Origin of the sequence: Micromonospora sp. NPDC049559, assembly GCF_040676675.1 — a bacterium.
Classification (GTDB): Bacteria; Actinomycetota; Actinomycetes; order Mycobacteriales; family Micromonosporaceae; genus JBFAPK01.
Genome location: NZ_JBFAPK010000028.1, coordinates 54,504 through 112,174, shown reverse-complemented (window position 1 = coordinate 112,174; position 57,671 = coordinate 54,504). Strand labels below are relative to the sequence as shown.

45 protein-coding genes, 1 tRNA gene and 1 pseudogene (2 of these 47 cut by a window edge) are annotated in these 57,671 nt (G+C 73.1%); 27 read left to right on the top strand and 20 right to left on the bottom strand.

Annotated elements, in window-relative coordinates; genetic code table 11:
• From AB0J86_RS26550 to selB, 4 genes are all read left to right on the top strand, one after another.
• On the top strand, window positions 1–413 hold the end of the coding sequence (locus AB0J86_RS26550; RefSeq protein WP_363860317.1) for an MFS transporter. 877 nt of this gene lie to the left of the window's left edge; only the last 413 of its 1,290 coding nucleotides appear in the window; its start codon lies beyond the left edge, outside the window; the stop codon is at window positions 411–413.
• A gap of 139 nt (window positions 414–552) precedes the next feature.
• Window positions 553–648: transfer RNA gene (locus AB0J86_RS26545), tRNA-Sec, on the top strand.
• A gap of 65 nt (window positions 649–713) precedes the next feature.
• A complete protein-coding gene (gene selA, locus AB0J86_RS26540) occupies window positions 714–2,132 on the top strand; it encodes an L-seryl-tRNA(Sec) selenium transferase (protein ID WP_363860331.1) in 1,419 nt (472 codons plus the stop codon).
• A complete protein-coding gene (gene selB, locus AB0J86_RS26535) occupies window positions 2,132–3,904 on the top strand; it encodes a selenocysteine-specific translation elongation factor (RefSeq protein ID WP_363860316.1) in 1,773 nt (590 codons plus the stop codon). Before selA ends, selB begins: the two co-directional genes overlap by 1 nt.
• Window positions 3,905–3,943: 39 nt before the next feature.
• On the opposite strand, the gene AB0J86_RS26530 is transcribed toward selB, so the two are convergent.
• The 4 genes from AB0J86_RS26530 to AB0J86_RS26515 all read right to left on the bottom strand — a co-directional run bounded on the left by AB0J86_RS26530 (window position 3,944) and on the right by AB0J86_RS26515 (window position 9,091).
• Window positions 3,944–5,149: an aminoglycoside phosphotransferase family protein gene (locus tag AB0J86_RS26530; RefSeq protein ID WP_363860315.1), complete on the bottom strand. Its 1,206-nt coding sequence runs from the start codon at window positions 5,147–5,149 to the stop codon at window positions 3,944–3,946.
• A gap of 74 nt (window positions 5,150–5,223) precedes the next feature.
• Window positions 5,224–5,832, bottom strand: coding sequence for a DUF305 domain-containing protein (locus AB0J86_RS26525; protein ID WP_363860314.1), 609 nt, complete (start codon window positions 5,830–5,832; stop codon window positions 5,224–5,226).
• A gap of 391 nt (window positions 5,833–6,223) precedes the next feature.
• A complete protein-coding gene (locus AB0J86_RS26520) occupies window positions 6,224–7,141 on the bottom strand; it encodes a DUF1996 domain-containing protein (RefSeq protein ID WP_363860313.1) in 918 nt (305 codons plus the stop codon).
• Between the two features lie 189 nt (window positions 7,142–7,330).
• A complete protein-coding gene (locus AB0J86_RS26515) occupies window positions 7,331–9,091 on the bottom strand; it encodes a discoidin domain-containing protein (protein ID WP_363860312.1) in 1,761 nt (586 codons plus the stop codon).
• Between the two features lie 374 nt (window positions 9,092–9,465).
• Here AB0J86_RS26515 and AB0J86_RS26510 point away from each other — a divergent pair, with 374 nt between their 5' ends.
• From AB0J86_RS26510 to AB0J86_RS26500, 3 genes are all read left to right on the top strand, one after another.
• Window positions 9,466–10,032 carry a dienelactone hydrolase family protein gene (locus AB0J86_RS26510; RefSeq protein ID WP_363860310.1) on the top strand — a complete coding sequence of 189 codons (567 nt, stop codon included), beginning with the start codon at window positions 9,466–9,468 and terminating at the stop codon, window positions 10,030–10,032.
• 155 nt (window positions 10,033–10,187) lie between these two features.
• On the top strand, window positions 10,188–10,967 hold the full coding sequence (locus tag AB0J86_RS26505; RefSeq protein ID WP_363860309.1) for an alpha/beta fold hydrolase: 780 nt from the start codon (window positions 10,188–10,190) through the stop codon (window positions 10,965–10,967).
• Between the two features lie 21 nt (window positions 10,968–10,988).
• Entirely contained in the window at window positions 10,989–12,302 is a 1,314-nt protein-coding gene (locus AB0J86_RS26500) for an acyltransferase (protein ID WP_363860308.1), read from the top strand.
• A gap of 57 nt (window positions 12,303–12,359) precedes the next feature.
• Here the strand turns inward: AB0J86_RS26500 and AB0J86_RS26495 are convergent, their stop codons facing one another.
• The 5 genes from AB0J86_RS26495 to AB0J86_RS26475 are packed head-to-tail and all read right to left on the bottom strand — an operon-like array spanning window position 12,360 to window position 19,316.
• Complete coding sequence (locus AB0J86_RS26495) at window positions 12,360–14,234, bottom strand: discoidin domain-containing protein (protein WP_363860307.1); 1,875 nt, start codon at window positions 14,232–14,234, stop codon at window positions 12,360–12,362.
• Window positions 14,235–14,267: 33 nt separating this feature from the next.
• Window positions 14,268–15,254, bottom strand: coding sequence for a substrate-binding domain-containing protein (locus AB0J86_RS26490; RefSeq protein WP_363860306.1), 987 nt, complete (start codon window positions 15,252–15,254; stop codon window positions 14,268–14,270).
• Window positions 15,255–15,286: 32 nt separating this feature from the next.
• Window positions 15,287–16,300 (bottom strand): ABC transporter permease, encoded by a 1,014-nt coding sequence (locus tag AB0J86_RS26485; RefSeq protein ID WP_363860305.1) that lies wholly within the window; start codon window positions 16,298–16,300, stop codon window positions 15,287–15,289.
• Entirely contained in the window at window positions 16,285–17,904 is a 1,620-nt protein-coding gene (locus AB0J86_RS26480) for a sugar ABC transporter ATP-binding protein (protein WP_363860304.1), read from the bottom strand. The genes AB0J86_RS26485 and AB0J86_RS26480 overlap by 16 nt, the downstream gene beginning before the upstream one ends.
• Window positions 17,901–19,316, bottom strand: a complete 1,416-nt coding sequence (locus AB0J86_RS26475; protein ID WP_363860303.1) for an aldehyde dehydrogenase family protein — start codon at window positions 19,314–19,316, stop codon at window positions 17,901–17,903. The genes AB0J86_RS26480 and AB0J86_RS26475 overlap by 4 nt, the downstream gene beginning before the upstream one ends.
• Before the next feature lie 447 nt (window positions 19,317–19,763).
• Between AB0J86_RS26475 and AB0J86_RS26470 the strand changes: the two genes are divergently transcribed.
• Together AB0J86_RS26470 and AB0J86_RS26465 are read left to right on the top strand one after the other, a co-directional pair.
• Window positions 19,764–22,583, top strand: coding sequence for a carbohydrate-binding protein (locus tag AB0J86_RS26470; RefSeq protein WP_363860302.1), 2,820 nt, complete (start codon window positions 19,764–19,766; stop codon window positions 22,581–22,583).
• A 179-nt stretch (window positions 22,584–22,762) separates the two neighbouring features.
• Window positions 22,763–23,530: a YoaK family protein gene (locus AB0J86_RS26465; RefSeq protein ID WP_363860301.1), complete on the top strand. Its 768-nt coding sequence runs from the start codon at window positions 22,763–22,765 to the stop codon at window positions 23,528–23,530.
• Between the two features lie 196 nt (window positions 23,531–23,726).
• Here AB0J86_RS26465 and AB0J86_RS26460 read toward each other — a convergent pair.
• A pseudogene (locus AB0J86_RS26460) lies at window positions 23,727–23,828 on the bottom strand (hypothetical protein); the annotation flags it as partial.
• Window positions 23,829–24,106: 278 nt separating this feature from the next.
• The gene (locus AB0J86_RS26455; RefSeq protein ID WP_363860330.1) at window positions 24,107–25,765 is read right to left on the bottom strand and encodes a ThuA domain-containing protein; all 1,659 of its coding nucleotides are present in this window, start codon (window positions 25,763–25,765) and stop codon (window positions 24,107–24,109) included.
• A gap of 440 nt (window positions 25,766–26,205) precedes the next feature.
• On the opposite strand from AB0J86_RS26455, the gene AB0J86_RS26450 reads away from it, so the two are divergent.
• A complete protein-coding gene (locus AB0J86_RS26450) occupies window positions 26,206–26,619 on the top strand; it encodes a DUF5709 domain-containing protein (protein ID WP_363860300.1) in 414 nt (137 codons plus the stop codon).
• A gap of 16 nt (window positions 26,620–26,635) precedes the next feature.
• Here the strand turns inward: AB0J86_RS26450 and AB0J86_RS26445 are convergent, their stop codons facing one another.
• The 3 genes from AB0J86_RS26445 to AB0J86_RS26435 all read right to left on the bottom strand — a co-directional run bounded on the left by AB0J86_RS26445 (window position 26,636) and on the right by AB0J86_RS26435 (window position 30,570).
• A complete protein-coding gene (locus AB0J86_RS26445; RefSeq protein WP_363860298.1) occupies window positions 26,636–27,736 on the bottom strand; it encodes a nitronate monooxygenase in 1,101 nt (366 codons plus the stop codon).
• 101 nt (window positions 27,737–27,837) lie between these two features.
• On the bottom strand, window positions 27,838–29,544 hold the full coding sequence (locus AB0J86_RS26440; RefSeq protein WP_363860297.1) for an acyltransferase family protein: 1,707 nt from the start codon (window positions 29,542–29,544) through the stop codon (window positions 27,838–27,840).
• Window positions 29,545–29,901: 357 nt separating this feature from the next.
• Window positions 29,902–30,570, bottom strand: coding sequence for a GntR family transcriptional regulator (locus AB0J86_RS26435; protein ID WP_363860296.1), 669 nt, complete (start codon window positions 30,568–30,570; stop codon window positions 29,902–29,904).
• Window positions 30,571–30,696: 126 nt separating this feature from the next.
• Here AB0J86_RS26435 and AB0J86_RS26430 point away from each other — a divergent pair, with 126 nt between their 5' ends.
• From AB0J86_RS26430 to AB0J86_RS26365, 14 genes are all read left to right on the top strand, one after another.
• The gene (locus tag AB0J86_RS26430; protein WP_363860295.1) at window positions 30,697–31,752 is read left to right on the top strand and encodes a sugar ABC transporter substrate-binding protein; all 1,056 of its coding nucleotides are present in this window, start codon (window positions 30,697–30,699) and stop codon (window positions 31,750–31,752) included.
• A 41-nt stretch (window positions 31,753–31,793) separates the two neighbouring features.
• Window positions 31,794–32,879: a mandelate racemase/muconate lactonizing enzyme family protein gene (locus AB0J86_RS26425; protein WP_363860294.1), complete on the top strand. Its 1,086-nt coding sequence runs from the start codon at window positions 31,794–31,796 to the stop codon at window positions 32,877–32,879.
• The gene (locus AB0J86_RS26420; RefSeq protein ID WP_363860293.1) at window positions 32,876–33,943 is read left to right on the top strand and encodes an ABC transporter permease; all 1,068 of its coding nucleotides are present in this window, start codon (window positions 32,876–32,878) and stop codon (window positions 33,941–33,943) included. The genes AB0J86_RS26425 and AB0J86_RS26420 overlap by 4 nt, the downstream gene beginning before the upstream one ends.
• A complete protein-coding gene (locus tag AB0J86_RS26415) occupies window positions 33,940–34,983 on the top strand; it encodes an ABC transporter permease (RefSeq protein WP_363860292.1) in 1,044 nt (347 codons plus the stop codon). Before AB0J86_RS26420 ends, AB0J86_RS26415 begins: the two co-directional genes overlap by 4 nt.
• Window positions 34,983–36,512, top strand: a complete 1,530-nt coding sequence (locus tag AB0J86_RS26410) for a sugar ABC transporter ATP-binding protein (protein WP_363860329.1) — start codon at window positions 34,983–34,985, stop codon at window positions 36,510–36,512. The genes AB0J86_RS26415 and AB0J86_RS26410 overlap by 1 nt, the downstream gene beginning before the upstream one ends.
• Window positions 36,509–37,582 (top strand): aldo/keto reductase, encoded by a 1,074-nt coding sequence (locus tag AB0J86_RS26405; RefSeq protein ID WP_363860291.1) that lies wholly within the window; start codon window positions 36,509–36,511, stop codon window positions 37,580–37,582. Before AB0J86_RS26410 ends, AB0J86_RS26405 begins: the two co-directional genes overlap by 4 nt.
• Window positions 37,579–38,412, top strand: a complete 834-nt coding sequence (locus tag AB0J86_RS26400; protein ID WP_363860290.1) for an amidohydrolase family protein — start codon at window positions 37,579–37,581, stop codon at window positions 38,410–38,412. The genes AB0J86_RS26405 and AB0J86_RS26400 overlap by 4 nt, the downstream gene beginning before the upstream one ends.
• Window positions 38,409–39,287 carry a fumarylacetoacetate hydrolase family protein gene (locus tag AB0J86_RS26395; protein ID WP_363860289.1) on the top strand — a complete coding sequence of 293 codons (879 nt, stop codon included), beginning with the start codon at window positions 38,409–38,411 and terminating at the stop codon, window positions 39,285–39,287. The genes AB0J86_RS26400 and AB0J86_RS26395 overlap by 4 nt, the downstream gene beginning before the upstream one ends.
• Complete coding sequence (locus AB0J86_RS26390) at window positions 39,284–40,579, top strand: enolase C-terminal domain-like protein (RefSeq protein ID WP_363860288.1); 1,296 nt, start codon at window positions 39,284–39,286, stop codon at window positions 40,577–40,579. Before AB0J86_RS26395 ends, AB0J86_RS26390 begins: the two co-directional genes overlap by 4 nt.
• Window positions 40,570–42,363 (top strand): aldehyde ferredoxin oxidoreductase N-terminal domain-containing protein, encoded by a 1,794-nt coding sequence (locus tag AB0J86_RS26385; RefSeq protein WP_363860287.1) that lies wholly within the window; start codon window positions 40,570–40,572, stop codon window positions 42,361–42,363. The genes AB0J86_RS26390 and AB0J86_RS26385 overlap by 10 nt, the downstream gene beginning before the upstream one ends.
• Window positions 42,364–42,478: 115 nt before the next feature.
• Entirely contained in the window at window positions 42,479–43,228 is a 750-nt protein-coding gene (locus AB0J86_RS26380) for an SDR family oxidoreductase (protein ID WP_363860286.1), read from the top strand.
• 256 nt (window positions 43,229–43,484) lie between these two features.
• Window positions 43,485–43,910 carry an NUDIX hydrolase gene (locus AB0J86_RS26375; RefSeq protein ID WP_363860285.1) on the top strand — a complete coding sequence of 142 codons (426 nt, stop codon included), beginning with the start codon at window positions 43,485–43,487 and terminating at the stop codon, window positions 43,908–43,910.
• Between the two features lie 569 nt (window positions 43,911–44,479).
• Window positions 44,480–46,489: a hypothetical protein gene (locus AB0J86_RS26370; RefSeq protein ID WP_363860328.1), complete on the top strand. Its 2,010-nt coding sequence runs from the start codon at window positions 44,480–44,482 to the stop codon at window positions 46,487–46,489.
• Between the two features lie 32 nt (window positions 46,490–46,521).
• A complete protein-coding gene (locus AB0J86_RS26365; protein WP_363860284.1) occupies window positions 46,522–46,917 on the top strand; it encodes a hypothetical protein in 396 nt (131 codons plus the stop codon).
• 160 nt (window positions 46,918–47,077) lie between these two features.
• On the opposite strand, the gene AB0J86_RS26360 is transcribed toward AB0J86_RS26365, so the two are convergent.
• Window positions 47,078–47,650, bottom strand: coding sequence for an HAD domain-containing protein (locus tag AB0J86_RS26360; RefSeq protein ID WP_363860327.1), 573 nt, complete (start codon window positions 47,648–47,650; stop codon window positions 47,078–47,080).
• A 180-nt stretch (window positions 47,651–47,830) separates the two neighbouring features.
• Window positions 47,831–48,733 (bottom strand): NADP-dependent oxidoreductase, encoded by a 903-nt coding sequence (locus AB0J86_RS26355; protein WP_363860283.1) that lies wholly within the window; start codon window positions 48,731–48,733, stop codon window positions 47,831–47,833.
• Window positions 48,734–48,839: 106 nt separating this feature from the next.
• Between AB0J86_RS26355 and AB0J86_RS26350 the strand changes: the two genes are divergently transcribed.
• Entirely contained in the window at window positions 48,840–49,238 is a 399-nt protein-coding gene (locus tag AB0J86_RS26350) for a helix-turn-helix domain-containing protein (RefSeq protein ID WP_363860282.1), read from the top strand.
• A gap of 199 nt (window positions 49,239–49,437) precedes the next feature.
• On the opposite strand, the gene AB0J86_RS26345 is transcribed toward AB0J86_RS26350, so the two are convergent.
• The 4 genes from AB0J86_RS26345 to AB0J86_RS26330 all read right to left on the bottom strand — a co-directional run bounded on the left by AB0J86_RS26345 (window position 49,438) and on the right by AB0J86_RS26330 (window position 54,488).
• Complete coding sequence (locus AB0J86_RS26345; protein ID WP_363860281.1) at window positions 49,438–49,899, bottom strand: hypothetical protein; 462 nt, start codon at window positions 49,897–49,899, stop codon at window positions 49,438–49,440.
• 143 nt (window positions 49,900–50,042) lie between these two features.
• Window positions 50,043–51,320 carry a cytochrome P450 gene (locus AB0J86_RS26340; RefSeq protein ID WP_363860280.1) on the bottom strand — a complete coding sequence of 426 codons (1,278 nt, stop codon included), beginning with the start codon at window positions 51,318–51,320 and terminating at the stop codon, window positions 50,043–50,045.
• A gap of 162 nt (window positions 51,321–51,482) precedes the next feature.
• Entirely contained in the window at window positions 51,483–53,066 is a 1,584-nt protein-coding gene (locus tag AB0J86_RS26335; protein ID WP_363860279.1) for a hypothetical protein, read from the bottom strand.
• A 279-nt stretch (window positions 53,067–53,345) separates the two neighbouring features.
• Window positions 53,346–54,488: an L-dopachrome tautomerase-related protein gene (locus AB0J86_RS26330; RefSeq protein ID WP_363860278.1), complete on the bottom strand. Its 1,143-nt coding sequence runs from the start codon at window positions 54,486–54,488 to the stop codon at window positions 53,346–53,348.
• A gap of 373 nt (window positions 54,489–54,861) precedes the next feature.
• On the opposite strand from AB0J86_RS26330, the gene AB0J86_RS26325 reads away from it, so the two are divergent.
• Window positions 54,862–56,961: a multicopper oxidase domain-containing protein gene (locus AB0J86_RS26325; protein WP_363860277.1), complete on the top strand. Its 2,100-nt coding sequence runs from the start codon at window positions 54,862–54,864 to the stop codon at window positions 56,959–56,961.
• A gap of 118 nt (window positions 56,962–57,079) precedes the next feature.
• On the top strand, window positions 57,080–57,671 hold the 5' end (the start) of the coding sequence (locus AB0J86_RS26320) for an Hsp70 family protein (protein ID WP_363860326.1). It continues 1,544 nt past the right edge of the window; 592 of the gene's 2,136 nt are visible here — the first part of the coding sequence; its start codon is at window positions 57,080–57,082; the stop codon falls past the right edge of the window.

Sequence of the window (57,671 nt, the reverse complement as noted above, 5' to 3'; positions counted from 1 at the left end):
CGGTGGCCACGGCCGGTGACCGCCTCGGGCGCAGGCCGGTCTACCTCGGCACGCAGGTCGCCATGGCCCTCACGCCGTTCCCGCTCTTCCTGCTCCTCGACACGGGCCGGCCCGTGCTGATCTGGCTCGGCATGGTCGCGACCTTCGGCGCGATCGCCGCCTCCATCGGCGTACAGGCGGCGTACCTGGCGGAACTCTTCTCCACCCGGTACCGGGTCACGGGGTACGCGCTCGCCCGGGAGATCCCCACCGGGCTGCTGGGCGCGCCGGCGCCGCTGATCGCGGCCGCGCTCACCGCGGCGGCCGGCGGTCGACCATGGCCGACCGCCGCGCTGATGACGGTCGTCGGGTGCGCCGGAGTCGCCGCCGCCGCGCGGCTGCCCGAGACCCGGGGCGCCGACATGTCGCGGTAGCTGATCGGGGCGGCCGGACCCGGCCGACGTGATCCCGAACGTCCGATCCGGACCCCGGCGGGCGGCCGGCCCGGCGGCCCACCATACTGTCAGTCCGCGCCGTCGCCGGGACCGGTCCGCACCGGGTCCGGCCGGCCGGGGAGGCGTTTGGGCAGCTGGTGCTCCCCGCGGTCTTCAAAACCGTAGTGGCCGAGCAGCTCGGCCAGGCGGGTTCGATTCCCGTCCGCCTCCGCCATCGACCGGCGCCGCTGGTCGCCTCCGCGGGTCTGGACTAGAGTCGCCGACGTGGCAGACGCCGCGGTGGGAGCCGCCAGGACCGAGCGCGGCGGTGGGGACCACGGCGGCGCCCACGCGCCCGCCGACGTACGCCGCCGGGTGCCGCGTACCGACGCGGTGCTCGCCGATCCCCGGCTCGTCGAGGCCGCCGCCCGGCTCGGCCGAGGCACCGTGAAGGCCGCCGTGGTCGCCGCCCAGGAGCGGGCCCGGCGCGGCGAGCTCGCGCCCGAGGAGGTGCCCGACGCCGCGCTGGCGGGGCTGCCCGAGCGCCCCGGCTCGCTGCGCGCGGTGCTCAACGCGACCGGCGTCGTGCTGCACACGAACCTGGGCCGCGCCCCGCTCTCGGCGGCCGCGCTCGACGCGCTGACCGTCGCCGCCGGCGTCACCGACCTGGAGTTCGACCTGGCCACCGGCCGCCGCGCCCGACGCGGTCGGGGCCTGCTCGCCGCGCTCGCGCGCGCCGTACCGGCGGCCGAGGCGGTGCACGTGGTCAACAACGGCGCGGCCGCGCTGGTGCTCGCCGCCACCGCCCTGGCCGCCGGCCGGGAGATCGTGGTCAGCCGGGGCGAACTGGTCGAGATCGGCGACAGCTTCCGGCTGCCGGACCTGATCGAGTCGACCGGCGCCCGGCTGCGCGAGGTCGGCACCACGAACCGGACGACCCTGGCGGACTACGCCGCCGCGCTCGGCCCCGCGACCGGCTTCGTCCTCAAGGTGCACCCGTCGAACTTCGTGGTACGCGGCTTCACCTCCGCCGCCTCCGTCGCCGAACTGGCCACCCTGGACGTACCGGTCGTGGTGGACATCGGCTCCGGCCTGCTCGCGCCCGAACCGGTCCTGCCGGACGAGCCCGACGCGGCGAGCGCCCTCGCCGACGGCGCCGCCCTGGTCACGGCCAGCGGCGACAAGCTGCTCGGTGGGCCGCAGGCCGGGCTGCTGCTCGGCCGCGCCGAGCTGGTGGAGCGGCTGCGCCGGCACCCGCTGGCCCGGGCGCTGCGGGTCGACAAGCTGACCGTGGCCGCCCTGGAGGCGACCCTGACCGGCCCGCCCACGCCGACCACGCTGGCCCTGCGGGCCGACGCGGACCGGCTGCGCGAGCGGGCCGAGCGGCTGGCGGGACGGCTGCGGGAGAGCGGGCTGGCGGCCACGGCCCGGCGGAGCGAGAGCGTGGTCGGGGGCGGTGGCGCCCCGGGCGTGGTGCTCCCCTCGGCGGCGGTCGCCCTGCCCACGGCGTACGTCGTGCCGCTGCGTACCGGCAGCCCGGCCGTGGTCGGCCGGGTGGAGCAGGGCGAACTGCTGCTGGATCTGCGCTGCGTACCGCCGGAGGCCGACGACGCGCTGTACGCCGCGGTCCGGCGCGTCGCGGCCGGGCTGGAAGGCGGCGCCGGGCTGGAAGGCCGCGCCGGGTCGGGCTCGTCGGCCGCGGCCGGAGCGGGCTCCTGATGCACGTCGTCGCCACCGCCGGGCACGTCGACCACGGCAAGTCCACGCTGGTCCGGGCGCTGACCGGGATGGAGCCGGACCGCTGGGCCGAGGAGCGCCGGCGCGGCATGACCATTGACCTCGGCTTCGCCTGGACCACCCTGGCCGGCGGCGAGCAACTGGCCTTCGTGGACGTACCCGGCCACGAGCGGTTCGTGCCGAACATGCTCGCCGGGGTCGGCCCGGTACCGGCCGCGCTGCTCGTGGTCGCCGCCGACGAGGGGTGGATGCCGCAGACCGAGGAGCACGTGGCGGTGCTCGACGCGCTCGGCATCCGGCACGCCGTACTCGCCGTCACCCGCGCCGACCTGGCCGACCCGGGACCGGTGCTGGACGCGGTACGCCGGCGGCTGGCCGGTACGAGCCTGGCCGGGCTGACCGGCGTCGCGGTGAGCGCCCCGACCGGGCGCGGGCTCGACGAGCTGCGCGCCGCACTGCGGGAGCTGGTCGCCCGGCTGCCGGTACCGGACGCCGACGCGCCGGTGCGGCTCTGGGTGGACCGCGCGTTCACCATCCGCGGCAGCGGGACGGTCGTCACCGGCACGCTCAGCGCCGGTACCCTCGCCACCGGCGCCGAGCTGACCCTCTGCTCGGCGGCGCACGGCAGCCGCCCGGTCCGCGTCCGCGGTCTGCAGTCGCTCGGGCGGCCGGTGGAGCGCGCCTCGGCGGTGGCCCGGGTCGCGGTGAACCTCCGGGGCGTCGACCGGGACGACGTCCGGCGCGGGGACGCGCTGCTGGCGCCGGGGCGCTGGTCGACCACGGAACTGGTCGACGTACACCTGCCCGGCGGCCTGCCCAACCCGACCGCCACGCTGGTGCTGCACCTGGGCTCGGCGGCGGTGCCGGTGCGGGTACGCCCGCTGGGGGAGCGGGGCGCGCGGCTGGCGCTGCGCTGGCCGCTGCCGCTGGCCGCCGGGGACGTGGCCCTGCTGCGCGATCCGGGCCGGCACGAGGTGGTCGGGCGGCTGAAGGTGCTGGACACCGATCCGCCGCCGCTGCTGCGTCGCGGGGCCGCAGCGGCGCGCGGGCGGGAGCTGGCCGAGTCCTCGGGCGGGCCGCCGGACGGCACGGCCGTGCTGCGCCGCCGGGGCGTGGTCCGGGCCGCGCAGCTGCGGGCGACCGGGGCGACCGAGCCGGCGGGCGCGGTGGTGGCCGGGGCGTGGCTGGTCGACCCGGCGTTGGCCGAACGGCTGCGGGCGCGCCTGGCCGCCGCGGTGCTCGAGCACCGCCGGCGGCTTCCGCTGGAGCCCGGTCCGACCGTGGAGGCGGTACGCGCCGAGCTGGAGCTGCCCGACCGCGCGGTGGTGGTCGGCCTGGTGGCCGCGCCGCTGGCGGTACGGGACGGGCGGGTGGTCGACGCGACGGCGCCCGCGCCGCTGCCGGCCCCGGTGGCGGCGGCGGTGGAGCGGCTGCTGCGGGAGTTCGAGGCGCAGCCGTTCGGGGCCCCGGACGCCGGGCGCCTCGCCGAGCTGGGGCTGGGACGGCGCGAACTGGCGGCGGCGGAGCGGGCCGGTGCGCTGCTGCGGGTCGCCGACGGCGTGGTGCTGCCGGCCGGCGCGGAGCTGCGAGCGGCCCGGATCCTCGCGGAGATCCCGCAGCCGTTCACGCTGAGCGAGGCCCGTCAGGCGCTCGGTACCACCCGACGGGTGGCCGTGCCGCTACTGGAACTGCTGGACCGGCGCCGGTTGACCCGGCGGCTGCCCGACGACCGCCGTACCGTCGACGCGGGCTGATCCCTACGGGAGGGGTGGGGCCGCCTGGGCTGCCGTGGCTCAGGGGACCGCGGGCGCGCCGCGTGCGACGACGCCGGCCTCCGCCAGCCAGAACGGCACGTCGCCGGCGTGGTACGGGTGCTCGCTCGGCTCGATCTCGGCGAGGAAGTGGGCGTAGGTGGCCGCGTTGCGCAGCGCGGCCACCGGCCGCAGCAGGTCGACGGCCCGCTCCGGATCGCTACCGGGGCGGGCCGCCCGCCACAGCCGCGCCCAGCGCCGTACCAGCGTCCGCGCGTCGTGCGGCGCCAGGTCCTCGGTCAGCCGGAGGAGGTCGAGGGCGGGATGCCCGACCGTCGCCTCCGCCCAGTCGATGACCACCGGACGGGCACCGGTCGCCGGGTCGCCGTCGATCCGGACGTTGCCCGGATGCAGGTCGCCGTGGACCACGGTCTCCGGCAGCCCGCATCCGGCGAGCGCGGCGACCCGCCGGTCGAGGTCCGGTAGCACCTCGTCGACCGGGGGCCGGTACGGAGCGAGGGCGGCGCGGATGGCCGCCGCGAGCCGGGCGCCGCGCCGGTCCGGTACCCCCTGTGCGACCAGCGCCGGGACGTCCGCGACCGCCCGCAGCTGGATCGCGTGCTGCGCGTCGACGATCGCGGCCCGGCCACGCGCGTCCGCGCCGTACCAGTCGATGCCCGGTACGTGACCGAGCAGCATCCGGCCGGCCCCGTCGGCCGCGAGCAGGGCCGGGCCGGCCCCGGGCAGCGCGCCGTCCAACCAGCGCAGCACGGCGGCCTCGTGCCGGGCGAAGCGTGGCAGCTCCTTGAGCCAGACCGGTCCGGCCGGCCCGTCGAGCCGCCAGAGCGCCGAGAGGTTCCACGTCCGGTGTTGCGCCGGCGCGGCCGGTGGCATCCCCAGCGCGGCCATCGCACCGGCCGCCCAGGCCAGCGCGCGGGCCGGGCCGCCCGGGACCGCGTACGGCGCGCGCAGCGGATGCGGCGCGAGATCGACGTCGACGGTACGCAGCACCGGCGGCTCGCCGCCGTCGAGCTGGGCCAGGTAGGTGACCAGCCCGTCGCGCATCGCCCGCCCCTGCTCGGTGTGGAGCAGCCGCAGCACGGTCACCGCGACCCCGTGGCGCGTGCGGGCGCCGGCGACCACGTCGGCCACCTCCGACCAGTACGGCGAGCCCACCTCGTACGGCTCCAGCGCCCCGAGCGGCCGACCGTCGGCGTCGACCAGCACCAACGTTACCGTGCGTGACACGAACCGAGACGCTAGTCACCCCGCCCCGCCGCCACCAGCGAATAACCGGCGGCGTGGTCGCGGGCCGCCCGCCGTCAGGCGAGCTGCCGCAGCGCGGCCAGCTGTCCGGTGGCGCTCCGCTCGATCGCCTCGGCGAGCGCCGTCGTCTCGGCGTCCGCGCCGGCCGTGCGCTCCGAGCCGGCGAGCCGGGCGCACTGCTCGGCGTACTCGCGGAAGGTGGCGGTGAACCGCCGGTCGAACTCGGCTCCCCGGGTGCCGGCGATCCCGGCCAGCTCCTCCGTGGTGGGCAGGCCGGGCATGTCGTGCCCCTCGTGCGGGTTCGCCCCGCCCGCCCGGGCCCGGTCCAGCAGGGTACGCAGCCGGGCCAGGTGCGCGTCGCCGTCGCGTACGGCCTCCCGGGCCAGCCGGGTCAGCCGAGGGTCGGCGGTACGGTCGGAGACCAGCTCCAGCAGGCGCAGGTTCTGCTCGGTCATCGGCCGCATCAGTTGCAGCCAGGCCACGTCGGTCGTGTTGAAGCCGCCCGCCGGCGCGTACTCCGCCGGGGTGGCCGCCGTCGCCGGGACGCTGGAGACCGGCCCGGCCCCGGCGGAGGCGGCCTCGCCACGGGGCGCCCCGGAACCGCCGCCACATCCGCTCACGGCCAACGCCACCAGCAGCACCACGATTATCCGAGCCTCCCGCATTGGGGCTCTCCTTCCCGTACCCGGAAATCGGCCTACGGCGGATCGCATCCGGTGGGTGGGCCCGCGACCCGCGGACCCACCCACCGGACGGCCTACCCAGCTCGGGCAAGCCACGCTCGCCCCGAGTCGCCGGCCACCGTGCCCACCGGCACCGGCACCGGAGCCGAGGGGCGCGGGGCGCGGGGCCACCGTGCCCACCGGCCCGGAGCCGAGGAGCGCGGGGCGAAGCCCTCGCGCCCCGCAGGCTCCCTCAGCGAGCAAGCGAAGCGGCGCGGCGTCGTCCTGCAGCCGAGGAGCGCGCCGCGAAGCGGTCGCGCCCCGCAGGCGAAGGACGATCGCCCCTCAGCGCCGCGTAGCGCAGCGAGCGCAGCAACTCAGCGAGCGCAGCAACTCAGTACCGGCCGTCGGCGTTGCACTTGATGATGGCGTTGATGCAGTCCCGGACGCGGCGGGCCAGTTCGGCCGTCGGCCAGGCGTTGAAGAAGTCGCCGTGCATGGTGTATCCGGGGCCGGAGGCGAGCCGGAAGCCGGCCGGGTTGCCGTTGACCGGGTAGCGGAGCACCTGGCGCAGCTTGGGCACCGGCACGGGGTGGGTGGCCGGGCAGGCACCGCCCACCGGGTACGACATGTGGCTCTTGTGGTCGGCCGAGTCGAGGTCACGGCCGTTCCAGCACTGCGGGAAGTCCAGGTACGACTCCAGCATCGAGCCGGCGGGGCAGTTGACGAAGTCCTTGCCGGGCGGCACCTCGCCGTGGTGCAGGCAGGACCAGCGGGCGATGCTGTCGTTCGGGCCGGTGGCCTTGGCGTTGCCCGCGACGATCTTCAGACCGGCCGGGAACGGCTGGATCTGGCGGGTGATGTCCTCGCGGACGCCCTCGCCCAGGTAGTAGAAGGTGGTGCCGGTGGGGGCGACCGGCTGGTTGTTCACGTACAGCGTAGGCACCCAGTACGACGACAGGTCGATCACCGGGTTGCAGTTGCTGGTGGCCCCGGCGAGGCTCGTGTAGTCCGAGTTGGCGTTCGTCGAGCGGTTGCCGAAGAAGTCGTGCATGTGCGAGGCGCCCGCGAGCCTCGGGAAGATGATCGGGTCGTCGGGCAACCGGTGGGTGAGGGGGCACTCGGCGAGGAACTCGGCGACCCGCACGATGTCGGCGGGCGCCGCCTTCGACGAGTCGCCGCTCGCCGCGGCCTCGGCGCGCACGACGGCGACGACGAGGTACGCGCCGAGCAGGGAGAAGAGGGCGCCGAGGAGTACGGCGAGGCGCAGTACGCCGACGCGGGTGGTGGGGGACGGTGCGGCCCGTTGCATGACTGGCTCCTTAGTGGGGGAGTCGGTACGCCGATCTGCGGTGGTGCGGACGAATCCGGCGGTGCGGCTGCCGGAGCCGGATCGCCGGGCCCGGACCGGGGGATCCGGGCGCCTGGGGGACGGTGGAGCGGATGGATGGGGGACGGTGGGTGGCCGGGGCCGGCGTTCCCCGACCACCCACCGGGCCTGTTACTGGTAGACGCGGACGTAGTCCACGAGCATCCGGGACGGGAACGGGGTGCTGCCGTCGACCGGGCCGGGGAAGTCGCCGCCTACCGCGAGGTTGAGGATGAGGTAGAACGGGTGGTCGTAGACCCACGGGCCGCGGGTCGTCTCCACCGTCTCCTTGCTGGCGTAGAAGACCGTCTGGCCGTCGAGCTTGAACGTGATGCCCTTGCTGTCCCACTCGGCGGACCAGACGTGGAAGTCGTTGGCCAGGTCGACGTTGCCGGGCGCGGTGTACTTCTGCCCGTACCCGCCGCCGCCGTTGTAGGCCGGCGCGTGCAGCGTCGAGTAGCCCTCAAGGGTGTTGCGGCCGAGGACCTCCATGATGTCGATCTCGCCGTTGTACGGCCAGGGGCGCCCGGTGAGGAAGTCGGCGCCCATCATCCAGAACGCCGGCCAGAAGCCGTTGCCCTTCGGCACCTTGACCCGGGCCTCGACGCGGCCGTACTGCACGTGGAACTTGTTGCCGGTGTTCATCCGGTGCGAGGTGTACTGCCGGCCGCCGGCGGCCTCCCGGCGTGCCTCGATGACCAGCGAGCCGGTGCCGTCCATCGAGGCGTTGTTGTTGTTCGTGTAGTACTGCAGCTCGTTGTTCTGTCCGGTGCCCGGGTCGATGGTCCACTTGGCCGGGTCGGGCTTGCTGCCGGCGGCGCCGTTGAACTCGTCGCTCCAGACGAGGCGGGTCGCGGGGAAGGTCGGGTCCGGCGGCATGGCGGGCGGGGTGGTCGGGCTGCCGCCGGTGCCGTAGACCTTGAACTCCCAGAGCGAGTACCCGTACGGGCCGACCCGCTTGGTGCCGTACATCCGCACGTACCGGCCGGTGCCGTTGACGTTCAGCGTCTCCTTGAAGCCCCGACCGGTCGTGGTCGAGTAGATCGAGGTCCAGTTGGTGGCGTCGTTGGAGACCTGGATCTGGTAGGAGGTGGCGTACGCCGGGTCCCACTGGAGGACCACCTGCCGGATGGTGGCGCTGGCGCCGAGGTCCACGTAGATCCAGCCCGGGTCGACCCAGCCGGTGGTGGAGCTGGTCGCCCAGCGGCTCGCCGGGTCGTTGTCGAACGCCTTGTCCGGGGTGCAGCCGCCGCAGTTGACGTCGTTCTGGTCGGTGGAGGCGACGGCGGGCTTGCGGTACGACAGGAGGACGGTGCCGCCGGGCGGCGGGGAACTGGTCGGCGGGGTGGTGGGCGGTACGGTGGGGCCGCTGCCGCCGAAGACCTGGAACTCCCAGACGGAGTAGCCCCACTGGGTGGCCCGCTGGGTGCCGTACAGCCGCACGTACCGGCCGCTGCCGGAGACGGTCAGGTCCTGGTTGCCGCCGGTGCTGGTGGTGGTGGAGTAGACGTTGGTCCAGGTCGTGCCGTTGGTGGAGACCTGGATCTGGAACGCCCGCGCGTAGGCGGCCTCCCAGTTGACGACGACGTGGGTGAGCGACACGGTGGCGCCGAGGTCGACCTGCAGCCACTGCGGGTCGGTGAAGCCGCTGGACCAGCGGGTTCCGGCGTTTCCGTCGACGGCGGCGGACGCCGGGAAGGCGATCTCCGACTCGGTCGAGGAGGCGGTGACGGGCTTGCCCTGCGAGACCGGGGTCTCTGCCGCTTCGGCCCGCATGCCGACCACCGCGAGGTACGTGCAGAGCAGCGCCACCAGGGCGCTCGCCAGTGCCGCGAGGCGCCACCGGCCGGGCCGGTACCGCCCGACGGCGGTCTGCGGCATAGCCGCGTTCATGGGTACTCCTTCCGGGCCCGCGCGACAGGGGGGACGCTCGGCGGGCTCGTTACGCAGGAATGTCGAGAGTGTGACTAGAGAGCGCTCTCAGGGCTACTGTGCGGCCTTACAGGGAGGGATGTCAATCCCTGGGGCCGCCCCGCGCCGAGCGGGTCGCAACATGGCGTGTGGTGAATTATCGGGTACGCGGCGGCCGGCGCTGCTGATCTGCGGGATTGTCCGACCGCGGCCGGGCGGCGTTGTCCTGCGCATTCGCGCGCGCCGCCACCCGCACCGGCGCGCCGGGCCGGCACACATCGGGCCCGATCATTGCCGTGTGAGCGCTCTCTGGGGTCGCTGGCGAGGGTGTCGGACCCCCGTGGCAGCCTCCCGGTATGGCTGATGTCCTCCTCTTCCACTCCGTCGTCGGGCTGCGGCCCGCCGTGTTGGCCACCGCCGACCGGCTCCGCGCCGCCGGGCACCGGGTCGTCACCCCCGACCTGTACGACGGCCGCACCGCCGACTCGATCGACGACGGGTTCGCCATCCACGACGACATCGGCCGGGTGAACCTGCGCAGGCGGGCCCGCGAGGCGGCCCGGGAGCTGCCCGGCACCGCGGTCCTCGCCGGCCTCTCGCTCGGCGCGTCGTTCGCCGCCGAACTCGCCGCCGAGCGGCCGGAGACCCCCGGGCTGCTCTTCTGGCACGGGGCCGCCGGCGACCCCGCGACGGTCCGGGCGGGCCTGCCGGTCCAGGTGCACCTCGCCGACCCGGACGAGTTCGAGCCGGCCGACGAGGTGGCCGCCTGGCGGAAGGCCATGGTCGACGCCGGCGCCGAGCTGGAGATCTTCACCTACCCGGGCGCCGGGCACCTCTACACCGACGACGGCATCCCCGGGTACGACGAAGCCGCCACCCGGTCGACCTGGGAGCGTAGCCTCGCCTTTCTGGCCCGATTCTGACCCGCCGCCCGCCGCCCGCCGCCCGCCGCCCGCCGCCGAGCCGGCCCGACGCCGGGCTGCCCCCGGCCTTTCCTCGGCCCCGAGGCGATCCGCCGCCCGCCGTGGCGCCGCGCGGGGACGGCGCCGGGTGGCCTCCGGATGGCAGACTGCCCGGCATGACGGGCGACCTGCGGATGCGCGGCGGCGGCAGCGGCGAGCGGTTGCTGCTGCTCTTGCACGGCCTCGGCGCGACCGGCGACGTCTGGGACGCCTGGCCGCCCGTGCTGGCCCGGCACTGGCCGGGGCGGTGGCTGGCGCCGGACCTGCCGGGCCACGGTGGCAGCGACCCGCTCGACGACTACTCGTTCGAGGCGCTGGCCGCCGCCGTCGCCCGCGCGGTCGAGCCGGCCCGGCCGACCGTGGTGCTCGGGCACTCGCTCGGCGGCGTGCTCGCGTTGGCCCTCGCCGGGGACGGCTTCGACCTGCGGATCGAGGCGGTCGTCGGGCTCGGCATCAAGGTCGCCTGGACGGCCGAGGAGCTGGACCGGGCCGGGGCGCTGGCCGGGCGGTCGGTCGCCTGGTTCGACTCGCCCGCCGAGGCCGCCGCGCGGCACCTGCGCGTCTCGGGGCTGGCCGGTCTCGTCGAACCCGACGCCCCGGCGGTGCGGCACGGCCTGCGCGAGGAGGGGGGCCGCTGGCGCCTGGCGCTGGACCCGCGGGCCTTCGGGGTGGGCGCGCCCGACATGCCGGCCCTGCTCGCGGCGGCGCGCGTACCGGTGCTGCTGGCCCGGGGCGAGCGTGATCCGATGGTGACCGGCGCGCAGCTGACCGGGCTGGCGCGGGGTGCCGGTGAGCACCACCCGGGCGTCGAGGCGGTCACGCTGCCCGGGCTCGGGCACAACGCGCACGTCGAGGACCCGGAGGCGGTGGCCCGCCTGCTGCGACCGTACCGGTAGCCGCCGGATAGGGTGCCTGGCGTGACCTCGCTCGCCGGCACGGAACTCGTCACCAGCAAGGCCGACGGTGGGGGATCCGCCCCGCCCGCGACGCCGCCCGGAGCGCTCGGCCGGCTGCCGTCGCTGACCGGACTGCGCTGGGTCGCCGCCCTGCTCGTCTTCGGCTTCCACGTCGGCACCATGCGGATCGTCGCCGAGCCCGACTACAAGGCGGTGGTGGACTGGGTCTTCACGCTGGGCCTCTCCGGCGTGCAGTTCTTCTTCGTCCTCAGCGGCTTCGTGCTGGTCTGGTCCGCCCGCCCCGGCGACACCCCGGTCGCCTTCTGGCGGCGCCGGTTCGCGAAGATCTACCCGAACCACGTAGTGACCTGGGCGGCCGTCCTGCTCGTCGGGGCGTACCTGGCCGATCCGCACGATCTCCGGGTGACCCTGAGCAACCTGTTCCTGATCCAGGCGTGGAACCCGACGCCGGGCTACTTCTACAGCGTCAACACGGTGAGCTGGTCGCTCTCCTGCGAGCTGTTCTTCTACCTCTGCCTGCCCCTGGTGCTGCCGGCCGTACGCCGGATGCGGCCGTGGCTGCTCTACGCCGTCGTCATCGCCATGCCGCTGCTGATCCTCGCGCTCTGGCCGGCGCAGACGCTGCTGCCCGAGGCGGACCGCTGGTGGTTCACCCAGATCTTCCCGCTCGCGCGCTCGCTGGAGTTCTGGATGGGCGTGGCCGCCGGTGAGCTGGTGGTACGCCGCAGGTGGCGGGGGCCGAACCTCTGGGTCGCCACCGGGATCTTCGTCGTCGCCTGGGTGGCGGCGATGGAGTGGATCCGGGCGGAGCTCTGGACCACGCTGCTGGCCGTGGTCTACGTACTCCTGATCGCCGCCGCGGCCGAGGCGGACGTCCGGGGCACCCGCTCGCCGTGGCGCTCCCGGCCGTTGATCTGGCTTGGCGAGGTCTCGTTCGCCTTCTACCTGGTGCACGTCTTCCTGATCAAGACCGTGCTGCGCCTCACCGGCCACCACCCCGCCGGCTTCACCGGCTGGCGGGGACCGGCGGTGGCGCTCGGCTTCCTGGCGGCGAACCTGGTCGCCGCCGGGCTGCTGTACCACTTCGTCGAGAAGCCGATGATGCGGCTGCTCGGCCCCCGGCGCCGGACCAGACCGGAAGGGCGGAACGACGAGCCGACCCCGACCGGTGACCCGGCCGAGCGGTCCCCGGGCCCGCGGCTCGTCCGGCAGACCCGCGGCGAGCGCCCGCGACCGCCCGCCGCCCCGGCCGGTGCGGACGACGAGCGGCCGGCCGACCGGGACGACGAACGGTACGTCGCGCACCGCGCCTGACGTCCGGCTCCCGCCGGGGCCGGTGGGGCAGCCCGCCAGGCCCCGGGGAGAACCCGGTCAGCTGGCATAGACCTCCAGCTCGAAGATGCGGGCGGCCCGGTCGCTGTCGCTGGTCGGGGTGAGTACGTTCACCCGGACGTACCGGGCGTTGACCGGTGTCACCGGGTGCGTGGTGACGTCGGCGGTGTTCCCTCGTACCGTCGCCACGGTGCTCCAGGCGCTGCCGTTCTCGCTCACCTGGATGTCGAAGTCGCGCGTGTTCCAGCTCGGTTTCTCGCCGCCGGCGCCGGAGTGGCGCAGCACGAACCGGCCCACCTGGTTGCTGGACTGCAGGTCGACCTGGAGCCACCTGCTGGCCCCCAGCGAGCACCACTTGTCCGACACGCCCTGGGTCCAGCTGCCGTTGACCGCCTTGGCGGGCGCCTCGCTCGCGGCGCACTGGCTGTCCGCGCTGGCCGGACGGTTCAGCGCGAGGTTGGTGCCGCTCTGGGTCTGCGGGGTGTAGAGCCGGATGTCGGTCAGGCTGGCGCTGCCCTCGTACACGTTGGTGTAGAGGTCGCCGATGACGAAGTAGTCCGGGTACGCCGAGCCGGCGGGCCACTGGTCCGGCCAGGTGGTGCTGCCGTGGTAGTCGTTCTGCACCAGGTTGCCGTTGAAGCGGCCGTCGTACTCGCCGGGCTGGGTGTTGTAGTGCCAGATCGGGGCGTTGCCGACGACGAACGGCCGGTGGAAGCGGATGGTCTTCCGGCCGACCCGGGCGAAGTTCCCGCTCGCCTCCAGCACGTAGCCGGTGGCGTCACGCTCGATGGCGAAGGTGTAGAACTCGTTCGGCATCAGCTCCGGTTGCAGCTCCGCCGCCGAGGAGAGCTGCTGCTCGGCGACGCCGCCCGAGCAGGTGGTCATGAACCACTGCGAGTTGCCGGCCAGCCCGCCCCGGCCGGGGGTCCAGTTCGGCATCCCGCTGATCCACATGTTGACCGTGTTGAAGCTGCTGTCCCGGTAGTTGTAGTACTGCCCGGTGTTGGAGTCGCAGACCCGCCCGCCGGTGCCGCTGCCGACCCGGTCCGGATGCTGGGAGAACGAGTCCATCAGCACCTTGCGCCGGTAGTGCCAGAAGTGGTTGTTGCGCGGGGCCGGGTCGGCGAAGTCCACGATGGAGAGGAAGTGGAAGCCGTTGTAGCCGTACGGGCCGGCGCGCACGTCCTGCCACTCGCAGTACGGTACCGAGGCGTCGCCCGACCAGCCCGGGCTGTCCGAACCCTCGCCCCACGGGTGCTGCGTCTTGCAGCCCTGCGTGCCGTAGCCGTTGACGCGGCCGCCGTACTCGATGCTGCCGTTGCGCTTGCCGCCGAAGTCGAGCGTCTTCAGCTTGTACTCGATCCGGTAGCGGTCGGGCAGCTTGTTGGTGGGGCGGAAGATGGCCCCGCCGGTGTGGTCCGGCACGTTCAGCCTGGCGACGTACTCGCCGCCGAGCGCCTGCCGCGTGATCGACGGCGGGGACTCGATGACGCCGTCGTTGTTCCAGTCCCGCGCCGACAGTGACGCGGTCAGCCAGCCGTCGGTGCCGACCCGGAACTCCTTCCGGTACGTGGAGAAGGAGTTGAAGGCGGTGGTCCAGTCCGGCCCGTAGTCGTTGCGGTACCACTGCCCGTTGTCGTCCATGATCGTGTCGAACGGGCGCTGGTAGGTCTCCCGCACCCAGGCGGCGTCGCCGAGCGGGTTGGCGAAGCTCTCGTTGTAGCGCAGCGTCCAGCCGGGGCGGGTCGGGTCGTCGGCCACCGTGACCGGCGTGCCGGCACGCGTCGGCGGGGCGGCGCCCGCGGCGCCCGTGCCGGCGGCGGTGAGCGAGGCGAGCGCGACGACGCCGGTGGTGGTCGCGGCGAGCGCCGCCCGGAGGCGGCCCCGAGAGCGGTGTCGGGGTACGGGTGGCACCCCGGGAAGGTGACGAGACATGGCAGGCCCCTCTCAGAAGTCGCCGTTGGGGTCGAAGTACTGGGCGGCGTTCTCCTTGGTGACCCGTGGGGAGTCCACCACCGTGTCCTTCTCGACCGTGGCGCCGTTCAGGATCTCCACCGTCCGGTCCAGCCCGCGGCTGCCGATGATGTCGGCGTCGTTCAGGCCGGTGACCAGGTAGTTCGTGCCGTCGAGGATGGCCTTGAGGGCCTCGTTCTGGCCGTCCACGCCAGCGATGACGATCTGCTCGGCCTTGCCGGCGTCGGCGATGGCGCGCTGCGCGCCCAGACACATCGCGTCGTTCTCGCAGAAGACCGCCGCGAGGTCCGGGTGGGTGGCGAGCAGGCTCTCCATCACGGTCAGCCCACCGTCGGAGCCCCAGTTGCCGAAGTCGGGCGCCTCGACCAGGGTGATGCCGGGCCGGCCGGTCAGCGCCGCCTTCACCCCGTTGGTACGGGCCAGACCGATGCTGTTGTCGGCGGGACCGCCCTTGATGATGGCGACCTTGCCGCCCTGCGGCAGCCGCCCGGCGAGGAACTCGCCGTTCTGCCGGCCGATGGCCTCGTTGTCCGGGCCGATCCAGCTCGTGTACTCGCCGCTGGCGAACTTGCGGTCGACCAGCACCACCGGCTTGCCGGCGGCCTTGAGCGAGTTCAGTACGGCCGGGGCCGACTCCAGCGGCCCGCCGGAGATGATCACGGCGTCGACGTTCTTGCTGAGCAGGTCCTCGACGTTGGCGGCGAGCTTGGCGGCGTCGCCGTTGGCGTCGGTACTGACGATCTCGACGTTGCCCTTCTTCGCGGCCTGAGCCGCGATCGCCTTGTCCATGCCGGTGAAGTACGGGCCGCTCAGGGTGAAGTTGGCGACGCCGATGGTGTAGGAGCCGTCGCCGGAGCCGCCCCCGCCGCCGGAGGAGCAGGCGGCGAGGACGGTGGCGAGCAACCCGGCGGCCAGCAGCGCGCCGAGGCGGGTGGCGGGACGGGTGCGTGGAACGTTCATCTCGCATCTCCCGGGGTGGTGGGGTGGGGAGGTCAGGACCACCGGGGCCGGTTGCCGCGCTGCACGAGGATGACGGCGACGATGATCAGACCCTTGAGGACCTGCTGCCAGTAGCTCTGCACGCCGTACAGGTTGAGCAGGTTGTTGATCAGGACGAGGACCAGGACGCCGCCGAGGGTCGCCCGCGCCGAGCCGCGCCCGCCGGCCAGGCTGGCCCCGCCGATCACGCAGGCGGCGATCGCGTCCAGTTCGAACGCCACGCCGACGCTCGGCTGGGCGATGCCGACCCGGCTGGCCAGGATCACGCCGGCCAGGCCCGCGCAGGTGCCGCTGATGGTGTACGCGAGCACCACGTGCCGGCGTACGTTGATGCCGGCGAGCCGTACCGTCTCGGCGTTGCCGCCGATCGCGACGATCGCGCGCCCGGCCGGCGTACGGGTGAGGAAGATCCCGCCGAGGACGAAGACGGCGAGCATGATCAGCGTGCTCAGCGGTACCGGCCCGAGCAGCGCGGAGCCGAGCCAGAAGAAGCCCGGCTCCTCGGGCGCGATCGGCACCTCGGAGTAGACGAACGCCAGCCCGCGGATGGTGGTCAGCGCGGCCAACGTGACCACGAACGGCGCCAGCCCGAAACGGGCGACCAGCACCCCGTTGAGCACGCCGAAGACGATCCCGGCCGCGACGCCGACCCCCATCGCCGCCGGGATCGGCAGGTCGGCGACGAGACCGGCGGTGACGATGCCGGAGAAGGCCACCACCGACCCGACCGACAGGTCGATGCCGCCGGTGAGGATGACCACCAGCATGCCGAAGGCGAGCAGCCCGGTGGTGACCATCTGCTTGAGCAGGTTGGTGAGGTTGGTCGGGGTGAAGAACGTGTCCGAGGTGAGCGCGGCCAGCAGCACCAGCGCCAGCACCAGCGCCGCGAAGGCGACCTCGGCGGTACGGTCCCGCCCGCCCACCACCAGCCGGGGCCGGCGGGTGCGGGACGGCTCGGCCGGCGGGGCCGCCGTCTCCGGGGTGTTCCTGGTCAGCTGGTCGGCCATGCCGTCTCCCGCTCCTTCCCGTCCGGGGTGACGCGGGCCGGCTCCGGCGCCGCGCCGCCGCGGGTACCGACCGCGTGCGCCAGGACCTCGTCCTCGGTGGTACGCCCCGACTCCAGCTCGCCGGCGAGCCGCCCCTGGCGCATCACCAGCACCCGGTCGGTCGCGCCGATCACCTCGGTGAGGTCCGAGGAGATGAGCAGCACCGCCAGGCCCTCCCGGGCCAGCTCGTCGACCATCCGGTAGATCTCCACCCGGGTCGCCATGTCCACGCCCCGGGTCGGCTCGTCGAGGATCAGTACGCGGGGCCGGGCGAGCAGCCACTTCGCCAGCACCGCCTTCTGCTGGTTGCCGCCGCTGAGCAGGCCGACCGGCATCGAGGCGCAGTGCGCGGGCCGGATCGCCAGCCGCTCGATCATGCCGTGGACGTCCCGCCGCTGCCGGGCCCGGTCGATCAGCCCGGCGCGGCTGGTCGGGTAGAGGGTCGCGAGCGCGATGTTGTCCCGTACCGTCATCCCGGTGACCAGGCCGGTGCGCTTGCGGTCCTCGGTGACCAGCGCGAGCCCGGCCGCGATGGCCCGCGCCGGACTGCGGAAGCCGCCGGCGCCACCGGCCGCCCGGCGTCCGGCCCCGGGGGAGCGGGCCGCGCCGGCGGGGGAGCCGTCCGTGCCGTCCGCGGCGTGGACCTCGCCGCCGCCGGGCGGGGCGGCGCCGAAGAGGCACCGGGCCAGCTCGCTGCGGCCCGAGCCGACCAGGCCGAACAGGCCGACGATCTCCCCGGCGTGCAGGGTGAACGAGACGTCGGAGAACTCGCCCGGCCGGCTCAGCCCGCGTACGGTCAGCCTCGGCTCGCCCCGGCCGGTGCGGCGGTCCGGGTAGATCTGGGTCAGCCGGCGCCCGGCCATCAGCCGGATCAGCTCGTCCTCGTCGGTGCGCGCCGGCTCGACCGACTGGACCATGCGCCCGTCCTTGAGCACCACGATCGTGGTGGCCAGGTCGAGCACCTCGACCAGCCGGTGCGACACGTAGATCACCAGTACGCCCCGGTCGCGCAGCCGCCGGACCAGCGCGAAGAGGGATTCCAGGTCGCTGCCGGCGAGCACCGCCGACGGCTCGTCGAGGATCAGCACCCGGGGCTCGCCGACCAGCGCCTTGGCGATCTCCACCATCTGCTGCCGGGCGACCGTGAGCCGGCCGGCGGGGGTGCGCGGGTCGATCGCGCCGAAGCCGATGCCGGCCAGCAGCTCGCGGGCCCGCGCGTGCGCCGCCCGCCGGTCGATCAGGCCGCGCCGGCGGGGAAAGTTGCCGAGCAGCAGGTTCTCGGTGACCGACAGCTCCGGTACGAGGCTGAGTTCCTGGTGGACGGTGCGGATGCCGTACGCGTGCGCGTCCTGCGGGGAGCGCAGCTCGACCCGGCGGCCGTCGATGCGCAGCTCGCCCGCGCTCATCGGCTGCGCGCCGGCCAGGATCCGGATCAGCGTGGACTTGCCCGCCCCGTTGGCGCCGACCACGCCGATCACCTCGCCGGCGCGGCCGACCAGGTCCACCCCGTGCAGCACCTCGACCCCGGCGTAGTCCTTGCGGACGCCGCGCAGCTCTAGGCTCACCCGAAGGCCTCCATCACCACGATGGTCTTCTGCCGGGTCAGGTCGAGCACCGTCTCGTGCAGGCCCTCGCGGTAGCCGCCGGTCTCCTTGGTCCCGCCGAAGGGCAGGTTCTCGGCGCGCAGCGCGGTCGAGCCGTTGATGATGACCCCGCCGACGTCGAGCCGGCGGGAGAGGTCCAGCGCCCGGGAGATGTCCCGGGTGAAGACGGCCGCCTGCAGCCCGTACGGGGACTCGTTGGCCATCCGTACCGCGTCGAGCGGGTCGGTGAAGCGGGCCACCGGCGCGACCGGACCGAAGATTTCCTCGGCGAAGGCGGGGCTGCGCACCGGCACGTCGACCAGGACGGTCGGGTCCACGAAGGCGCCCCGCCGGCCGCCCCCGGCGACCAGCCGCGCCCCGTCGGCGACCAGCTGGCCGACCGCGGCCTCGACCCGCCGCGCGGCCGGCTCGGCGATCAGCGGTCCCACGTCGGTGGCCTCCAGCAGCTGGTCGCCGACCGAGAGCTTCGCGGTCTGGGCCAGCAGCGACTCGACGAACGCGTCGTAGACGCCGTCCTGCACGTACACCCGCTTGACCGCGCAGCAGATCTGGCCGTTGCCCCGGGCCAACCGGCCGAGCACCACCGCCCGCGCGGCGGCGTCGACGTCGGCGTCGTCGCAGACGATGAGCGCGTCGTTGCCGCCCAGCTCCAGCAGCACCTTCTTGAGGGTCCGCGCCCCGCGTTCGGCGACCGCCCGGCCGGCGGCGGTGCTGCCGGTCAGGCTGATCGCGGCGATGCCGGGGGAGTCGGCCAGCGCCTGGGAGACCTCGACCCCGCCGGTGACGAGCTGGTGGGCGTGTCGCGGGGCACCGGCGCGCTCCACCAGCTCGGCGACGCGGACCAGGGCGAGGGGGCAGCGCGCGGGGGGCTGCACGACGACGGCGTTGCCGGCCGCGAGCGCGGCGGCGGCCTTGTGCGCGTACAGCTCGACCGGGTAGTTGAACGGCACCAGGGCCGCCACCACGCCGAGCGGCTCGCGTACCGTCACCGCGAGGTGCCGCTCCAGCCCCGGTACGGCGTCCAGCGGGATCTGCCGGCCGAAGATCCGGGTGGCCTCGCCGGCGTACCCCCGGAAGATCCGGATGGCGGCGGCGACCTCGCCGCGGGTCTGTGTCAGCGGCTTGCCGTTCTCGGCCGCCAGCAGCCGCGCCAGCTCCTCCTGTTCGGCCTCGACCAGCGAGGCGATCCGGGACAGCAGCGCGGCGCGCTCGTGCGCGGGCAGGGCCGACATGGCGAGCTGGCCCCGGGCGGCGTCCGCCACGGCGGCGGCCACCCGGGCCGGGTCGAACGCGGGCACCTCGCCGAGCCGCTCCCCGGTACCGGGATTGTGGACCGTGATGGCCGGCGCGGCCGGTGCGGTGTCGACGGTCATGGGCTGCCACTCCTCTTCGTCGCGCCGGCCGGCCGGGAGCGTCGTGGCGGGCCGCGCCGTCGGCGCGCGGGGCCGCCCTCGCCGTCGGTGCGCGGGCTCGCCGGGACCCGGCCGGGCGGGATCGCGGTCGGCCGGGTCTTAACGTTTTGCGCTCCTGCCGGGATGTTGCAGGCTGTCGATGGAGCCTGTCAACCCCGGTCGATGGATCACCCTTCGTGCCGGGCGTCGTACCGGAATGTTTCCTATTGATTACCGTCGTCCTCTGTGGTTAGTTTCTTAGCGCGGTGCGGGAGCCGGAACGGCGTAACCGGTCGCCGCCCCGCGCGCACGGCGCACTCCGGAGCCGGAACTTCGGAAACCGTGCGCCGCACACCCCAACCCACCACGCCATCAAGCGCGGCGGCGCGCGTCTTGCCTGGCTGACCCCCAGCTCAGGAGGGAAGCGCGATGTCGCGACACTCGCGTCGATGGCCGCTGCCCGCGGCCGTCCTGCTCCTACTCGGTGCGACCACGACGGTGCTCGGCACCGGGCCGTCCGCGGCCCAGGCGCACGCGGTGATCAATCCGTCCGACTACCAGCAGGTGACGCTCGCCTACGGCTCGGCCGAGACCGGCGAGGCGATGTCGCTGGCCGTACTGCCGGACCGGTCCGTGCTGCACACCGCGCGGGACGGCACGCTGCGGATCACCGACGCGGCCGGCAACACCAAGGTCTCCGGCACGCTCGACGTCTACACCCACGACGAGGAGGGGCTGCAGGGCGTCGCCGCCGACCCCAACTTCGCCAGCAACCGCTACGTCTACCTGTACTACTCGCCGAAGCTGAACACCCCGGCCGGCGACGCCCCGGTCACCGGTACGGCCGCCGACTGGAACACCTGGAAGGGCGAGCTGTACCTCTCCCGGTTCACCCTCAACACCGACGGCACCCTGAACAAGGCGTCGGAGAAGGTGGTGCTGCGGGTACCGAACGACCGGGGCCAGTGCTGCCACGTCGGCGGCGACATCGACTTCGACGCCGCCGGCAACCTCTACCTCACCACCGGTGACGACACCAACCCGTTCGAGTCCGCGGGCGCCTCGCCGCTGGACGAGCGGACCGACCGCAACCCGCAGTTCGACGCGCAGCGCTCCTCCGGCAACACCAACGACCTGCGCGGCAAACTGCTGCGGATCAAGCCCAACGCGGACGGGACGTACTCCATCCCGAGCGGCAACCTCTTCCCGCCCGGCACCGCGAACACCCGGCCCGAGATCTACGGCATGGGCTTCCGCAACCCGTTCCGGATGAGCGTGGACAAGGCCACCGGCATCGTCTACCTGGGCGACTACGGACCCGACGGCGGCGAGCAGCCCGGCCGCGGGCCCGCCGGGCAGGTCGAGTTCGACCGGATCACCGGCCCCGGCAACTACGGCTGGCCGTACTGCACCGGCACCAACACGCAGGCCGAGACCTACTACGAGTGGAACTTCGCCACCAACAGCACCGGTCCGCAGTACAACTGCGCCGCCCCGGTCAACAACTCGTTCCGCAACACCGGGCTGACCAACCTGCCGCCGGCCAAGCCCTCCTGGATCCGGTACGGCGGCACCGCCGGCTCGCCGCCGGAGTTCGGCTCCGGCTCCGAGTCGCCGATGGGCGGGCCGGTCTACCGGTACGACGCCGCGCTGAACTCGGCGGTCAAGTTCCCGGCCGACCTCAACGGACACTTCTTCGCGGGCGAGTACGGCCGTCGCTGGATCAAGGCGATCGACGTCAACGCCGACGGCAGCCCCGGCGCCATCGCGAACTTCCCCTGGACCGGCACCCAGGTCATGGACCTGGCGTTCGGGCCGGACGGGGCGCTCTACGTGCTGGACTACGGCACCGGCTCGAACAATTCCGGCGTCTACCGGATCGAGTACAAGCCCGGCGCGAAGGCTCCGACCGCGGTCGCCACCGCCAACCGGACCTCCGGAGCGGCGCCGCTGACCGTGCAGTTCTCGTCGGCCGGCAGCTCCGACCCCGAGGGCGGTGCGCTCACCTACTCGTGGAACTTCGGCGACGGCACCAGCTCCACCGCCGCGAACCCCTCGAAGACGTACAACAGCAACGGCAACTACACGGCGACGTTGACGGTACGCGACCCCACCGGGCTGACCGGTACGGCCAGCGTCCCGATCACGGTCGGCAACACGGCCCCGGCGGTCAGCTTCGTCACGCCGCGCTCCGGCGCGCTGTTCAACTTCGGTGACACCGTGCCGTTCCAGGTCACCGTCACCGACCCGGAGGACGGGACGATCGACTGTACGAAGGTGACGGTGACGTACGCGCTCGGCCACGACAGCCACGCGCACTCGATCACCTCGCGGACCGGCTGCTCCGGCTCGATTACGATCCCCGTCGACGGTGAGCACGACGCCACCGCCAACCTCTACGGGGTCTTCGACGCGCAGTACACCGACCGGGGTGGGCTCACCACCCACGCGATCCAGACCCTCCAGCCGCGGCACCGGCAGGCCGAGCACTTCGCCGCGCAGGCCGGCATCCAGATCGCCGAGCACGGTACGGCCGAGGGCGGGCGGACCGCCGGCTTCATCGACAACGGGGACTGGATCTCGTTCCAGCCGTACCACCTCGGCGGCGCGGCGAGCTTCACCGCCCGGGTCGCCTCGGCGGGCCCCGGCGGCACGATCGAGGTACGCGCCGGATCCTCCACCGGCACCCTGCTGGGTCAGGTGGCCGTGCCGAACACCGGTGCCTGGGACACGTACACCAACGTCACGGGCAACCTGAGCAACGTGCCGGCCGACCCGATCACCCTGTTCCTGGTCTTCAAGGGGGTCACCGGCAACGGCAACATCTTCGACCTGGACGCCTTCACCTTCAACGCCGGCTCCGGTTCCGGCGGTACGACGGTCGAGGCCGAGTCGTTCACCTCGAACTCGGGCGTGCAGGCGGCCGCACACGCGGGCGCCAGCGGCGGTAACACGCTCGGCTTCATCGAGAACGGCGACTGGGCCGGGTACGCCTCGACGAACCTCTCGGGCCGTACGCGGTTCAGCGCGCGGATCTCGTCGGCGGGCTCGGGCGGCACCATCCAGATCCGGGCCGGCTCGGCCACCGGGACCCTGCTCGGCTCGGTGGCGGTACCGGTCACCGGCGGCTGGGAGACCTTCCAGACGGTGAACACCACCCTCAGCGGCAGCGGCTCGGGCCCGGTCTTCCTGGTCTTCACCGGCGGCTCGGGCTTCCTGTTCGACGTCGACACCTTCACGCTCAGTTAGGCCGCGTTTCATAAGGCCGGCCAGTCCTTATGAAACGCGGCCTAGCACCGAGCGCTCGGCCGACCGGCGAGTGCTCGGTTGACCAGCGTCGACCCCGCCGGGCCGGACGCCGCCGATAATGATCGGTGGGTCCGGCCCGGTACCGATCGGCGGACCGGCGTGAACGGAGGCGGGTGCGGGTGGCGGGGAACGATCCGGGGCGTACCGGCGCTTCCGCGTCGACCCCGGACCGCGCGCTGCCGGCGGTCGTCGTCGTGCTGTCGCTCGCGGCGGGTGTCACCGACGCAATCAGCCTGCTGCACCTCGGCGGCGTCTTCTCCAGCGTGATCACCGGAAACCTGGTGGTCCTCGGCGTGTCGGCGGCCGGAGTGGAGGTGCCGACGCTGGTCCGGGTGGCGACCGCGGTCGGCCTCTACGGGCTGGGCGTCTTCGCCGGTGCCCGGCTGGCGGCGCTGCGGCGCTTCGCCCCCGCGTCCGGCGGCGCCCCGCCCCGGCACGGCGGTGAGCCCGCGTCCGGCGCTCCCCGCTGGCGCGCGTCGGCGGCGTGCCTGGCGGTCGAGGCGGTGCTGCTCGCCGTGCTCTGGGCGGGGTGGCTGGCGGCCGGCGGCGCGCCGGAGGGAACCGCGCAGGTACCGCTGATCGCCCTCGCCGGCCTGGCCATGGGCGTGCAGAGCGTGGCGGTGCAGGCGCTGGGCCGCTCGGGGCTCTCCACCACGTACCTGACCGGCGCGCTGACCCGGCTGGTCAGCGCGACCGTGGGGCCCGGCCGGCGGCACCGGTTCGACGGTACGCAGGCGCTCGCGCTGGCCGGGGTGGTGCTCGGCGCGGGGCTCGCCGCGCTGCTGGCGCGGCACCTGCACTGGGCCGGTCCGCTGCCGGCGGCGCTGCTCGCCGCGACCGCCGCCGGCATCGCCCTGACGTCCGCGACGCGCCGAAGACCGGGCTGACGTCAGCCCGACCCGACAAATACCGAGAAAGAGTGGCTACCACGCGCGGGATAGCCCCTCTTTCTCGGTATTTGTGTGGATCTCGCGCCCGGGTGGGCGGCCGGCCCCGGGCGTGCCAGGCGTCCGTGCCGGCGATGCCGATCTGCACCGGCGGTGAGTCGGGATTTATCCGGCTGGTCAGCTGGACGGTCGACAGCCACAGCGCCCAGAGCACCAGGAACAGCAGGAAGGTCATCCCGGCCTCGCCGAACCCGAGCCGGCCGCCGTCGCCGAAGTCGCCGACCAGCCGCCTGCTCACCTGGTTGAGCGCGAAGACGAAGACGAGGTCGAAGAAGAGTTCCAGGAAGGTGGCGCGCTGCCAGTTGGCCTCCGCGCGGATGAGCCGCCCGCTGGGCGGGTCGCCGACCGACCCGGAGCCCGATGCGGTCACCGCGTTCCCCTCGTCTCGCTGATCACTGCACTCAACGAGCCAGCGCGGGCGAAGGCGGCGCTCCGCGGGAGCGAGGGCCGGGCACCGGGCGCCGTACCGCCCCGTTCGCGGCGTCGCGGACGGGGGCGGTACGGGGCGGAGGGTGTTCAGCTGCCGAAGACCTCCAGGTTCCACAGCGAGTAGCCCCACTGGGTGGCGCGCTGGGTGCCGTAGACGCGCAGGTACCGGCCGGTGCCGGTGATCGCGACGTCGTCGGTGCCGCCGTCACCGGCGCTGGTGGAGTACCGGGTGGTCCAGGTGGCGTTGTCCGGCGAGGTCTGGATCTGGTACGCCCGGCCGTAGGCGGTCTCCCAGGTGAGGCGTACCCGGTTGAGGGTGTAAGTGGCCCCGAGGTCGACAGTGATCCACTGCGGGTCGGCGTAGAGGCTGCTCCAGCGGGTCGACGCGTTGCCGTCGACCGCGTTGCCCGGCACGTGCTGGCTGCCGGTCTCCACGCCGGAGGCGGTCGCCGGACGACCTCGGGCGAGGTCCCGGGTGGCCACGCCGCCGGCCTTGATCCTGATGTTGCGGTAGTTGATGTCCGCCCCGTCGCCGTCGTTCTGTACGCCGAGGTAGCCGTTCGCGATCGCCCGCGAGCTGGTGTAGTCGTTGATCTTCACGCCGTTGAGGTAGACCTCGACCCGCTGCCCGGTGACCGCGATCTCGTAGCTGTTCCACGAGCCCGGCGGGTTGAGCGCGGCGGCCCGCAGCGCCGCGTCGGGCGCCCGGAAGCTGTAGACGCTGCCGGTGGTACGGGTCGGGTCGGCGTCGGTCGCGTCGATCTGGATCTCGTGGCCCTGGTCGACCGGCCGCCACGGGTCGCCCTGCGGGTCCGGGAAGCCGATGAAGACGCCGCCGTTGTCGTCGCCGGGCATCATCCAGTCGACCTTGAGCGAGTAGTCGCTGAACGTGCGGACCGGGTACCAGAGCAGCCCCATCCCGCCGAACGAGGTCAGCGTGCCGCCGGCCAGCGTGAAGCCGCCCGGTCCGGCCTGCCGCCAGCTGTTCAGGCTGGCCTGCGTGCCGTCGAACAGCGGCGTGTAGCCCGACTCCGGCCGGCAGTCGGCGCCGCGCGCCCCGGCGGCCACCTGGATGCCGCCGAGCAGCATCCGGGTGAAGTTCGGATCGGCGTACGACTCCTCGGTGTGGCCGAGCCCGGTGTACCAGGACCGCCCGCCGCCGTAGTTCTGGCACCAGGTGATCGGGTGGTCGCCCATGCTGCCGCCCGAGTACGACGACTCGTCGAGACTGGCCAGCACCCGCACGTTGGTACGGGGATTGGTGCGGTAGTTGTACCACTCGTCGGTACGGGTCCAGGTCGGCCCGAGGTGCGCCGTGGAGGGGTTGGCCCGGTCCTCGATCCGCAACGTGGCCTGCTGGATGGCCGGGTGCGAGGCGAACCAGGCGCCCACCAGCCCGCCGTACCACGGCCAGCTGTACTCGGTGTCGGCGGCGGCGTGCACCCCGACGTAGCCGCCCCCGGCCGCGATGTACGACTGGAACGCGGCCTGCTGGGCGTCGTTGAGCACGTCGCCGGTGGTCGACAGCCACACCACGGCCTGGTACTGGGCCAGGTTGCCGGTGGTGAAGGCGGCGGCGTCCTCGGTCGCGTCCACGGCGAAGCCGTTGGCGGTGCCGAGCTGCCGAATGGCGGCGATGCCGGTCGGGATCGACGAGTGCCGGAAGCCGGCGGTCTTCGAGAAGACGAGGATCTTGGTGAGCGGTGCGGCCGTGGCGGCGGTCGGCAGCGCGACGGCCGCCGCCATCGCGGTGATCGCGAGGGCCAGGGCGGCCCGGAGGTACGCGCGCACGGAGAACTCCTTTCGCGGGGGACGGGACCGGGCGCGCCGGCACCGGCCGGTGGCGGATGGCTGCCCGGGTGGCGGTGGCGGTGGCGGTGGCGGTGGCGGTGGCGGTGGTGCGGATCGGGGCATGGGGCTCCCTCGGGGACCGGTCAGGAGCGCGCCGCCGCACCATCTGTTCGGCGGGCGTCGATGGAGCGACCCGCCGTTGGGCCGCACTCTGTCACGCCATCAGATCGACGTCAACCGTTGCGCTCCCGGCGCGTCCATCGGGGCTGCTCGATCGCCCGGCACCGCCCGGCCGGCGGTGGATCGGCCGTGCCGGCATACGGCCTAAGCTGCACTGATCGGCTTGATGCCGGGGGGCGCGGTCCGCCGGCCGGGTTCGGTCAGAGGAGACGGAGATGGACAAGCAGGATATGTGGGGCCCGCACGACGAGGGGCAGTTGGCGGCCGGCGACACGCTCGACGATCGCGGCCTCGACGACGCGCTCGACGAGGGCTACTCGCCGCCGGAGAGGTACCGGGGCGTCACGGCCTTCGGGGTCACCGCGGAGGAGGCCCTGCGGGGCGAGACGCTGGACGAGCGGATCCGCCAGGAGGTGCCGGACCAGGCCCTCCCGCGCGACGAGACGCTCAGCGAGTCCGGCGAGTTCTACGCGGCCGACCAGGTCGGTGACCGGCGGGCGGGCCGGCTGATCGCCCCGGACGAGGGCTTCGGCGAGGACACCGAGGCGGACTCGGTCGGCTACGACGTCGGCATCGACGGCGGCGCGGCCTCCGCCGAGGAGGCCGCCATGCACATCGTCGAGCCCTGACCGCCCGGCGGTCGCGTCAGCCGTCGATGCCGAGCAGCGTACGGACGTCCGCGACGAGGCTCGCCAGGTAGTCGGCGGCGGGACGCGCGACGGCCAGCGGCGCCGCCTGCCCGGACCAGAGGTGGATGAGGTCGGGCAGGCCGCGCTCGTTGGCGGTACGGCGGAGGGCCTGGGTGAGCAGGTTCTGCAGCGGGTACCCCGGCACCGGCTCCGGCAAGGCGTCCAGCTCCCGCTGGAGCCGGTTCGGGATGCCCCGGGCGTACCGGCCGGAGAAGGCGCGGGTGAGGACCGTGGCCCGGGCCGCCGGGCCGGCCAGTGCCCGCTTGTGGGCGGGGCTCGCGCCCGACTTCTCGGTGATCAGGAAGCCGGTGCCGATCTGCACCGCGTCGGCGCCCAGGGCCAGGGCGGCGACCACGCCCCGGGCGTCGGCGACGCCGCCGGCCGCGACGACCGGTACCGGCACCGCGTCGGCCACCTGCGGGACCAGCGAGAACGTGCCGACCATCGACTCCTCGGCCGGGCCCAGGAAGGACCCTCGGTGGCCGCCCGCGTCGCTGCCCGAGGCGACCACCGCGTCGACCCCGGCCTCGGCCAGGGCGACCGCCTCGTCGACCGTGGCCGCGTTGCCGAAGGTGACGATGCCCCGGCGGCGTGCCTCGGCCAACACGGCGGGTTCGGGCACCCCCATCGTGAAGCTGATGACCGGCGGTTCCGCCGCGAGCAGCACCTCGATCTGGGCGTGGTAGTCGGGGCGTACCAGGTCCGCCCGGGTCGGCTCGGGGAGCCCGACCTCGGCCAGGTACGGCCGCAGCGGTGCGAGGTGCCGCGCCAGCTCGGCGTCGGAGATCCGCAGGTCCACCTCGCCCGGCTGGGGGAGCCAGAGGTTGACCGCGAACGGCCGGGACGTGGCCGCCCGCAGCTGCGCGACCAGCGGCGCGAGCCGGTCCGGGGCGAGCGCGTGCGCGCCGTACGAGCCGAGGCCGCCGGCGTTGGAGACGGCCGCGGTCAGCTCGACCGTGGAGGGCCCGGCCCCGAACGGTCCCTGCACGACCGGGTACCGCACCCCGAGCAGCTCCTGGAGGCGACCCCGCGTCCAGCTCCGGATCACTGCCTGCATCCCGCGCTCCTCTCGGCGAACCTTCCCGACCGGGGACCGAGCGTAGGCGGGGCGCCGGGCATCGCGGTCCGCCGGGTCTCGATAGCCGTTGGCAATGCTGCCTACGGCGAGCAGTCGAAGCGGGCGTCGGCCCAGATCGCGGAGCTGCGTGCCGGGCCGGTGGTGACCAGGTCGACGGTGCGCGCCGCGGCGATGTCGACGTCGATCTGCTCCGCCTCGCTGGCCCGGGTACGCGCCCCCGAGTCGAAGACCGTCCGCTCGTCGGCGCGTACCGAGAAGGTCACCTCGTCCGCGTCGGCGCCGCCGCCACCGTCGCCGACCTTGATGACCGCGTGGAACTGGTCGCAGCCGGCGGGCGGGTCCACCCGCAGCCGGCTCGGCGCCGCGGTGACCACGGCGCGGGGATAGATCTCGCCGTCGACGGTGACCGTGCCGGGCAGGACGTCGGCGTCGCGCTGCGCCGGCACCGGCTCGGCCGCCCCGTCGAGGACCAGCAGCAGGTCCGAGAGGTAGTGCGTCACCTCGTGCTGCGGCTGCCGGTCCCGACTGAGGGTCGGCGTGAGCGAGACGTTGAAGGCGGTGGTGACCAGGCCGACCGCGAGGGCGGCGACCGTGGTGACCATGAGCCGGTGCCAGCGGTTGCCGGGCGGCCTCGCCGCGGCGGGCCGGGGCGTGGCCGCGGGGGCGGCGGACCGGCGGCCGAGCGGGGGCGGTACGAGCGCGGCGGTGCGGCGGGCGGCGATGTCCTCGACCCACCCGAAGATCGCGACGGCCACGATGGTGAGCAGCCAGACCCCGGCCAGCCGGATGACGATCCCGCCGATCCAGTTCGGGAAGGTCAGCGGGGGCAGCAGCAGGGCGGCGATCATGCCCATCGGCAGGTGCCAGAGGTAGACCGTCACGGCGCGCGCGTTGAGCAGCTCGACGGCCCGGTTCAGCGGGCGGACCCGCTCCAGCCACTCCAGCCGGGGCCGGACCCGCAGCACCGTGGCGACGAAGGCCATCGACCAGAGCGTGTTGCCGCCCGGGATCCGGTTCAGGTCGAAGGTGCCGGTGCGCAGGGCGGCGACCAGCACCCAGGTCGCGCCGGCGACCGCGAGTACCGCGACGCCGATCGCGTACCGGCGGGCCGGGATCCGCCGCAGCAGGCCGTCGTGGTGGGCGAAGCCGAGCAGCCAGCAGGCCAGGTACGAGCTGATGTTGAGCGCCTGCTCGTTGAAGTAGCCGCCGATGGTGACCACGTTGCAGACGAAGGCCACCGGCAGGGCCGCCGCGGCGGCGATGGTCGGCCAGGGCCAGCGCCGGTAGAGGGCGAGCAGGGCCGGGGAGAGCAGGACCAGCCAGAGGTAGGTGACGATGTACCAGAGCACCGAGTTGAACGCCCAGGCCCAGGACTGACTCCCCACCGGGGGCGTCCGGGCCGGGAGGACCCACCAGGCCAGCTCGCCCCAGCCGAGGGAGGCGCCGGGCGCCGGGCCCCAGCCGGTGAGCAGCATCAGCGGGACGGTCACCGCGCCGAAGGCCCAGAGCGGCGGGAGCAGCCGGCGCAGCCGGCGCCCCACGGCCCGGGAGCCGGACCGGTCCAGCGAGTTCGCCATCAACGAGCCGGCCAGCGCGAACATCAACCCCATCGCCGGGAAGAGCACGGTGAGCCAGACCCAGCCGAAGACGTGGTACGTGACGACCCGTACCAGGGCCACCGCCCGCCAGAGGTCGAGGTACCGGTCGCGGTCCCGGATCGGGGCCGGCGGCGGTCCCAGCTCGGTGCCGGGGCGTGCTGCGTCGGTCACGTCTGCTGCCCGGTTCATCGGCGCCTCCTGCTGGCCCGGCACGGTTGCACCCGCGACGGGAACTGCCCCACCCGTGGGAGCCGGGAACCGGATCCCAGCACGGGAGCTGGACCACTGCGGGAACCAGCCTGCCAGCGCGCCCCGGCACGACGGAACGCGGCCGGTACGGGTGCGGAGCAGGCCACTCGTGGCGTGGCGGCCCGCGGCGACCGGGCTGCGTCGGGCGTCGGGACGGGGGCGTGGAACGGCAGGGCGGAGGTTCCCGGACCGGGTCCAGCATGATCGACAGTACCCGGCCCGCTTTCCTCATACCCGGGATGGACACCCGCGCTAACGCCTCGGGCGACTTTCGCCCCGGGGTGCGCGGCGGGCGGGTCAGTCGAAGGCCGGCAGGTGCCGCTCCCGGGCCCGGACGAGGTGCTCCCGCATGGCGGCCTCGGCCTGGTCCGGGTCGCCGGCCGCGATCGCGCGGGCGACCCGCTGGTGCTCGTCGCTGGTGGTGCCGGTCTGGGCGTACGGGAAGTAGCGCCGGTGCAGGTGCAGGTGGACGTGCAGCCGGTAGAGGCCCTCGCGGAGCAGGGGGTTGCCGGACGCGTCGGCGACGAGGTCGTGGAAGCGCGCGTCGAGCGCGGTGAACGCCGCGTGCCAGCCCTCCGGCGTACCGGTCTCGGGCGGGACGGGGGTGGCGGCCTCGGCGGTGATGGCGGCCCGGTGTTCGGCGCTGGCCCGCTCGGCGGCGAACCGGCTGCCCGCGCATTCCAGCAGCAGGCGCATCTCGAACATCTGGAAGAACTCGTCGCGGGTCAGCAGGGGGCTGACCGTGTAGCCGGCGAGCGGCCGCTTGCGGACCAGCCCGTCGGCCTCCAGCCGGGCGAGGGCCTCGCGTACCGGGGTGGGGGAGACGGCGAGTTCCCGGGCGAGCGCGTCGATGTTGATCCGGTCGCCGGGCGCGAGGATGTGCTCCAGCACGAGGTTCTTCAGCGTCTCGTACACGTCGTCGCCGAGCGTGGAGCGCCGCAGTTGCACGGGTTCACGGCTGGTCATCGACCCTCCCTCGACCCTGTCGGGGACTCGTTTCCCGCAGGTTAAGTCTTGACTCGCTCGGAGTGAGACGGTACACACTCAGGAAACATCCTATAGGATCCATGATACGGGCGAGAGGTTGCGGTCATGACTGGTAAACCGTTCGTCCGGCTCGGCGCGGTGGCCACCGTCCTGGTGTTCGCCGTCGGCGCCAGCGCCGGTTGTACGAAGAAGAGCGACAACGAAGCGGCCGGCGCTACCAAGCGGACGGCCGACCAGGTGAAGATCGCCCTCGTTCCGGGCGGCGCGCACCCCTACTTCCAGCCGTGGAAGGAGACCGGCGCCAAGGCCAAGACCGAACTCGGCGTCGCCGACGTCACCTTCAACGAGACCTCCGGCTGGGACCAGACCAAGCAGAACGACGTGCTGAAGTCGCTGGCCGCGCAGGGCTACAACGCGTTCGGCATCTTCGGCGTCTCCCCGGAGAACATCAACGCCACCTTCGAGGACCTCAAGCGGCAGGGCTTTCCGGTCGCCTCGCTCGCGTCCTGCCCGGCCGGCAACGTGAACAAGGCCGACTTCTGCCTCTCCACCGACGTGGAGTTGGCCGCGTACAAGGCGGGCCAGGCGGCGATCAAGGCGATGGGCGGCCAGGGCAACCTGGTCCACCTCACCGGCAACAAGGTCGACTCGAACACCCAGCGCCGCATCGCCGGCGTGCAGAAGGCGGTGGACGAGGCCGGCGGCAAGGTCAAGCTGCTGCAGACCATCACCGACGTCGACAAGGACCTGCAGAGCGCGCAGAAGGCCGTCGCCGACCTGCTCGCCGCGAAGGGCGCGCAGATCCAGGGCATCGTCAACACCGCCTACAACCCGGCCGTCGCCGCGGCCGAGGGGGTCAAGCAGGCCAAGCTGCCGATCAAGGTCATCGCGATCGACGACGACCAGACCATCCTCGCCGGCATCCGGGACGGCTCGGTCGCCGGCACCGTGCTGCAGAACCCGGTCGGGCAGGCATCCGTCGGCTCGTACGCGCTGCTCAAGCTCTCCGAGGGCTGCACCGTGAGCCAGCCCGGCGTGGTCGTCGACTCGGGCTCCTTCGTGGTGACCAAGGAGAACGTGGAGAGCTACGAGACCGACCGGCAGGCCAAGACCGACGAACTGCGCAAGGCGTTCGACAGCCAGTACCTCACCTGCAACTGAGTCGGTCGGTCCGCCACGGAAGTCCCCGGTAAGGAGCAGTGTTGCCCGCGATCACCCACGCCGAGGCGTACCTGGTCGACCTGGAGGTCGAGACGGTACGCACCGACGCAGTCCAGTCGTTCCTGAAGCAGGAGACCATCTTCGTCGAGATCGCGACCGACGACGGTGGCGGCGGTACCGGCTACTCGTACACGATCGGCACCGGCGGTACCGCTGTGCTCGCCCTGCTGCGCGACTACCTGTTGCCCCGGTTGGTCGGCGTGGACCCGCGGGGAGTGGAGGCCGTGTGGCGGGACCTGTTCGCCGCCACCCGGGCCACCACCGTCGGGGCGATCACCTCGCTGGCGCTCGCCGCGGTCGACACCGCCCTGTGGGACTGGCGCTGCCGCGCCGCCGGCCAGCCGCTGTGGCAGCTCGCCGGCGGCGCCAAGGACCGCATCCCGCTCTACGACACCGAGGGCGGCTGGCTGCACCTGAGCACCGAGGAGCTGATCGTCGGCGCGAAGGCCAGCCAGGCCGCCGGGTGGCGCGGGGTCAAGTTGAAGATCGGGCGCTCGCCGGTGCAGGACGCCGACCGGCTGGCCGCCGTCCGGGCGGCCGTCGGGCCCCACTTCGACCTGATGCTCGACGCCAACCAGTCCCTCACGGCGGCCGAGGCCGCCCGCCGGGCCCGGCTGCTCGAACCGGCCGACCCCTACTGGTTCGAGGAGCCCCTGCCCGCCGACGACGTCGCCGGGCACCAGTCGCTCGCCGCCGCCACCACCATCCCGGTGGCGGTGGGCGAGTCGATGTACTCGGTGGCGCAGTTCCGCGAGTACCTGCACCGCCAGGCCGCCGGCGTGATCCAGGTCGACGTGGCCCGCATCGGCGGCATCACGCCCTGGTTGAAGGTGGCCCACCTGGCCGAGGCGTACAACGTACCGGTCTGCCCGCACTTCCTGATGGAGCTGCACGTGAGTCTCTGCTGCGCGGTGCCGAACAGTCGCTACCTGGAGCACATCCCGCAGCTGCGTGCGATCACGCGGCGGGAGATCGAGGTGGTGGACGGCGAGGCGCTGGCCCCCACCGCCCCCGGCCTCGGCATCGAGTGGGACCGGGACGCGATCGACGACCGGAGAGTCCGGTGAGTACCCGGACCGACACCCCGCCCGAGGCCCCGGCCCCGGCGGCGGCGCCGGCCAAGCCGCCCCGGATCCCGCTCTGGGCCAACCCCCGCGTCGGCCTGGTCGTCCTGCTCGTCGGCCTGGTCGTGCTCTTCACCTCGCTGCGCCCGGCCTTCCTGGACACCACGCTCACCCTGGTGCCGTTGCAGTCGGACATCAGCGTCTACGCCGTGGTCGGGCTCGCCCAGCTGGCCGTCCTCTCGCTCGGCCAGATGAACATGGCGGTCGGGCGGATGGCGGCGATGAGCGCCTTCGCCATGGGGCTCGCGTACGACCGGCTCGGCGTGCCGCTCGTCGTCGGCCTGCTCATCGGCCTGGCCGTCGGCGCGCTGCTCGGCGCGCTCGCCGGACTGATCATCTCGCGGACCGGGGTCAACTCGTTCGTGGTCACGCTCGCCCTGGACTTCGCCCTGGTCGGCCTCATCACGATCCTCTACACCCGGTTCACCGACGGGGTGGCCTTCGCCGGGCAGCCCGCCGGGATGACGTCGCTGCGCAACGACACCTTCGCCGACTACTGCATGGGCGAGATCTGCGGACCGCGGATCCCGCTGGTCGTGCCGTTCGCGCTGGTCGCCGCGGTCGTCGTCGGGCTGATCTTCCAGTTCACCCGGGTCGGTCGGGAGATCCTGATGACCGGCGCCAACAGCCGGGCCGCCGAGCTGTCCGGCGTACCGACCCGTAACCGGGTGGTGCAGGCGCACGCGCTCAGCGGGCTGCTCGCCGGGCTGGCCGGCTTCCTGCTCGCCGCCAACAACGGCGCCTTCTCGGCCAGCATCGGCGACCAGTTCCTGCTGCCGTCGTTCCTCGGGCCGGTGCTCGGCGGCACGCTGCTGGCCGGCGGCGCGGTGAGCGTGCTCGGCACCGTCCTGGGCGCCACCCTGACCCAGGTCATCTACAAGGGACTGAACCTGCTGCAGTTCCAGCTCGACCAGCTCAAGCTCTACATCGGCCTGGTGCTGCTGGTCGCGCTCTCGCTGGACCGGGTGCGCCACGTCGTGGCCGAGCGGAGAGGAGCGCGGGCATGACCACCGGACAGACCGGGGCCGACACGGCCGCCACCACGGACAACGTCCCGGGAGCCGGCCGCACCGGCTCCGGGCGGCTCGGGGTACGGCTGCGCGGCGCCGCGCGGCAGTCGGAGTTCACCCTCGCCGTACTGGCCCTGGCCGGGTTCGTGGCGCTGGCCGTGGCCACCGGCGGCAACCTGCTCTCGGCCGGTACGCTCGGCGCGTTCTTCCGCTTCCTGGCCGTACCGATCATCATCGGGCTCGCCCAGATGGTGGTGCTCGCGATCGGCCAGATGAACCTCTCCGTCGGTACGCTCACCGGGCTCTGCGCGATGATCGCCGCCTGGCTGATGATCGAGGCTGGCCTGCCGGCGCCGCTGGCGGTGCTCGGGGCGCTGGCCGTCGGGCTCGCCGCCGGCCTGCTCAACGGCCTGCTGGTGGTCTTCACCCGGATCAATGGCTTCATCGTCACGCTCGCCACCATGACCATCTTCGAGGGGCTCCGGTACGGCGTGAACGGGCCGGACACCTTCCAGGGGTACTCGCCCGGGCTGCGGGAGTTCGGGCGTGCCTCGGTGCTCGGGCTGCCGGTGGTCTTCCTCGTCGCGCTGGCCGTGGCGGCGCTGGTGGCCGTCTTCTTCGCCCGTACCGTCACCGGTCGGCAGCTGCTCGCCACCGGCGGCAGCCCGTTCGCCGCGCGGCTGAGCGGGGTCTCCAACGACCGGTCCATCGTCGTGGCGCACGGGCTGAGCGGTCTGCTGGCCGGCGTCGCCGCGGTGCTCACGGTCGCCGCCTCCGGCTCGGTGAACTCCAGCATCGGCGACGACCTGCTGCTGCCCAGCTTCGCCGCGCCGATCATCGGCGGGGTGGCGCTGACCGGCGGCGTGGTCAGCGTCGTCGGTACCTGCCTGGCGGCGTTCCTGGTCCGGCTGGTGGACGTGATGCAGGCCCAGTTCGACATCAACCGGCGCTGGATCGACCTGATCGTCGGCGCGGTCGTCCTCGGCGCGGTGCTGCTCGGCACCGTCCGGCAGAGGCTGTTGCGGAGGTCGTCGTGATGCTCACCGCCGAGAACCTGGTCAAGACGTTCCCGGGGGTACGGGCGCTGGACGGCGCCACCCTGCGGCTCGCCCCCGGCAGCGTGCACGCCCTGCTCGGAGAGAACGGCGCCGGCAAGAGCACCCTGGTCAAGCTCCTGACCGGGGTGTACCGGCCGGACGGCGGCCGGATCGTCCTCGGCGACCGGGAGCTGCACCTCGGCGGCCCGATGGACGCCCAGCGCGCCGGCATCGGCGTGGTGCACCAGGAACGCAACCTGATTCCGGCCTTCTCCATCGCCGAGAACATCGTGCTGCACCACCTGCCCCGCCGCTTCGGGATGGTCGACCGGGCCCGGATGCGCGCCGAGGCGCGCCGCTGCCTGGACCTGCTCGACCTCGACCTCGACCCGGACCGCCCGGTCGCCGAGCTGTCGGTGGCCCAAGCGCAGCTCGTGGAGATCGCCAAGGCGCTCAGCGTCGACAGCCGGGTGCTGCTGCTGGACGAGCCGACCGCGTCGCTCACCGGCGACGAGGCCGACCGGCTCTACGCGATCGTGCGCAAGCTGCGCGACAGCGGGCACGCGGTGGTGCTGGTCAGCCACAAGCTGGAGGAGGTCTTCGCGGTCGCGGACACGGTCACCGTGCTGCGGGACGGCCGCAGCGTCGCCGAGGCCGAGCCGCTGGCCGACCACACCCAGGACCAGATCGTCGACCTGATGGTGGGCCGGGCGTACGCCTCGGTGCGGCTCGCCGAGCGGCATGTCGACGCCGGTACCGCGCCGGCGCTGCGGCTGCGCGACGTGAGCACCGCGCGCGGGCACCGCGACGTCTCGCTGGAGGTACGCCCCGGCGAGATCCTCGGCCTGTACGGGCTGGTCGGCGCCGGCCGCAGCGAGCTGGCCAAGGCGCTGCTCGGGCTGGACCGGATCACCGGCGGCACGGTGGAGGTGCAGGGCCGGCCGGTCCGCATCCGCGACGTCGGCGAGGCGCTGCGCCGGTACCGCATCGGCTACGTGACCGAGAACCGCAAGGAGGAGGGGCTCTTCCTCGACCAGCCGATCACCCGCAACATCGGGGTGACGGTCTGGCGGCGGCTGGCCCGCGCCGGCCTGGTCACCGAGCGGGCCGAGCGGCGGGTGGTGGCCGAGTACGCCGAGCGCCTCGGATTGCGCGCCGCCTCGCCCCGGCAGCTCGCCGGGCAGCTCTCCGGCGGCAACCAGCAGAAGGTGAGCCTCGCGAAGTGGCTCGCCGCCCGCTGCGAGATCCTGATCGTGGACGAGCCGACCGTCGGCATCGACGTACGCACCAAGGCCGCCTTCCACCAGCTCATCGCCGAGCTGGCCGAGGCCGGCCTGGCGCTGCTGCTGATCTCCTCCGACCTGCCCGAGATCGTCACGCTGGCCGACCGGATCGCGGTGATGGCGGACTTCACGCTGCGCGGGGAGCTGCCCAACGACCACGACTACGGTCGGATGAGCCAGGCGATCATCAGGTTGATCCACGGTGCCGGTACCGCCGGCGCCGGGGGAGAGGGGAAGGCGGCATGAGACCCACGGATCGGACCCGGTTGGGCTCCACCGGCGTGGAGGTGACCCGGCTCGGGCTCGGGCTCGCCCCGCTCGGCGGGCTCTACCAGCGGGTCGGCGACGAGCAGGCGTACGCCACCGTCGAGCGGGCCTGGGCGGAGGGGCTGCGCTACTTCGACACCGCGCCGCTGTACGGCAGCGGCCTCTCCGAGCGCCGCGCCGGGCACGTGCTGGCCGGCAAGCCCCGCGCCGAGTTCACCCTCTCCACGAAGGTCGGCCGGGTCCTCGACCGCGTCGCACCTCCGGCGACGCGCAACGGCACCGGCGGCGGCGCGACCGGGTCGACGGGCGGTGGCGAGCGGGCCGGCGGGCCGCCGAGCACCGCCGAGCCGGCCGACCACAACGACAGCATCTGGGCCGAGGCCACCGAGGTCGAGCCGGTCTGGGACTTCAGCCCCGAGGGGGTGCGGCGCTCGTACGCCGAGAGCCTGGACCGCCTCGGCCTGGACCGGGTCGAGGTGCTGCACATCCACGACCCCGACGAGCACTACGCCGCGGCGGTCGACGGCGCCCTGCCGGCCCTGGTGCGGCTGCGCGACGAGGGGCGGATCGGCGCCGTCTCGGTGGGGATGAACCAGTCGGAGATGCTCGCCGACTTCGTCCGTACCGGGCACCTCGACAGCGTGCTGCTCGCCGGCCGGTACACCCTGCTGGACCAGTCGGGTCTCGCCGAACTCCTGCCGCTGGCGCGGGAGCGCGGCGTCTCGGTCATCGTCGGCGGCGTCTTCAACTCCGGACTGCTGGCCGACCCGAGGCCGGGCGCCACCTTCAACTACGCGCCCGCCCCGGCGCCGCTGCTCGCCCGCGCGCAGGCCGTCGCGGCGGTCTGCGCCCGGTACGACGTACCGCTGCGCGCCGCCGCGCTCCAGTTCCCGTTCGGGCATCCGGCCGTGGCGACCGTACTGGTCGGGGCACGTTCGGCCGAGGAGGTGGCCGACGCGGTGGCGATGTTCTCGTACGAGATCCCGGGCCAGCTCTGGCGCGACCTGCGCCGGGAGGGGCTGCTGTCGGAGGAGGTGCCGCTGCCGTGATCATCGACGCGCACCAGCACCTCTGGACCGCCGACTACGCCTGGTTGGCGGACGCGTCGCTGACCCGGATTCGGCGCGACTACGGCGTGGCCGACCTGCGCGGCAACCTGCGCGCCGCGGGCGTGGACCGGACCGTGCTGGTGGAGGCCGGGCGCTGCGACGCCGCCGAGACCAGCGAGTTCCTGGCCACCGCCGCGGCGACCCCCGAGATAGCGGGGGTGGTCGGCTGGGCCTCGCTCACCGACCCGGCGCTCGCCGACGTCGTCGCCGGACACCGCGCCGGCACCGGCGGCCACCTGCTCGTCGGCGTGCGGGACCAGGTGCAGGCCCACCCGGCCGACCACCTCGACCGCCCGGACGTACGGGCCGGGCTGGCCGCCGTCGCCGCGGCCGGGCTCGTCAACGAGCTGGTGGTCCGGGCGGACCAGTTGCCGGCCGTGGCCCGCGTCGCGGCGGACCTGCCGGAGAGCCGGTTCGTCCTCGACCACCTCGGCAAGCCGCGCATCCGCGCCGGCGCCGAGGGGCTGGCCGAGTGGCGCGACCTGGTCACGCCGGTGGCCGCCCGCCCGAACGTGGTGGCGAAGGTCTCGGGCCTGGTCGCCGAGGCCGACTGGGACAGCTGGACGGTCGAGGACCTGCGCCCGTTCGTGGAGACCGCGGTGGAGCTCTTCGGCCCGGCCCGGCTCATGTTCGGGTCGGACTGGCCGGTCTGCGAGGTCGCGGCCTCCTACCTCGAGGTCCGTACCGCGATCGAGACGATCCTCGGCGGTACGCCCGACGACATCTTCCACACCACGGCGATCAGCACCTACCAGTTGGAGATCGAATGAGGTACATGCGGGTGGGCCCGGCCGGCGCGGAGCGCCCGGTGGCCCACGTGGACGGTCGGTACTTCGACCTGTCCGGCGTCACCCGGGACATCGACGGCGCGTTCCTCGCCGCGGGCGGCCTGGCCGGCGCGTTGACGGGCGGGACGGGCGGCACGGCGACGGACGCGGAGCTGGTGGCGGGCCTGCCGGAGCTGGACGTCGCCGGCCAGCGGATCGGCGCCCCGATCGCCCGGCCGGGCGTCGTGCTCTGCGTCGGGCTGAACTACGCCGCGCACGCCGCCGAGTCCGGCGCGCAGCCGCCGCAGTCGCCGGTGATCTTCTACAAGGCGCCGAACACCGTGGTCGGGCCGGACGACGACGTGCTCATCCCACGCGGTTCGACGAAGACCGACTGGGAGGTGGAGCTGGCCGTGGTCATCGGCCGCACCGCCCGCTACCTGGAGTCGCCCGAGGCGGCCCTGGCGCACGTCGCCGGGTACGCGGTCGCCAACGACGTCTCCGAGCGCGAGTTCCAGCTGGAGGTCTCCGGCGGGCAGTGGTCCAAGGGCAAGTCGTGTGAAACGTTCAATCCGCTCGGCCCGTGGCTGGTGACCCCGGACGAGGTGGGCGACCCGGGCAAGCTCGGCCTGCGCCTCTGGGTCAACGGCGAGCCCCGGCAGGACTCCAGCACCGCCGACATGATCTTCGACGTGGCGTACCTGGTCTGGTACCTGTCGCAGTACACGGTGCTGGAGCCGGGTGACCTGGTCAACACCGGTACGCCGCAGGGCGTGGCGCTCTCCGGCAGGTTCCCGTACCTGGTCCCGGGCGACGTGGTCGAACTGGAGATCGACCGCCTCGGCCGGCAGCGGTCGGTCGTGCGGGCCGCGGCATGAAGGTAACCGCGGTCGAGACGTACGACATCCGCTTCCCCACCTCGCGCGAGTTGGACGGCTCCGACGCGATGAACCCCGACCCGGACTACTCGGCCGCGTACCTCGTGCTGCGCACCGACGGTGACCAGGAGGGGCACGGCTTCACCTTCACCATCGGCCGGGGCAACGAGGTCTGCCGGGCCGCCATCGACTCGCTCGCCCCGATGGTGGTCGGCCAGTCCGTGGACGACCTGGGCGAGTTCGCCCGGCGGCTGACCCACGACTCGCAGCTGCGCTGGCTCGGGCCCGAGAAGGGCGTGATCCACCTGGCCACGGCGGCCGTGGTGAACGCGGCCTGGGACCTGGCCGCCCGGGCGGCGGGCAAGCCGGTGTGGCGACTGCTCGCCGACATGAGCCCGGAGCAGCTCGTCGACCTGGTCGACTGGCGGTACCTGACCGACGCGCTCACCCCCGCCGAGGCGGTCGACCTGCTACTGGCCGCCCGCCCAGGGCGCGACCAGCGGATCGCCGAGCTGGAGCGCACCGGCTACCCCGCGTACACCACGTCGCCGGGCTGGCTCGGCTACGACGACGCCAAGCTGGTCCGGCTCGCCAAGCAGGCCGTCGCCGACGGGTACACCCAGATCAAGCTGAAGGTCGGCGGCAACCTGGCGGACGACGTACGGCGGATGGCGCTGGCCCGGGAGGCCGTCGGGCCGCGGATCCGGGTGGCGGTCGACGCCAACCAGCGCTGGGACGTCGCCGAGGCGGTCGAGTGGATGACCGCGCTGGCGCCGTACGAGCCGTGGTGGATCGAGGAGCCGACCAGCCCGGACGACGTGCTGGGCCACGCGGCGATCCGGCGCGCGCTCGCCACCGCCGCCCCCGGCGGGCGGCCCATCCGGGTCGCCACCGGCGAGCACGTGCAGAACCGGATCGTCTTCAAGCAACTGCTCCAGGCCGAGGCGGTCGACGTCGTGCAGATCGACGCCTGCCGGGTGGCCGGGGTCAACGAGAACGTCGCGATCCTGCTGCTCGCCGCGAAGTTCGGCGTACCGGTCTGCCCGCACGCCGGCGGGGTCGGCCTCTGCGAGTTGGTGCAGCATCTGTCCATGTTCGACTACGCGGCCGTCTCCGGCTCGCTGGAGAACCGCACCATCGAGTACGTCGACCACCTGCACGAGCACTTCGTCGACCCGGTGGTGATCGTCGACGGGGCGTACCGGGCGCCGACCGCGCCCGGCTTCTCGGCCCGGATGCGGCCGGAGACGCTGACCGAGTACCGCTACCCGGACGGGCCCGCGTGGGCCTGATCCACGTCGACCTCGGGTCGAGCGGGTCGCGCGACCCGCTCGACCCGGGTGGCCCGGTCCACCCCGGCGGCCCCGTCCACCCCGACGGCCCGGTCCACCGCGGTGGCCCGGGCGACGGGGTCGCCCGCCGCCCGTCGGTGGGCGAACGGCCGGGCGACCTCGGCGGGCCGATCGCCGCCCTGCGGGTACTGCGGGACGCGGTGACCGGTCCGACCGAGCCGGCCGACGCGCCGTTCGCCCTGGTCGCCAGCGTCGTCGCCGGGGTGGCCGGCCCGGGGCTGGCCCGCTGCGCCGCGATCGGGCTCTCGCCGCTCTCCGGCGGGGTCGCCGAGACGCGCGCGGAGGGCCCGTACGCGGCCGGTCTGCGCGCGGCCGGCGTCACCGGCGTGGTACTGCACGGCCGGGCGGCCGGACCGGTCGTCGTGGTGGTCGAGGCGGGCCGGGCCCGACTGGAGCCGGCGGAGGGGCTCTGGGGGCTGGAGACCGGCCCGGCCACGGACGCGCTGCTGCGACGGTACGGGCCGGACGCCGCCGTCGCGGTGATCGGACCGGCCGGCGAGCACGGCGTCCGGTACGCCTCGATCGTCACCTGTCGCGACCACCCGCTGCCCCGGCTCGGCCTCGGCGCGGTGCTCGGCGGCAAGCGGGTCAAGGCGATCGTCTGCCGGCCCGACCCGAAGCCGTTCGGTACGAAGCCGCCAGGTACGGAGCCGCTCGGTACGGAGCCGCTCGGTACGCCGCCATCCGTCGCCGACCCGACGGCGCTGGCCCGCCTCGCGGCCTGGTACGCCGATGCCGTGGCCGGCAACCCGCTCACCGCCTGGCAGCACGGCGAGCCGGGCTTCGGGGTCTGGTCCGCCGACCCCGGGTACGCCCCGGTCGCCAACTTCGCCGACACCCGCTCGCGCGGCGGGGTCGGTACCGCGCCGCCGCCCGAGCGGGTCGCCGCCTGCCCGGCCTGCCCGACCGACTGCATCAAGGTGTACGCCGGTGCGGGCCTGCACCAGGAGGCGCTGGCGATGCTCGGGCCGAACCTGGGGCTGGCCGACCCGTGGCCGGTGCACGCCCGCTGCCAGCAGCTCGGGCTGGACCCGGTCTCCCTCGGCGGCACGCTCGCCGCTGCCGGGGTGCCCGCGGCCGAGGTGCCGGCGGCGGTCGAGCGGATCGGCGCCGGGGGCGACCCGCTCGGCGAGGGCGCCGCCCGCGTCGCCCCACAGGCGGCGATGACCAGCAAGAACGTCGAGCTGCCGCCGTTCGACCCGCGGGCGCAGCCGAACCTGGGGCTCGGGTACGCGGTCGCGCCGATCGGCCCGCGCTACGACATCGTCGAGCACGACCTGGACTTCGACCCCGAGCAGGGGCTGCCGCACAGCTATCCCGAGCTGGCCGGGCTCGGCGTGGCGGTACCCCGCCCGCGCGGCGAGATCGACGTGACCCGTACCGCGCAACTGCTGCGGCTCTGGAGCGGGCTGGACGCGCTCGGCGTCTGCCCGTACGCGGCCACCCCGACCCGACCGCTCACGCTGGACCGCATCGAGGAGCTGGTGGTGGCGGTGACCGGCGCCTGCCCGGACGTGTTGGCGCTCGGCGCGCGGCGGCTGCTGCTGCAACGCGAGGTGAACCACCGCCTCGGCATCGGGCTCGACGCCGACACACTGCCGGAGCGGTTCTTCGCCGAGCCGGTCGCCGCGGGCCGGTACGCCGGCGCGGTGCTGGACCGGGCGGAGTTCGCGGCGGCGGTCGCCGAACTGCACCGCGAACTCGGATTCACCGACTTTCCCTGACGGCCCGGTGGTCCGTCGTCGGTGACGGGTCCGGCGGCTTCGGCCGGACCGCGCCGGGTGGCGATCCGGGCGGTGTGGGCGGGCACGAGCGAGACGAAATGGAGTGAGGTAGCGGATGGGTGGGTTTGACGGGCTGGTCGCGGTGGTGACCGGCGGCGGCTCCGGCATCGGCGCGGCCTGCGTGGCGGCCTTCGTCGCGGGCGGGGCAAAGGTCGGTGTGCTCGACCTCGACCCCGGCGAGCAGGGCGGCGCCACGCTGGGGGTGGTCGCCGACGTGGCCGACCAGGGCTCGCTCGACGCGGCGATGGCCAGGGTCGCCGAGGTGTACGGCGGCATCGACATCCTCGTCAACAACGCGGGGATCAGCGCGGTCGGTACGGTCGAGGCGAACGACGACGACGAGTGGCACCGGGTGCTCGACGTCAACGTGGTCGGCGTCGTCCGTACCACCAAGGCCGCGCTGCCGTACCTGCGCCGCAGCTCGCGGGCCGCGATCGTGAACACCTCGTCGATCGCCGCCACGGCCGGGCTGATGCAGCGGGCCCTCTACTCGGCCTCCAAGGGCGCGGTCCACTCGCTCACCCGGGCGATGGCCGCCGACCTGGTCTCCGAGGGCATCCGGGTGAACAGCGTCGCACCGGGCACCGTGGACACCCCGTGGGTGGCGCGGCTGCTGGCCAAGGCTGCCGACCCGGAGGCGGAGAAGCGGCAGCTCGCCGCCCGCCAGCCCACCGGGCGGCTGGTCACGGCCGAGGAGGTCGCCGCCGCGGTGGCGTACCTGGCCAGTCCGGCCGCGGGCGCGACCACCGGAGCGTCCCTGGCGGTCGACGGCGGCATGAACGGCCTGCGCCTGCCCCGGGTCTAGGGATTTGCCCGGTCCGGGCGCCGGGGCCGTCGGGCCGGCGACCGGGAGGGACGGTCGCGGTTACGGCGCGACAGCGGCCCGAAGGCGGTCGTGGGCGATCAACCAGGTGGCCGCACTCGGCCACGAACGGCCCTTCCTGACGGGAGGGCCGTTCGCCTCGGACGGCCGGAACGGGCGGTACGCCGCACCTGCGGCAGATCGGTGTGCCGGCCACCGCTCGGCAGGTGTCGGCTGCGACCGGTGGCAGGATGCGCCTGTGTCGAACTTCGCGGAGGGCTCTCCCCGGGCTCGCATCGTCACGGGGTTGCTGTGCGACGGTAATCGGGTCCTGCTAGTCCACCGATCTCCCCGGCGTCGTTGGTATCCCGATGTCTGGGACCTGCCCGGTGGGCATGTGGAGCCCGGGGAACTGCCTGGCGTGGCACTTGCCCGAGAGCTTCGGGAGGAGCTGGGCATCGACGTCGCGGCGCCATCGGGTCCGCCCGTGTACGAAGTTCGTGCCGACACGTTCGACATGCAGATCTGGCTGATCGAGGCGTGGACGGGGTCTCCGGTCAACGTGGCGCCGGACGAACACGATGCCATCGCGTGGTTCACCGAAGACGCGCTTGGAGAACTGTCCCTAGCTCATGACAGCTACCTTGCCATGTTCAGCAAGGTTCTCGCCGAGCATCGGGCCTGACCACGACCGAACCCGCGCTGCTCGGCACGAGCGCGCGTCGAGCGGCATGGCAGATGACCGGGGCGGGCTTACGGAAGTGACGGACGGTCGCGAGCTGCCGCACCCGCCCGGCGGCATGAGCGAGCATCTGATCAAGCGCGTGTTCACACGGTCCCTCGGTGCGAGCCTGGCGTGCCTGAGAAGTTGTTCGAGATCCGCTACTCGGGTCAGGTCTCAGGCGACCCTCTCGATCTCGGCACGTAGTTCGAGCGCGAGGACACCGGTCTCCTCGCAGAGTCGGCGGAGTTGTTGGTGACGAGGAAACCATCATGCGGAGCATGCCCCGACCACCTAGACCTGCCGGTGCCCGGGAAGGCAACCACGGCGTGAGCCGGGATCTGCTCAACGGCGCCACCGGCCAACTGGTGGAACTGCTGACCGCGGTCTCGGCACCCTACCGCCGTACGCGAATCCGGTCGACTGGCCGCCGGCCACCGGCGCCCGTCCGTGACCGTGCCGGACAGCCGGAAATGTGTTTCTCCGATTGCGGGCACTTCGTAGGATCTCCGGTGATCAAGGAGGATGACGCAGTGGGCGATTTCCAGCAGTTCGTGACGGATGTGACTACACGTCTGTCCGAGATGTCCAAGGGCGAGTTGTACGTCGTCGGCGACGGTCTCGACCGGGACTCGCTCTGGCTCACCTTTCTCGATTCCTTCCCCGCCGGCACCAATCTCCGGTTCCGCGCGCGGTCCGAGTACGACTGCTCGACCTGCCGCGGGTTCATCAAGAACTTCGGTAACATCGTCGAGATCCATAACGGACAGGTCCGCTCCGTCTGGTCCGGGGTGTCTGCATCCGGCCCGGTCTTCTCCGTCGTCGCCGCCGCAATGGACGAGTTCGTCGGCACGCTGCCGTTGTCCACCATTTTCCGATCCACCGAGGAGCAGTACGGGAAAAGGACGACGCGGACGCTGCGCGACGGCCAGGTCGAGGTGTGGCACCACCTGCACGGCCGGGTGGAGAAGCGGCATCGCATCAAAGACGTCGGCGCGGCACGGGCCGCCTTCGACGCCGCGGTGCAGGTGTTCCAGCGTGGCCTGGCCGAGCTGACCCAGCACGCTCTGGACACCGTCGTCGACCTCATCGACGACAATGCCCTCTACCGCGGCACGGAGCATCGTCGGGCGGTGACCGAGTTCCGGTCACTGCAGAACCGGTGGACGAAGGCGACCGACGGACAGGCCTTCCTCTTCGCCAACGCCATGAACCCGGCGGCCCGCTTTCGCAACACGGTGATCGGCACCCTCGTCCAGGATCTCTCCGCGGGCGTCGACCTAGAGCAGGCGGTCCGGTCGTTCGAGACGAAGGTGGCACCGCAGAATTACCAGCGCCCCCGCGCGTTGATCACCCCGGCCATGGTCAAGGCTGCCATGAAGACCATCGACGAATTGGGTATCGAGGAGTCGTTGCAGCGACGGTTCGCCCGGCTGTCCGATGTGTCGGTCACCAACGTGCTATGGGTCGACAACGACACACAGTCGCGGATGAAGGACGGCATCGAAGGGCTGCTCATGCAGGCGGCCACCATGAGGTCGGCAGGCGCGCGCCCTCGTGACGCAGAGCCGGAGGAGGTTCCCGTGGTCACCTTCATGAAAGACATCCTGCCCGGCGCCGCGACCATCGACCTGTGGGTGGCCAACAGCCACGAACCGCACTTCGTCAGTCTCACCACCGGCCGACACCCGGCCGCCCCGAGGCTGTTCACCTGGGACAACGATTTCGGCTGGTCCTACAACGGCAACGTCACCGACTCGATCAAGGAAAAGGTCAAGCGGGCCGGCGGCAACGTCACCGGCAAGCTGCGGGTAAGCCTGTCCTGGTTCAACCACGACGACCTTGACCTGCACGTGTTCGAACCCAACGGCGACCACATCTGGTACAAGGACAAGCGCAACAAGCTGGACGTCGACATGAACGCGGGCGGGACATTCTCGCGCGAGCCGGTGGAGAACGTCACCTGGACCGACAACGTTCCCGACGGCGAGTACCGGATCGAGGTGCACCAGTTCAACAAGCGGGAGAGCGCCGAGGTCGGCTTCGTGATCGAGACCGAGAGCAACGGGAAAATCGAGCATTACAGCCACGAGCGGGCGGTCGGCCACAAGGAGACCGTCGAGGTGGGCCGGATGACGGTCGTCGACGAGGTGATCACCGCTTTCCGGCCGGGTAAGGGCATGCAGCGGGGCAGCGCAGGCAAGGACCTCTGGGGAATCACCACCGAACAGTTCGTGCCGGTGTCCACCATCATGTACTCGCCGAACTACTTCGACGACGGCGAGGTCGGCAACCGCCACTACTTCTTCATCCTGAAAGGGTGCGTGAACGACCAGCCGACCCGGGGAATCTACAACGAGTTCCTCCGCGGCGACCTGCAACCGCACCGCAAGGTGTTCGAGGTTCTCGGCGATCGCACCAAGTGCGAGCCGTCCCCGGATCAGCTGTCCGGCCTCGGCTTCAGCTCCACGGTCCGCAGCTCTGTGGTCGCCAAGGTGACCATGACCGGCGGCCGGCGCCACCTCGTCAGTATCCAGTTCTGACTTCCTACACAGAAAATGGGAGAGAGGCCATCGTGACCATTTTTGAAAAGGCCACGCGAGAGAAATTCCGCTACCCGTCAGCCAAGGGACTGCTGACCACGGAACAGTTGTGGGAGCTTCCGCTGACCGCCAAGTCCGGCTTCAGCCTCGATGACGTGGCCAAGGCGGTCAACGCCGAACTCAAGGCCACCGACACCGAGTCGTTCGTGGCCACCGAGACCAATCCGGCCAAGGCGACCTTGGAGACCAAATTGGAGGTCGTCAAGCACATCATCGCCATCCGCCTCGCGGAGGACCAGGCGGCGAAGGCAGCGGCAGCCAAGAAACTGGAGAAGGAAAAGCTGCTGGCAATCCTGGGCCGCAAGCAGGACGCGGTCCTGGAAAACCTGACCGAGGCGGAGCTGCTGGCCCGAATCAACAACCTGTAGTCCGCCTACAAGCCGGCCCGGGCAGCCTCGCGGCGCGGAGGTTCACGCTCGGCCTGGTCCAGATCACCATCGCGATCACCGTGAACGGCCTGATCGCCATGTCGGCGGGGTCGATTTCCCGATTCCTCCGCGATCGGCCGGGCTGGTTGAAGGTCCAGCGCTATGTGGTGGGCACCGCGCTCGGCGTGATGGCGGTACGGATCGCCGCAGACCGGTCCCGCGCCGTGGTCGCCGCCACGCCGTGATCCGCAGGTTCGAGCCATCGGTGCACTGCCGTGAGGTCGCTGTCGGTCAGTCCGAGGTACGGGTCGACGCGGTGCAGCAGCGCTGGCCGTGGGTGGCGTGCGGCCACCCATCGCCGGTCGGCGTCGGTGATCTCGTCGTCGAGCCAGACGAACGGAAGTCCCGCCGCCCACCGTGTCAGGAGTGCGGTCTTCCAGTGCACGCCGCGCGGTGGCTCCTCGTCGGCATCGGGCCAGTCCACGACGGGCAGAACAGGCAGGTCGAGCCGGGGCGCGACGACCTCGTTCGCCTCGGCCAACCAGGTACTCGCCCAGACCAGGTCCCCGGGTAGGGCGAGCAGACGGCGGCCGTCGTCCGGGTCGAGACGATCCAGCAGTGGATTGCCGGAGCGGTCGGTCGTGTGTCGCGTACCGCTGCTCAGCTGGCGCGCGGCGCCGGCTGGACGGGCCCGGAGCGGAATGAGTACGCCGTCGATGTCCAGAAAGATCAACGGTCGCGTGACGCCGGCAAGCACGGTCGAACCGTACCGCTGGCCGATGCTGTGGGGAACGCCCACCAGGAGACCTGGTCACGATCGATCAGGCGGAGGCGCTCGCGCCACGCCGTGCGGTAGGCGTGACGCGAGCGGCCTGCGCACCTTGGAGCGCGAGGGCCGGACTTTCGCTGCGGATCATGGGACGATCACCACGCCGCCGCGCACGCCGCCGTGGGCCAGCCGGTCGTGGGCGGCCGCCGCGTCGGCGAAGGAGTACACGTCAGCGACCCGGAGCGGGATGCTGCCGCTGGTGACGAGTTTGACCAATTCGCCCAGCCGGGATCCGTCCGGTAGCACCTCCAGCGCGAAGGTCCGGATTCCCCGCACCGGCTCCGGGCGAAGCGGGGGCGACGCGGCCACGTAGCCGCCGCCGTCCCGAATGAGGTCCAGCAGCGAGGGGCCGATCACCGCCAGGTCGATGACCGCGTCGAACGTCCCCGTCGGATCGTCGGCGCGCGACAGGAACGCCGCGCCCAGCGACTCGACGAACTCGCGGTCGTCGGCCCCGGCGAGTCCCGTGGCGTGCAGACCCGCCGCCCGGGCCAGCGCCAGAACGAACCCACCGACCTGCCCGGCGGCGCCGGTGACGAGCACGGCCGAACCCGCCGGGAGCGCGAGCAGGTCGAGGGCCTGGGCGGCGGCGAGACCATTGGTCGGCAGGGTCGCCGCTTCGGTGGCGGGGACGCCGGTGGGCGCGGAGGTCAGCCAGGCGGCGTCGAGGACCACGTACTCCGCGTGGGCACCGACCGTGGTCTGTAGCCACGGCGAGAAGCCGATGACCTCGTCGCCGATCGTGAACTCCTCGACCGATGACCCGACCGCGTCGACGCTGCCGGCGACGTCCCAGCCAGGCGTGTACGGCAGACCGGTCGGCAACGGGGCCGGGAACCGACCGGAGCGGACCATCAGATCGACCGGATGTACCACCGACGCCGCGACCCGTACCCGCACCTGCCCCGGCCCGGGCTCGGGTACCGGCACGTCGGCCACGTGCAGGACCTCCGGCCCTCCGAACTGTTCATAGCTGACTGCGCGCATCGCCGTCTCCTTCGTGGGATTTCCTGATCACCATGACCGTACGAATCATCGGCACCGCGAGTAAGTAGGTACCGTGAAGTGCCTAGGGCACCGGATGGAGGGCAGGATGGCGACGACGACCGCGGCACAACGCCGCGAACAGGCCAAACGCGACTACGACGCGTTCCTGGAAGGTTGCCCGACCCGTGAGCTGCTGAGCAGGCTCACCGACAAGTGGGTCGCCCTGGTGATCCCGGCGCTTGCCGACGGCCCGCAGCGGCACGGCGAACTCGCCCAGCGCATCGCCGGGGTCAGTCAGAAGATGCTTACCCAGACCCTGCGGACGCTGGAGCGCGACGGCCTGGTCACCCGCACGGTCACTGCCTCGGTGCCGGTCCGCGTCGACTACGCGCTCACCCCGCTCGGCCATGAACTGTTCCCGGTCATGATCGCGATCAAGAAGTGGGCGGAGACGCACATGGACCGCGTCTTCGAGGCCCGGGCCCAATTCGACGCACGCCCCTGAGAGCACCCGGCGGCGATCACCTCGGAGACCGCCGCAAGTATCCGCTCGTCGGCAGGTCCGTGCACCCGCCATCGCCTCGCAGGTTGGCCTGGTTGCCGCTCGCGGGGAGCGCGCCTGCCGGTTCCGGGCACGCCGTTGCCGAGCTCTTCGACATCCGAACGTCGCTGGCGAGGGCGGGGGCCCGGCGTGCGCCGAGCGGTCAGTCGGCGTGCGGCCAGGGGGAGGAGGCGACGACCGCGCCGTAGAGCAGGTGGTCGGCGAGGACGGCGGCCTGCTGGCGTACGTCCTTGCGGTGCTCCTCCAGCCCGAGCGCCGGGGCCAGCACCGCCTCGTACAGGGCCCAGAAGGCGAACCCGTAGAGGGGGCCCACCCAGGGCCGGCGGCGCAGCCCTCGGGGCAGCGCCCCGAAGAGCACCCCACCGGCGGAGCCGTACGACCAGTGGACGAACTCCACCAGGGCGCGCCGGCGTCGCACCGGCACCCGCGAGACGATCCGCGGGGCGGTACGCCGCAGAATCGCGTCCGGCGGTACCTCGTCGAGCAGGCCGAGCGAGGTGGTCGCCTGCCTCATCCCGGACATCGCCATCGAGGCGATCGCCCCGCGTACCCCGCCACGGGCGGCGGTGCTGAACAGGTTGTCCGGTCGACTGTCCCGGCCCACGGCGTGCCTCCTCGCGTCCCGACGTGCCCGTCCCGGCCTGCCGGTTCCGGCGTGCGGGGTTCCGGCGTGCCCGGGGGAAGGGCGACGTGCCCGAGCGGACGGGCAAACAGGGACTTACCCTCCGCCGGTACGCGGATAACGCCTCATCCGGTCGGGAGGGACGAGCGGACCGGCGCGGCCCGTACGTTCGTCATGACGAACCCGCTGGCCGGCAGCGTCGGCATCCGGCCCAGGTTGACGCGCAGGTCCTGCTCCGGCACGTCGTACGTCATCGCGCCGGCGAGCAGGGCGACCGCCCGTTCGAGCAGCTCGATGGTGGCCCACTCGCCGGGGCAGCGGTGCCCCGGGTAGGGGTCGCCGCCGCCCTGCGGGATGAGGCTGAACGCGTCGATCTCCTGGCCACGCAGCCGCTCCGGGGCGAACCTCTCCGGGTCGAAGCGCTCCGGGTCGGGCCAGAGGCGCGGATCGTGGTCGGTGCCGTAGAGGTCCAGCAGGGTGCGCCGGCCCCGGGGAAAGTGGTAGCCGTGCCAGTCGAACGGGCGGCGTACCCGGGCGATCGCCGTCGGGAAGAGCGGGTAGTAGCGGCGTACCTCGTGCACGAACGGTCCTACCATCGCCGGGTCGTCGCGCAGCCGCTGCCGCCACCGGGGCTGCTCGTGCAGCGCGAGCGCGGCGAAGGTGACGAACCGGTCGACCGCCACCGTCGGTCGCAGCAGGTTGAGTGTGCAGACGGCGGCGGCACGGGGCTTGAGTAGCCGACCGGTGTGGTCACGGTGCTCGGCGATCTCCCGCAGCGGGGTGCCCTCCGGCAGCCGGTACCGCCCCCGGCGTACCTGCTCGACCAGCTCGGCGAGCTGCTGCTCCGCCCGGTTCCGGGTCCACCGCGCCCGCCAGTGCGCCGGACCGGCCTGGCCGCCGCCCTCGATCATCGCGTGGATCTCCACCGTGCGGCGTGTGACCTCCGACTGGGCCAGCGGCACGCCCACCCAGGCGAAGACCGCGCGGCAGAGCATCCGCGCCACCTCGTCGTAGAGCGTCACGCGGTCGACGTCCGCCCAGAGTTCGATCCGCTGCCGCCACTCGTGCTCGAAGCGGTCGGCGAGGGCGTGGATCCGCTCCGGTCGCAGGAGGGAGATGAGCAGCCGCTTGCGGGCGGCGTGCGCCTCGCCGTCGAGGCTCTGTACGCCGCCCTTGCCGAGCAGCGTCTGTTGCAGGCGCAGCGGCGCGGCCCCGTGGCGCTGGAAGCGGTCCTGGTCGTAGAAGAGCCGCGCCGCCTCCCGCCCGCGCATGCAGATGGTGCGCCGCAGCAGCAGCCGGGTCTGGAAGACGTCCGTGCCGTACCGGTCGCAGCGGCGGGAGACGAACCGGTAGCCGTCGCGCAGCAGCGCGAGGGTGCTGTCCGGGCTCCTGTCGCGCGGCATGGCCGGCATCTGCGTCCCCCCGGGGTCGGCCGGTCCGGTTCACCTCGGGCGGCGGCCGCCCGGGCGCTTTCCGGCCTTTTACCCCCGTACCGGCCGCCAAACCTCCCACGCGGGGTCGATCGCGGCGGCCGGCCCGGGAGCACGCGCGGGGGCCGCGGTCGGTCAGGGCCGGGGACCCGCCGGCGGCGCGGCGTCGCCGGCCGGCTCCGCCGGCGCGGACGCCGCGACCGCCGGTGCCGTCGGAGCGGCGGTGGACCCGGGTGCGGTGGACTCGGGTGCGGTGGACTCGGGTGCGGTGGACTCGGGTGCGGTGGACTCGGATGCGGCGGCTGGTGCTCCCGGCGCGGCGGCGGACTCCGTGGCGGGAGGCTTCGCGGGGGCCGGCACCGTGACGGCCGGCTCGGGCGACCTCGGCAGGCGGGCCGGCGAGCGGCGGGCTCCCCGCAGCGCGCGGACCACCGTACCGGGCCTGAGCAGCGCAGACGGCGGCTTGAGCAGGTGCTGCACCTCGATGAGTACCCGGTGCACGGCGGGGGAGACGTGCGCGGCCAGGATGGCCTTGCCCATGTACCCGTTCAGCAGGTCGATGCCGAACGGCTTGCGCCCGGTCGTCTCCGGGTACGCGAAGTCGCCGCCGGTCGCCATCGTCCACGGCGTGTCGATCACCCGCCCGGTGGCCCGGTAGTACTCGCGGGCCAGGTCGACGGAGACCGCGCCGAACCGGTCCAGGCAGTCGCCGAGTTCGAGCGCCTCCAGCGCGGCCACGGTCATGCCCTGCCCGTAGAGGGGGTTGAAGCTGCAGATCGCGTCGCCGATCGCGAGGTAGCCGGCGGGGAGGCGGCGGACCCGTTCGAAGTACCGCCGCTGGCTGGCGGGGAACGCCCGGGTCAGCACGTCGCCGATCGGCTCCGCCCGCTTGGCCAGGTCCGCGAGGTACGACACCGGCAGGCTCTCGATGAAGCGCTGGAACCCCTCGGGGGTGTCCGGCATCCGGTCGCCGTGCCACTCGCCGACGGCCAGGATCCAGCGGTCGCCCTCGATCGGCAGTGCCACGCCGGCCCGCCGCTGGTGCGGCGCGAAGGGGGCGATCAGGCAGGCGACGCCGCCGTCCGGGAGGTCGTCGTCGGTGCGCCGGTAGAGGCGGGTGCTGTAGCCGACCTTCATTTTGACCGTGGCGACGTCCGGGGCGGGGTAGCCGAGCTGCTCCAGCCAGCGGTCGCCGCGCCCGCCGGTACGCCCCGACGCGTCGACCACCAGGTCGGCCTCGATCGGCTCGGCGCCCTCGACCTGTACGCCGGTCACCCGGCCGCGCCCGCCGACGAGGCCGCACGCCTCGGCGCGTCCGCGCAGCTCGACGTTGCGCAGGGCACGCACCCGGGCCCGGAGGGTGGACTCCAGGTAGACCCGGCTCAGGCTGATGCCCTGCATCTCGGTGGGGAACCGGACCCGCTGCCCGCCGCCGTGCACGAAGAGCAGGTCCTGACCGGGGTCGAACGGTACGGCGCCGCCGGCGATCAGCTCCTCGGTCAGCCCGGGGAAGAGCTTCTCCAGCGCGAGCCGGCCGGAGATCAGCAGCAGGTGCGGGTGCGCCCCGTGCGGTACGCCGTCGCGGTTGCGCGGCTCGACCGGCAACTCGTCCCGGTCGATGACGGTGACCCGTTCGAACCTGCTGGCGAGCGTCCGCGCGGCGACCAGGCCGCTGATGGCGCCACCGATAACGACCGCGTGTCCGCCGACGACTCCCACGGGGCCTCCTAGGTAACCGGATCTAGGTAGTTGAATCGACGGCCCTGATTATGGGGTGTTGCGTCGGACTTGTCTGCCCACTCCCGTCCTGTTGGACGCGAAAACTGCTCACTCGACAACCCGGGTATTGCCCACTTCGCCGTCCGGGATTGCTCATTCGCCCGCGACCCGCCCCCGAGCGCACCTGGCGACCCGCCCCCGAGCGCACCTGGCGACCCGCCCCCGTGCCGCCTCGCGACCCGCCCCCTTGCCGCGTCGTGGACCGTTCCGCGCGACCGATCAGCGGGTCAGCAGTACGGGTCCCGCGTCGATCCGCACCCGGAACAGCGCGTACGGCCGGATCCGGCGGTCGTTGCCGCCCTGGTACTGGGGCTGGCGGTGCAGTTGGTTGGCGGTGACGTAGAGGTGCCCATCGGTCGCCACCGACATCGTGTCCGGCCAGAGCAGCCGCGCGTCGTGCACCAGGGTGTCGTACTGCCCGTCGGGCAGCCGCCGGAGCACCGCGTTGTGCTCGTACGAGGTGAGGTAGATGCGGCCCTCGGCGTCGGACTCCAACCCGTCGGAGGCGGTGCCCTTGTCGCCCTCGTCCCGTACCGTGCCGGCCACCGTCTCGTCGTCCACCGACCGGTCGACGAGCGCGTCGACGTCGACGCTGTAGAGGTGCCGGGAGGCCAGTGGGCAGTAGTAGAGCCGGCTGCCGTCGGCCGAGATGGCGATGCCGTCCGAGCCCATGCTGATCGGACGGGACGGGCCGCCCTCGGGGCGTTCCAGGAACGGCCGGCCCTCCACGATCGGGCGGAACGTCGTGAGGGGTTCGGCCAGGGTGCTCGGGTGCCGGTGCAGCCGGCGCCACGACTCGCCGGTGGCCAGGTCGACCACGACGATGCCGTTGTCGCCGTGTGCCGAGGAGTCGGTGACGAAGGCGATGCCGGCGGCGCCCCGGCGCAGGTCGAACCGGACGTCGTTGAGGTAGCTGGTCTCCAGGGCCACCTCGCGGGGAAAGATCACCGGCTCCGCCACCGTGTCCGTGTCGAGGTCCACCCGGACCAGCTTCGGGCCGCCGTACCGGGTTGGCTGCAGCATCGGGCTGCCGGTGTCCAGGATCCAGAGCCGGTTGGCGGGGTCGACCACGACGCTCTGCACCGAGACGAACCGCTCCGGGTCGTCGACGTCCCGGGGCGTGTTCAGCCCGAGGTCCGGGTACGGTCTCGCCTCGCCCTGGCGCAGTTCGCAGACGGTGGCCGGGACGTCGTCGCCCCAGCGGGGGAAGTTGACGAAGATGCGGCCGGTGTGGGAGACGGTGACCCCGGTCGGCATGGCGCCGGGGAAGGTGGCCACGGTCTCCAGCCGCCCGACCGGAGTGTCCGCGGCGGTGCCGCCGTCGGGCGCGCCGCCGTCGGCCGCGCCCGCGCTCCCGGTCAACTGCGCGATGCTGCTCCGCGATCTGTCGGCCATACCTCCGGGTGCCCCGCCCGACCCGGATCAAACGGCCGTCCGGCGTGGAACGGCCCAGCCCGACCGCGATCCCACAGCCGTCCGGCGTCGAACGGCCCAGCCCGACCGCGATCCCACAGCCGTCCGGCCTCGAACCTCTCGGCCCGACGCGAGCAAACGGCCGTCCGTCGCCGAAACGACCCGGCCGTCCCCTCGAACGGGGTACTCCTGCGACAACCGGGGCTGCTGTGACAGGTGAATCAGTAACGTCCTTCACGTATCGCGCCAAGGAGGGCAAATGCCCTCGCCTCGGTCGTCGCCGCGTGGGCGAGCCGTGCGCGCAGCAGCAGGAGGCGGAGAGATGGTCGCACGACGGCAGATACTCGCGGCGGGCGCCGCTGGCGGCGCCTCCCTCATCATCGCGCCCGGCGGCGGGCGGGCGGCCCCGACGCCGACCCCCACGCCGGCCCCCGCCCCGAGTGCCTCCCCGAGTGGCTCCCCGAGCGGTGGCCCGGCCCTCGGGACGGATCCCAACGGTTTCCAGACGTTCGCCTCCCCGCCCGGTACGGTCATCGACCCCACCACCATCCCCAAGTACGTCACGGCGCTGCCGATACCGCTGCCCATGCCGCCGGTGCGCGGGTCCTCGGGGCGCGAGGCCGACGAGTACGCGGTCGGCGTCCGGCAGTTCCGGGCGCAGGTCCTGCCGCCCGGGATGCCGGGCACCACGGTCTGGGGCTACGGCTCGCCCCAGGAGCCCGAGAGCTACTGCTACCCCGGCCCCACCATCGAGGCCCGCGCGGACCGCCCGACGCGGATCACCTGGATCAACGAGCTGGTCGACTGGCGCGGCCGGTACCTGCCGTTCCTGGTGCCGGTGGACCCGACCCTGCACTGGGCGAACCCGCCGGGCGGCCTCAAGGGCCGCGACGACCACGAGCACTTCGAGGGGAAGCCGGACCCGTACTCCGGGCCGGTGCCGATCGTGACGCACGTCCACGGCGCGCACGCCCACGAGGAGAGCGACGGGTACCCGGAGGCGTGGTACCTGCCGGCGGCCCGCGACATCCCGGACGGCTACGCCCGGGTCGGCACCGTCTACGACGAGTTCCGGGAGAAGTACGAGGACAAGTACGGCCGGCGGTGGCGTCCCGGCTCGTCCACCTTCCACTACGACAACGACCAGCCGGCCGCCTCGCTCTGGTACCACGACCACACCCTGGGCGTCACCCGGCTGAGCGTCTACTCGGGACTGGTCGGGTACTACATCCTCCGGGGCGGGCGCACCGACCTGCCCAAGGGCACGCTGCCCGGGCCCGCGCCCCGGATCGGCGACCCGCCCGGCCAGCGCTACTACGAGATCCCGATAACCATCCAGGACAAGAGCTTCGACCCGGACGGCGAGCTGCACTACCCGGCCCGGCGTAGCCCCGTGACGCCCGGCGCCCCGGACAAGTCGGTACCGCCGATCTGGATCCCCAACCAGTTCGGCGAGACGATGGTGGTCAACGGCCGTACCTGGCCCGTCTTCGACGTCGAGCCGCGCCGCTACCGGTTCCGGCTGCTCAACGCCTGCAACGGCCGGTTCGTCATCCTCAAGATCGCCTCGAATCCGACCGCCCGCCCCGCGGAGACCGTGCTGCCCATCTGGCAGATCGGCGGCGACTGCGGCTTCCTGCCCGAACCGATCCGGTTGCAGAAGCTGCTGCTCGGCGCCGCCGAGCGGGCCGACGTGATCGTGGACTTCACCGGGGTCCGCCCCGGCACGTCGCTCTACCTGATCAACGAGGGGCCGGACGGGCACTTCGGCGGCGGCGAGCCCGGCACCGACTTCCCGTTCGCGAAGCCGGAGACCACCGGCCAGGTGCTGAAATTCCGGGTACGCGAGCTGCGCGGCACCGACCACAGCGTCCCGCCCGAGCAGCTCGAACTGCCGCACATCCCGTCGCTGGAGTCGGCCAGCGTGGTACGCAAGCTGACGCTCAACGTGGTCAACTCGGCGGTGCTGGCCGAGGGTCCGGCGGGGCACCGGCTGGGCCGCATCGACAGCGACGGCAAGCGCACCCTACTGACCTGGCACAGCCCGGTGGCGGAGATCCCCGAGCAGGGCGCCACCGAGATCTGGGAGTTCCACAACTTCACCCCGGACGCCCACCCGGTGCACATCCACCAGGTGCAGTTCGAGGTGATCGGTCGCGGCCGGGACGGGCAGGACCCGCCGCGGTTCCACGAGCGGTGCCGCAAGGACACCGTGGTGACCTACCCCGGGCAGATCACCCGCGTGAAGGCCCATTTCGACCTGACCGGCAAGTACAGCTGGCACTGCCACATCATGGAGCACGAGGACAACGAGATGATGGCGCCGTTCGAGGTACACCCGAAGAAGCGCAAGCCGCGCGGCGGGGTCGACGCCGGCGACGGCGGTACCGGGACGAACGGCGGTAGCGTCCCGACCGCCTGATTCGTCCGGCGCGGGGGTGTCCGGAGAGGCCGTGGACGACACGGCCCCTCCGCGCGCCGTACCCGGGTCCGCCCTGCGCCAGGACGTTGAAGCATTGCCATAGGGTGATCCCGTGGCAATGGGGGGATATCGGCTCGGCATCGACTTCGGTACCTCGTCGACGGTGGCGATGCTCGCGGCCCCGGACGGACGGGTGAAGCCGCTGCTGTTCGACGCGTCGCCGTTGCTGCCATCCGGGGTGTTCGCCGGTCCGGACGCCGGGCCGCTGCTCACCGGGGCGGATGCCGAACGCGCCGCCGCCGCGCACCCGGCCGGCTTCGAGGCGAACCCGAAGCGGCGGATCGACGACCGGGTAATCTGGCTCGCCGAGCGGGAGGTTCCCGTCACCGAGGCGATCGCGGCGGTGCTGGCCCGGGTGAGCGCCGAGGCACGACGGGTCGCCGGCGGCCCACCGGAGACCGTGGTGCTCACGCACCCGGCCGGGTGGAGCCACACCCGCCGGGGAGTTCTGGCCGTCGCCGCCGAGCAGGCACAGCTTGGAAAGTGCGACTTCGTCGCCGAGCCGGTCGCCGCGGCGGCGTACTTCGCCGACGTCCTCGGCCGCGACGTGCCGGTCGGCCGATGCCTCGTCGTCTACGACCTCGGCGCCGGCACCTGCGATGTCAGCATCGTCCGCCGTACCGTGGCCGGGCTGGAGGTGGTGGCCACCG

Excerpts from the sequence above, each read along its gene's own strand:
- AB0J86_RS26470 (WP_363860302.1), top strand. The coding sequence starts at position 19,764 with ATGTCGCGACACTCGCGTCGATGGCCGCTGCCCGCGGCCGTCCTGCTC.
- AB0J86_RS26475 (WP_363860303.1), bottom strand. The coding sequence starts at position 19,316 with ATGACCGTCGACACCGCACCGGCCGCGCCGGCCATCACGGTCCACAAT.
- AB0J86_RS26455 (WP_363860330.1), bottom strand. The coding sequence starts at position 25,765 with ATGGCGGCGGCCGTCGCGCTGCCGACCGCCGCCACGGCCGCACCGCTC.
- AB0J86_RS26405 (WP_363860291.1), top strand. The coding sequence starts at position 36,509 with ATGAGACCCACGGATCGGACCCGGTTGGGCTCCACCGGCGTGGAGGTG.
- AB0J86_RS26380 (WP_363860286.1), top strand. The coding sequence starts at position 42,479 with ATGGGTGGGTTTGACGGGCTGGTCGCGGTGGTGACCGGCGGCGGCTCC.
- AB0J86_RS26325 (WP_363860277.1), top strand. The coding sequence starts at position 54,862 with ATGGTCGCACGACGGCAGATACTCGCGGCGGGCGCCGCTGGCGGCGCC.
- AB0J86_RS26355 (WP_363860283.1), bottom strand. The coding sequence starts at position 48,733 with ATGCGCGCAGTCAGCTATGAACAGTTCGGAGGGCCGGAGGTCCTGCAC.
- AB0J86_RS26505 (WP_363860309.1), top strand. The coding sequence starts at position 10,188 with ATGACGGGCGACCTGCGGATGCGCGGCGGCGGCAGCGGCGAGCGGTTG.
- AB0J86_RS26350 (WP_363860282.1), top strand. The coding sequence starts at position 48,840 with ATGGCGACGACGACCGCGGCACAACGCCGCGAACAGGCCAAACGCGAC.
- AB0J86_RS26415 (WP_363860292.1), top strand. The coding sequence starts at position 33,940 with ATGACCACCGGACAGACCGGGGCCGACACGGCCGCCACCACGGACAAC.
- AB0J86_RS26440 (WP_363860297.1), bottom strand. The coding sequence starts at position 29,544 with ATGAACCGGGCAGCAGACGTGACCGACGCAGCACGCCCCGGCACCGAG.
- AB0J86_RS26435 (WP_363860296.1), bottom strand. The coding sequence starts at position 30,570 with ATGACCAGCCGTGAACCCGTGCAACTGCGGCGCTCCACGCTCGGCGAC.
- AB0J86_RS26490 (WP_363860306.1), bottom strand. The coding sequence starts at position 15,254 with ATGAACGTTCCACGCACCCGTCCCGCCACCCGCCTCGGCGCGCTGCTG.
- AB0J86_RS26445 (WP_363860298.1), bottom strand. The coding sequence starts at position 27,736 with ATGCAGGCAGTGATCCGGAGCTGGACGCGGGGTCGCCTCCAGGAGCTG.
- AB0J86_RS26525 (WP_363860314.1), bottom strand. The coding sequence starts at position 5,832 with ATGCGGGAGGCTCGGATAATCGTGGTGCTGCTGGTGGCGTTGGCCGTG.
- AB0J86_RS26430 (WP_363860295.1), top strand. The coding sequence starts at position 30,697 with ATGACTGGTAAACCGTTCGTCCGGCTCGGCGCGGTGGCCACCGTCCTG.
- AB0J86_RS26520 (WP_363860313.1), bottom strand. The coding sequence starts at position 7,141 with ATGCAACGGGCCGCACCGTCCCCCACCACCCGCGTCGGCGTACTGCGC.
- AB0J86_RS26340 (WP_363860280.1), bottom strand. The coding sequence starts at position 51,320 with ATGCCGCGCGACAGGAGCCCGGACAGCACCCTCGCGCTGCTGCGCGAC.
- AB0J86_RS26410 (WP_363860329.1), top strand. The coding sequence starts at position 34,983 with ATGCTCACCGCCGAGAACCTGGTCAAGACGTTCCCGGGGGTACGGGCG.
- AB0J86_RS26485 (WP_363860305.1), bottom strand. The coding sequence starts at position 16,300 with ATGGCCGACCAGCTGACCAGGAACACCCCGGAGACGGCGGCCCCGCCG.
- AB0J86_RS26395 (WP_363860289.1), top strand. The coding sequence starts at position 38,409 with ATGAGGTACATGCGGGTGGGCCCGGCCGGCGCGGAGCGCCCGGTGGCC.
- AB0J86_RS26450 (WP_363860300.1), top strand. The coding sequence starts at position 26,206 with ATGGACAAGCAGGATATGTGGGGCCCGCACGACGAGGGGCAGTTGGCG.
- AB0J86_RS26515 (WP_363860312.1), bottom strand. The coding sequence starts at position 9,091 with ATGAACGCGGCTATGCCGCAGACCGCCGTCGGGCGGTACCGGCCCGGC.
- selB (WP_363860316.1), top strand. The coding sequence starts at position 2,132 with ATGCACGTCGTCGCCACCGCCGGGCACGTCGACCACGGCAAGTCCACG.
- AB0J86_RS26510 (WP_363860310.1), top strand. The coding sequence starts at position 9,466 with ATGGCTGATGTCCTCCTCTTCCACTCCGTCGTCGGGCTGCGGCCCGCC.
- AB0J86_RS26390 (WP_363860288.1), top strand. The coding sequence starts at position 39,284 with ATGAAGGTAACCGCGGTCGAGACGTACGACATCCGCTTCCCCACCTCG.